This is a genomic window from Rhizobium sp. P1_C7 (assembly GCF_056406295.1).
This window is the reverse complement of record NZ_JBFUAL010000026.1, coordinates 1-56,079: the sequence shown is the minus strand read 5'-3', so window position 1 is coordinate 56,079 and position 56,079 is coordinate 1. Positions and strand designations below refer to the sequence as shown.

The 56,079-nt window shown below is 58.6% G+C and carries 52 protein-coding genes and 9 pseudogenes; 34 read left to right on the top strand and 27 right to left on the bottom strand.

Annotated elements, in window-relative coordinates:
- Window positions 1-686: 686 nt before the first annotated feature.
- The 3 genes and pseudogenes from AC1D2R_RS27905 to AC1D2R_RS27895 form a co-directional block, all read right to left on the bottom strand.
- Window positions 687-1,374 (bottom strand): annotated as a pseudogene (locus AC1D2R_RS27905) (YoaK family protein); the annotation flags it as partial.
- 218 nt (window positions 1,375-1,592) lie between these two features.
- Complete coding sequence (locus tag AC1D2R_RS27900; RefSeq protein WP_477972511.1) at window positions 1,593-2,168, bottom strand: cysteine hydrolase family protein; 576 nt, start codon at window positions 2,166-2,168, stop codon at window positions 1,593-1,595.
- A gap of 6 nt (window positions 2,169-2,174) precedes the next feature.
- On the bottom strand, window positions 2,175-2,489 hold the full coding sequence (locus AC1D2R_RS27895; RefSeq protein ID WP_477972510.1) for a hypothetical protein: 315 nt from the start codon (window positions 2,487-2,489) through the stop codon (window positions 2,175-2,177).
- Window positions 2,490-2,735: 246 nt separating this feature from the next.
- Between AC1D2R_RS27895 and AC1D2R_RS27890 the strand changes: the two are divergent.
- Window positions 2,736-3,447, top strand: a pseudogene (locus tag AC1D2R_RS27890) (catalase-related domain-containing protein); the annotation flags it as partial.
- A 74-nt stretch (window positions 3,448-3,521) separates the two neighbouring features.
- On the opposite strand, the gene AC1D2R_RS27885 reads toward AC1D2R_RS27890, so the two are convergent.
- Complete coding sequence (locus tag AC1D2R_RS27885; protein ID WP_477972508.1) at window positions 3,522-3,680, bottom strand: hypothetical protein; 159 nt, start codon at window positions 3,678-3,680, stop codon at window positions 3,522-3,524.
- A 174-nt stretch (window positions 3,681-3,854) separates the two neighbouring features.
- On the opposite strand from AC1D2R_RS27885, the gene ypfJ reads away from it, so the two are divergent.
- From ypfJ to AC1D2R_RS27870, 3 genes and pseudogenes are all read left to right on the top strand, one after another.
- Complete coding sequence (gene ypfJ, locus AC1D2R_RS27880; protein ID WP_477972506.1) at window positions 3,855-4,775, top strand: KPN_02809 family neutral zinc metallopeptidase; 921 nt, start codon at window positions 3,855-3,857, stop codon at window positions 4,773-4,775.
- Between the two features lie 95 nt (window positions 4,776-4,870).
- On the top strand, window positions 4,871-5,293 hold the full coding sequence (locus tag AC1D2R_RS27875; RefSeq protein ID WP_477972505.1) for a hypothetical protein: 423 nt from the start codon (window positions 4,871-4,873) through the stop codon (window positions 5,291-5,293).
- Window positions 5,294-5,301: 8 nt separating this feature from the next.
- A pseudogene (locus tag AC1D2R_RS27870) lies at window positions 5,302-5,653 on the top strand (DUF421 domain-containing protein).
- A 102-nt stretch (window positions 5,654-5,755) separates the two neighbouring features.
- Here the strand turns inward: AC1D2R_RS27870 and AC1D2R_RS27865 are convergent.
- The 3 genes and pseudogenes from AC1D2R_RS27865 to AC1D2R_RS27855 form a co-directional block, all read right to left on the bottom strand.
- A pseudogene (locus tag AC1D2R_RS27865) lies at window positions 5,756-5,986 on the bottom strand (SDR family oxidoreductase); the annotation flags it as partial.
- 365 nt (window positions 5,987-6,351) lie between these two features.
- Window positions 6,352-6,642: a DUF982 domain-containing protein gene (locus AC1D2R_RS27860; RefSeq protein ID WP_477972503.1), complete on the bottom strand. Its 291-nt coding sequence runs from the start codon at window positions 6,640-6,642 to the stop codon at window positions 6,352-6,354.
- A gap of 78 nt (window positions 6,643-6,720) precedes the next feature.
- Window positions 6,721-7,194 carry an Hsp20 family protein gene (locus tag AC1D2R_RS27855; RefSeq protein ID WP_477972501.1) on the bottom strand — a complete coding sequence of 158 codons (474 nt, stop codon included), beginning with the start codon at window positions 7,192-7,194 and terminating at the stop codon, window positions 6,721-6,723.
- A gap of 288 nt (window positions 7,195-7,482) precedes the next feature.
- Here AC1D2R_RS27855 and AC1D2R_RS27850 point away from each other — a divergent pair, with 288 nt between their 5' ends.
- Window positions 7,483-7,722, top strand: coding sequence for a helix-turn-helix domain-containing protein (locus AC1D2R_RS27850; RefSeq protein WP_477972499.1), 240 nt, complete (start codon window positions 7,483-7,485; stop codon window positions 7,720-7,722).
- A 144-nt stretch (window positions 7,723-7,866) separates the two neighbouring features.
- On the opposite strand, the pseudogene AC1D2R_RS27845 reads toward AC1D2R_RS27850, so the two are convergent.
- Window positions 7,867-8,043, bottom strand: a pseudogene (locus AC1D2R_RS27845) (LysR substrate-binding domain-containing protein); the annotation flags it as partial.
- A 436-nt stretch (window positions 8,044-8,479) separates the two neighbouring features.
- On the opposite strand from AC1D2R_RS27845, the gene AC1D2R_RS27840 reads away from it, so the two are divergent.
- Together AC1D2R_RS27840 and AC1D2R_RS27835 are read left to right on the top strand one after the other, a co-directional pair.
- Entirely contained in the window at window positions 8,480-8,734 is a 255-nt protein-coding gene (locus AC1D2R_RS27840) for a type II toxin-antitoxin system Phd/YefM family antitoxin (RefSeq protein ID WP_477972497.1), read from the top strand.
- Window positions 8,731-9,153 (top strand): PIN domain-containing protein, encoded by a 423-nt coding sequence (locus tag AC1D2R_RS27835; RefSeq protein ID WP_477972495.1) that lies wholly within the window; start codon window positions 8,731-8,733, stop codon window positions 9,151-9,153. Before AC1D2R_RS27840 ends, AC1D2R_RS27835 begins: the two co-directional genes overlap by 4 nt.
- A 792-nt stretch (window positions 9,154-9,945) precedes the next feature.
- On the opposite strand, the gene AC1D2R_RS27830 is transcribed toward AC1D2R_RS27835, so the two are convergent.
- Window positions 9,946-10,143 carry a hypothetical protein gene (locus AC1D2R_RS27830; RefSeq protein WP_477972493.1) on the bottom strand — a complete coding sequence of 66 codons (198 nt, stop codon included), beginning with the start codon at window positions 10,141-10,143 and terminating at the stop codon, window positions 9,946-9,948.
- Window positions 10,140-10,343 (bottom strand): hypothetical protein, encoded by a 204-nt coding sequence (locus AC1D2R_RS27825; RefSeq protein WP_477972491.1) that lies wholly within the window; start codon window positions 10,341-10,343, stop codon window positions 10,140-10,142. Before AC1D2R_RS27825 ends, AC1D2R_RS27830 begins: the two co-directional genes overlap by 4 nt.
- A 1,103-nt stretch (window positions 10,344-11,446) precedes the next feature.
- Here AC1D2R_RS27825 and AC1D2R_RS27820 point away from each other — a divergent pair.
- A complete protein-coding gene (locus AC1D2R_RS27820) occupies window positions 11,447-11,608 on the top strand; it encodes a hypothetical protein (protein WP_477972489.1) in 162 nt (53 codons plus the stop codon).
- Window positions 11,609-12,296: 688 nt separating this feature from the next.
- Here AC1D2R_RS27820 and AC1D2R_RS27815 read toward each other — a convergent pair.
- From AC1D2R_RS27815 to AC1D2R_RS27770, 10 genes and pseudogenes are all read right to left on the bottom strand, one after another.
- Window positions 12,297-12,650 carry a response regulator gene (locus AC1D2R_RS27815; RefSeq protein ID WP_477972531.1) on the bottom strand — a complete coding sequence of 118 codons (354 nt, stop codon included), beginning with the start codon at window positions 12,648-12,650 and terminating at the stop codon, window positions 12,297-12,299.
- 8 nt (window positions 12,651-12,658) lie between these two features.
- A pseudogene (locus tag AC1D2R_RS27810) lies at window positions 12,659-14,335 on the bottom strand (cache domain-containing protein).
- A 427-nt stretch (window positions 14,336-14,762) separates the two neighbouring features.
- A complete protein-coding gene (locus AC1D2R_RS27805; protein ID WP_477972529.1) occupies window positions 14,763-14,945 on the bottom strand; it encodes a DNA/RNA helicase domain-containing protein in 183 nt (60 codons plus the stop codon).
- Between the two features lie 116 nt (window positions 14,946-15,061).
- Complete coding sequence (locus tag AC1D2R_RS27800) at window positions 15,062-15,655, bottom strand: hypothetical protein (RefSeq protein WP_477972487.1); 594 nt, start codon at window positions 15,653-15,655, stop codon at window positions 15,062-15,064.
- 116 nt (window positions 15,656-15,771) lie between these two features.
- On the bottom strand, window positions 15,772-16,653 hold the full coding sequence (locus tag AC1D2R_RS27795) for a MurR/RpiR family transcriptional regulator (protein ID WP_477972485.1): 882 nt from the start codon (window positions 16,651-16,653) through the stop codon (window positions 15,772-15,774).
- A 14-nt stretch (window positions 16,654-16,667) separates the two neighbouring features.
- Window positions 16,668-17,765, bottom strand: coding sequence for a sugar phosphate isomerase/epimerase family protein (locus AC1D2R_RS27790; protein WP_477972483.1), 1,098 nt, complete (start codon window positions 17,763-17,765; stop codon window positions 16,668-16,670).
- 39 nt (window positions 17,766-17,804) lie between these two features.
- Window positions 17,805-18,704, bottom strand: a complete 900-nt coding sequence (locus AC1D2R_RS27785; RefSeq protein ID WP_477972481.1) for a carbohydrate ABC transporter permease — start codon at window positions 18,702-18,704, stop codon at window positions 17,805-17,807.
- Window positions 18,701-19,636, bottom strand: coding sequence for a carbohydrate ABC transporter permease (locus tag AC1D2R_RS27780; RefSeq protein ID WP_477972479.1), 936 nt, complete (start codon window positions 19,634-19,636; stop codon window positions 18,701-18,703). The genes AC1D2R_RS27785 and AC1D2R_RS27780 overlap by 4 nt, the downstream gene beginning before the upstream one ends.
- 58 nt (window positions 19,637-19,694) lie before the next feature.
- The gene (locus tag AC1D2R_RS27775; protein ID WP_477972477.1) at window positions 19,695-21,137 is read right to left on the bottom strand and encodes an extracellular solute-binding protein; all 1,443 of its coding nucleotides are present in this window, start codon (window positions 21,135-21,137) and stop codon (window positions 19,695-19,697) included.
- 81 nt (window positions 21,138-21,218) lie between these two features.
- Window positions 21,219-22,298, bottom strand: coding sequence for an ABC transporter ATP-binding protein (locus tag AC1D2R_RS27770; protein WP_477972475.1), 1,080 nt, complete (start codon window positions 22,296-22,298; stop codon window positions 21,219-21,221).
- Between the two features lie 367 nt (window positions 22,299-22,665).
- Between AC1D2R_RS27770 and AC1D2R_RS27765 the strand changes: the two genes are divergently transcribed.
- Window positions 22,666-23,685 (top strand): DUF6282 family protein, encoded by a 1,020-nt coding sequence (locus tag AC1D2R_RS27765; RefSeq protein WP_477972473.1) that lies wholly within the window; start codon window positions 22,666-22,668, stop codon window positions 23,683-23,685.
- A gap of 5 nt (window positions 23,686-23,690) precedes the next feature.
- Window positions 23,691-24,401: an aspartate/glutamate racemase family protein gene (locus AC1D2R_RS27760; protein ID WP_477972471.1), complete on the top strand. Its 711-nt coding sequence runs from the start codon at window positions 23,691-23,693 to the stop codon at window positions 24,399-24,401.
- A gap of 28 nt (window positions 24,402-24,429) precedes the next feature.
- Here the strand turns inward: AC1D2R_RS27760 and AC1D2R_RS27755 are convergent, their stop codons facing one another.
- Together AC1D2R_RS27755 and AC1D2R_RS27750 are read right to left on the bottom strand one after the other, a co-directional pair.
- Complete coding sequence (locus AC1D2R_RS27755) at window positions 24,430-25,200, bottom strand: SDR family NAD(P)-dependent oxidoreductase (RefSeq protein WP_477972469.1); 771 nt, start codon at window positions 25,198-25,200, stop codon at window positions 24,430-24,432.
- 30 nt (window positions 25,201-25,230) lie between these two features.
- Window positions 25,231-26,298: an LLM class flavin-dependent oxidoreductase gene (locus AC1D2R_RS27750; RefSeq protein WP_477972467.1), complete on the bottom strand. Its 1,068-nt coding sequence runs from the start codon at window positions 26,296-26,298 to the stop codon at window positions 25,231-25,233.
- Between the two features lie 320 nt (window positions 26,299-26,618).
- Here AC1D2R_RS27750 and AC1D2R_RS27745 point away from each other — a divergent pair, with 320 nt between their 5' ends.
- From AC1D2R_RS27745 to AC1D2R_RS27725, 5 genes are read left to right on the top strand one after another with little or no spacing between them, the layout of a single operon-like run.
- Window positions 26,619-27,743 (top strand): sugar ABC transporter substrate-binding protein, encoded by a 1,125-nt coding sequence (locus AC1D2R_RS27745; protein WP_477972465.1) that lies wholly within the window; start codon window positions 26,619-26,621, stop codon window positions 27,741-27,743.
- A 5-nt stretch (window positions 27,744-27,748) separates the two neighbouring features.
- Complete coding sequence (locus tag AC1D2R_RS27740; protein WP_477972463.1) at window positions 27,749-29,335, top strand: sugar ABC transporter ATP-binding protein; 1,587 nt, start codon at window positions 27,749-27,751, stop codon at window positions 29,333-29,335.
- The gene (locus tag AC1D2R_RS27735) at window positions 29,307-30,314 is read left to right on the top strand and encodes an ABC transporter permease (protein ID WP_477972461.1); all 1,008 of its coding nucleotides are present in this window, start codon (window positions 29,307-29,309) and stop codon (window positions 30,312-30,314) included. The genes AC1D2R_RS27740 and AC1D2R_RS27735 overlap by 29 nt, the downstream gene beginning before the upstream one ends.
- Before the next feature lie 10 nt (window positions 30,315-30,324).
- A complete protein-coding gene (locus AC1D2R_RS27730) occupies window positions 30,325-31,257 on the top strand; it encodes an NAD-dependent epimerase/dehydratase family protein (RefSeq protein ID WP_477972459.1) in 933 nt (310 codons plus the stop codon).
- 19 nt (window positions 31,258-31,276) lie between these two features.
- Complete coding sequence (locus AC1D2R_RS27725; RefSeq protein WP_477972457.1) at window positions 31,277-32,008, top strand: SDR family NAD(P)-dependent oxidoreductase; 732 nt, start codon at window positions 31,277-31,279, stop codon at window positions 32,006-32,008.
- An 80-nt stretch (window positions 32,009-32,088) separates the two neighbouring features.
- Here AC1D2R_RS27725 and hisD read toward each other — a convergent pair whose 3' ends face one another.
- Window positions 32,089-33,396: a histidinol dehydrogenase gene (gene hisD / locus AC1D2R_RS27720; RefSeq protein ID WP_477972455.1), complete on the bottom strand. Its 1,308-nt coding sequence runs from the start codon at window positions 33,394-33,396 to the stop codon at window positions 32,089-32,091.
- Between the two features lie 193 nt (window positions 33,397-33,589).
- Between hisD and AC1D2R_RS27715 the strand changes: the two genes are divergently transcribed.
- A complete protein-coding gene (locus AC1D2R_RS27715; RefSeq protein WP_477972453.1) occupies window positions 33,590-34,618 on the top strand; it encodes a LacI family DNA-binding transcriptional regulator in 1,029 nt (342 codons plus the stop codon).
- Between the two features lie 170 nt (window positions 34,619-34,788).
- Here the strand turns inward: AC1D2R_RS27715 and AC1D2R_RS27710 are convergent, their stop codons facing one another.
- The gene (locus tag AC1D2R_RS27710; protein ID WP_477972451.1) at window positions 34,789-36,567 is read right to left on the bottom strand and encodes a hydantoinase B/oxoprolinase family protein; all 1,779 of its coding nucleotides are present in this window, start codon (window positions 36,565-36,567) and stop codon (window positions 34,789-34,791) included.
- Window position 36,568: 1 nt separating this feature from the next.
- Entirely contained in the window at window positions 36,569-38,626 is a 2,058-nt protein-coding gene (locus AC1D2R_RS27705; protein WP_477972450.1) for a hydantoinase/oxoprolinase family protein, read from the bottom strand.
- Window positions 38,627-38,803: 177 nt separating this feature from the next.
- Between AC1D2R_RS27705 and leuC the strand changes: the two genes are divergently transcribed.
- The 15 genes and pseudogenes from leuC (at window position 38,804) to AC1D2R_RS27630 (ending at window position 53,214) form a co-directional block, all read left to right on the top strand.
- Window positions 38,804-40,219, top strand: coding sequence for a 3-isopropylmalate dehydratase large subunit (leuC, locus tag AC1D2R_RS27700; protein ID WP_477972527.1), 1,416 nt, complete (start codon window positions 38,804-38,806; stop codon window positions 40,217-40,219).
- A complete protein-coding gene (leuD, locus tag AC1D2R_RS27695) occupies window positions 40,216-40,872 on the top strand; it encodes a 3-isopropylmalate dehydratase small subunit (RefSeq protein ID WP_477972448.1) in 657 nt (218 codons plus the stop codon). The genes leuC and leuD overlap by 4 nt, the downstream gene beginning before the upstream one ends.
- Window positions 40,865-41,503 (top strand): isochorismatase family protein, encoded by a 639-nt coding sequence (locus AC1D2R_RS27690; protein WP_477972447.1) that lies wholly within the window; start codon window positions 40,865-40,867, stop codon window positions 41,501-41,503. The genes leuD and AC1D2R_RS27690 overlap by 8 nt, the downstream gene beginning before the upstream one ends.
- 1 nt (window position 41,504) lies before the next feature.
- Entirely contained in the window at window positions 41,505-42,386 is an 882-nt protein-coding gene (locus AC1D2R_RS27685) for an isocitrate lyase/PEP mutase family protein (protein WP_477972445.1), read from the top strand.
- 2 nt (window positions 42,387-42,388) lie between these two features.
- On the top strand, window positions 42,389-43,330 hold the full coding sequence (locus tag AC1D2R_RS27680; RefSeq protein ID WP_477972443.1) for a 3-hydroxyacyl-CoA dehydrogenase: 942 nt from the start codon (window positions 42,389-42,391) through the stop codon (window positions 43,328-43,330).
- Between the two features lie 29 nt (window positions 43,331-43,359).
- Entirely contained in the window at window positions 43,360-43,539 is a 180-nt protein-coding gene (locus AC1D2R_RS27675) for a hypothetical protein (RefSeq protein WP_477972441.1), read from the top strand.
- 3 nt (window positions 43,540-43,542) lie between these two features.
- Window positions 43,543-44,700 carry an iron-containing alcohol dehydrogenase gene (locus tag AC1D2R_RS27670; protein WP_477972439.1) on the top strand — a complete coding sequence of 386 codons (1,158 nt, stop codon included), beginning with the start codon at window positions 43,543-43,545 and terminating at the stop codon, window positions 44,698-44,700.
- Window positions 44,701-45,057: 357 nt separating this feature from the next.
- Entirely contained in the window at window positions 45,058-45,645 is a 588-nt protein-coding gene (locus AC1D2R_RS27665) for a thioredoxin family protein (RefSeq protein ID WP_477972437.1), read from the top strand.
- A 60-nt stretch (window positions 45,646-45,705) separates the two neighbouring features.
- Complete coding sequence (locus tag AC1D2R_RS27660) at window positions 45,706-47,346, top strand: FAD-dependent oxidoreductase (protein WP_477972435.1); 1,641 nt, start codon at window positions 45,706-45,708, stop codon at window positions 47,344-47,346.
- Complete coding sequence (locus tag AC1D2R_RS27655) at window positions 47,343-47,669, top strand: 4Fe-4S binding protein (RefSeq protein ID WP_477972433.1); 327 nt, start codon at window positions 47,343-47,345, stop codon at window positions 47,667-47,669. Before AC1D2R_RS27660 ends, AC1D2R_RS27655 begins: the two co-directional genes overlap by 4 nt.
- Window positions 47,670-47,689: 20 nt before the next feature.
- Window positions 47,690-48,526 carry an ABC transporter ATP-binding protein gene (locus tag AC1D2R_RS27650; protein WP_477972431.1) on the top strand — a complete coding sequence of 279 codons (837 nt, stop codon included), beginning with the start codon at window positions 47,690-47,692 and terminating at the stop codon, window positions 48,524-48,526.
- A gap of 35 nt (window positions 48,527-48,561) precedes the next feature.
- Window positions 48,562-49,434, top strand: a complete 873-nt coding sequence (locus tag AC1D2R_RS27645; RefSeq protein WP_477972429.1) for an ABC transporter permease — start codon at window positions 48,562-48,564, stop codon at window positions 49,432-49,434.
- A gap of 41 nt (window positions 49,435-49,475) precedes the next feature.
- Entirely contained in the window at window positions 49,476-50,501 is a 1,026-nt protein-coding gene (locus tag AC1D2R_RS27640) for an aliphatic sulfonate ABC transporter substrate-binding protein (protein ID WP_477972427.1), read from the top strand.
- An 85-nt stretch (window positions 50,502-50,586) separates the two neighbouring features.
- Complete coding sequence (locus AC1D2R_RS27635) at window positions 50,587-51,822, top strand: MFS transporter (protein WP_477972425.1); 1,236 nt, start codon at window positions 50,587-50,589, stop codon at window positions 51,820-51,822.
- A 25-nt stretch (window positions 51,823-51,847) separates the two neighbouring features.
- Window positions 51,848-53,214, top strand: a pseudogene (locus AC1D2R_RS27630) (MFS transporter).
- Between the two features lie 75 nt (window positions 53,215-53,289).
- Here AC1D2R_RS27630 and AC1D2R_RS27625 read toward each other — a convergent pair.
- Together AC1D2R_RS27625 and AC1D2R_RS27620 are read right to left on the bottom strand one after the other, a co-directional pair.
- Window positions 53,290-53,424, bottom strand: a pseudogene (locus tag AC1D2R_RS27625) (IS481 family transposase); the annotation flags it as partial.
- Window positions 53,425-53,491: 67 nt separating this feature from the next.
- On the bottom strand, window positions 53,492-54,382 hold the full coding sequence (locus tag AC1D2R_RS27620; RefSeq protein WP_477972423.1) for a LysR family transcriptional regulator: 891 nt from the start codon (window positions 54,380-54,382) through the stop codon (window positions 53,492-53,494).
- Between the two features lie 122 nt (window positions 54,383-54,504).
- Between AC1D2R_RS27620 and AC1D2R_RS27615 the strand changes: the two genes are divergently transcribed.
- The 3 genes and pseudogenes from AC1D2R_RS27615 to AC1D2R_RS27605 all read left to right on the top strand — a co-directional run.
- A complete protein-coding gene (locus AC1D2R_RS27615; RefSeq protein WP_477972421.1) occupies window positions 54,505-54,753 on the top strand; it encodes a helix-turn-helix domain-containing protein in 249 nt (82 codons plus the stop codon).
- A 570-nt stretch (window positions 54,754-55,323) separates the two neighbouring features.
- Entirely contained in the window at window positions 55,324-55,773 is a 450-nt protein-coding gene (locus AC1D2R_RS27610; RefSeq protein ID WP_477972419.1) for an antitoxin Xre/MbcA/ParS toxin-binding domain-containing protein, read from the top strand.
- Window positions 55,774-55,850: 77 nt separating this feature from the next.
- Window positions 55,851-56,079, top strand: a pseudogene (locus AC1D2R_RS27605) (RES family NAD+ phosphorylase); the annotation flags it as partial.

Sequence of the window (56,079 nt, the reverse complement as noted above, 5' to 3'; positions counted from 1 at the left end):
AAGAGGAGCCAAATCGCCGTTACTGCAATCCATCCACGAAAGAAACCCCGAGACCAACTCACATTTCACCCCAAAATATATACCGCCGATCTCTGAGCCCAATTTAGGGACGTTCGAGCGCTTGGTGCTCGCATTGAACCTTCTCTATATGATCGGCGCCATGGAGAACGGCTTGATCGGGAGGACGGTGCCATGACCCGGTCCGTTCGCGCCAGCAAAAGGGTTTCCACACTTCCAAACCGGTGCCAATCTCATTCTAGTTGATCGATCAAAATCGGCCGGCAACAAGGATACGACAAATGCGCTCGGAAAGTCGACCCTGATCGAGATCATCGACTTTTGTTTTGGGAACAATACTCCGCCCAACAAAGGGCTTCGCGGCTTGAGTGTTCGAGATGGGAGTGATGGGTAGAACTCAGCCTCTTCGCCAACTTGGCATGTATCCGTTGTCGAGGGAGCACGGGCGGTTAACGCGTGACCAGATCACACCCGAGATGTCGGCGAAGCCCTCGTCCAGAAACGCCGTGCGCGAGATGGGATTGCGTGCGCGGTCGATCAGGGGGCTGCGTGGAATCCCTCCTCGACTGCACTCCCGGTCGCGCGATCGATCGCGATATCCTGCCCGCCGGATAGCTGAACCGGGTATGCCTTTGCCCTGTCGCTTCCGCTGCCGATTATTGCCGAGCCCGCCTCACGCGAACAGACACATCGTCCAGACCCGGCACGGCAGCGAGCATTAACAAAATGACTGCCAAAGGCAGCGTTGCTGCGAAGCCGATGTATTTGAAACTCATCGCCCCGACGACACCTCCGACGAAAAACAGCATGACCAGCGACGCCAGCAGTTTCAACTTCTTGCGGTCTGCCTGAACGAATGGTCGCTCTTGGCTATGCTGCGATGCGTTCCAGTAGAATAACTTGCCGAGTTCGATGCCCATGTCGGTAACCAGGCCAGTGATGTGCGTCGTCCGGATCCTGGCTTGGGACAGTTTGGTGATAATGGCGTTTTGCAAACCCATAATAAAACACAAGAGCACCACGGTCATTGGCACAAATAATCCTTCCTGACGAGCAAGGGCGCCACCGAGCAGGCCGAAGCAGATCAACAGGCCGGCTTCCAGGACGAGTGGAAACGCATACTCGCTTTGCAGACGTTGACGCCGCCCCCAGTTAACAAGCACCGCCGAACAGGCCGCTCCTGCGACAAATGACAACAGGCCAACCTAGCCCGGACAGCACCAGCCCGACATCACCGAGCGCCAGATTGTCGGCCATTGATGAAACTATGCGTGACATATGAGACGTGTATTGCTGGACCGCCAGAAAGCCACCGGCATTGGCTGCACCTGCGACAAATGTCAGAAACCGGACAAGGTGCCTTGACATGGGCGGCGCAAAGGCCGGCCCGCGATTCTGATCGGGGGGCCTCCCGATCCGGTTTGCGCCTTGGTGGGATTTGGTAGAAACGGTACCAGTGCTGTACGGCTCGGACACGCTCGGAAATCAGGCTCTTTCTTCATCGGCTCCTCCATTTGAAAAAAAGCTAGAGAGACTGCGTTCGTCGTCAACACCTGGGCGGCCGTGTGAAGCCCCTAGAAACCTCCCAAGAATTCCTCGGTCGTCTTCACCTCCACCTGCACCGAAAACCGATCCCCAAGGATCTGCAAGGTTGCGTCGTGCGTTTCGTCCGTGCCGCTGCAGACGGCATCGCTCAGCAGCTTCACCGCGTAACCGAGGTCGATCGCTCCAAGCACCGCCGCAAGGACGCAGACGTCCGTTTCGCCGCCCGTGATGGCCAGCGTGCCGATCCCCTCGGCTTGAAAGATTCGATGCAGCCGTCCGTCGACCCACGGCGAATACGTCATCTTGTCGAAGGTCCGGGCGGGCGGGACGAAACGTGCAAGGTCCGGCACGACTTCCACGAGCCGGCGATCCATAGTCCCGAGCGTCATGGACTCCCATTTTCGGTAATAGTCCTTCCACATGCCTGTTGCCTCGGCGGGAGCGGTCGGGGGCACGAAACGCGTGAAGACGGTCTTTTCCGGGTGGCGGCCCGTCACTTCCAGGACAGCAGTGGATACGCTTGCCATCCACGGCACATGCCAGGGTGTGTCCTCCGCGAACATCGACTGCATGTCGATGCATAAATGGATCCAGCTTCCAGGCATCTGAACTCAGACGGTTGAACCGGCCGAACAGGGCGAGTTGCTGAAAGACGAGACGCGAGGTAGATCCGGCTTCGTCTCCACGGTGCCGCCGCCCTGCTCTTCGCTACTATCGCTGGAACGGCTCCAATCGTCCTGAGAGGGATCGCGATCCTCCGCGAAGGTTGTGAGCTGGACCATGATGGCCTTGGCGTGACTGATCGCGGCGACTCCCTCAACGTCTCCCGCCGCCATTCTGACGGAAACAAGATCGCCGCCCTCGCCCTGGAAATCGACCGTTATCAAGCCGTCCTTGTTGCCGACGTGTGTATCTGTGAGCTGCATCGAAGCCTCCTCTTGCATGCGCAGTAAAGCTCGACATCCAATTAAGTTCCCGTGAGAAAACCGACTGGAACAAAAGCCCTTCGTCCGCATTGCTTCCGCGATCTCCCCAACCGGGACGACGCCACCGACCAGAAGTTGACGAAGCTCGCCCAATCCCAGGCGAACGCCAAGGGCGCGCAGGCAGCATAAGCGGCAGGCGTCGACAAAAGGCCGTCCCCGTGGCGGCCTTTTCGTGTCTGCATCAATCAACATATTGCATCGGCCTTGACCTTCGAACTCAGCAAGGTCGAAACACCGGCGATACGCGAACGAATGGTCTCGCACCTGATGAACATCGACGAGACCTTGGCCACGACGGTGGCCCAGAACCTTGGCTTCCAGTCCATGCCAAGGGCTGCCGATGCGGCTATGCCGACGCATCAGGATCTTGAACCGCCGCCAGCACTGAGTATCGTTGAACGCGGACCGGGGCGTTTCGAGGGACGTAAACTCGGGATACTCGTCACTGGCGGCGTCGACGCCAAACTGCTCAAGGGCCTGACCGCCGCGATCACCAAAGAGAAGGCGGTCTTCGAACTCAGTGCTCCGAGGTCGGCGGCGTGACGGCGTGCGACGGAAGCTGGCTGGAGGCACACCATATGATCGACGGTGGCCCGTCGGTGCTCTTTGACGCGGTCGCCCTGTGCCGTCCCACCAGGCAATCGAAGAAATCGTCAAGGAGGAGACGGCCCGCGACTTCGTCGCCGACGCCTTCCAGCACTGCAACTACATCGGTTCCGATCAGTCGGCGCTGACGCTCCTCGACAAGGCTGGTATCTCGACCGCGCTCGACGAGGGCTCGATCGCCCTGTCGAGTGCAAAAGATTTGGGCGGATTTGTCGAAGAGCTAGGCAAGCTCCGCGTCTGGGGACGCGAACCGTCCGTAAAGCTTGGCAAGGCGTCGCCGCCGATCGTATGACGAAGTTCGGGCGCGGAGCAATCCGCGCCCGTTAAGTTGCAGGATCTGCGAGAGCTCCTTCGACCCCCTGCTTCCTACTTGGAGTTCTTGTGGCTCTGCTCGCCAGCCTTGACGTGTTGCTCGTGCGAGCCGCCTTGCTTACCAGATGAGCTTGCGCTCTTTCCCGACGAGGCGCTTTTTCTGCCGCTCGACTTCGAGCCGCCCTTGGACTGGGATGTACCAGTGGATGCCATGTGATGTACTCCTCCATTTGAGAGACCTCAGTGGTCTCGCCCAGCAAACTTCGGGGACGCCAAACAGTTCCGGCGAATTCAATGATCGTCCGCGTGGCTCACCCCAGCCGGCCGGAACAACCTCTTCCGCGGCGTGTTAACGCCCTACCTTCAAGCAACGAACGGGAGCGGGCTATGGAATGGCAAGGCAGACGGCAGTCGGAAAACGTCGAGGATCGCCAGGGTGAAAGCGGAGGGTTAGGAGGCAATCCGTTCGGTCGCGGTGGTGGGCTCACCCTTCCCATCGGACGTCGCGGAGGCGGACTCAGTATCGGCACTATCATTTTCCTAGTCGTGATCTACTTGATTTTCAAGGCGATGGGCATCGACCTCATGCAAGTCATGGAGGGCGGGAACATGGACGGTTCCGGTTACGGGCAGAGCGAGCGGCAGGACACCGGAAGTCAGACTGCCTCGGGCGACCAGATGACTGTATTCGTGAAGACCGTCCTTGCCGAGACGGAGGATACCTGGCAGGGCATATTCCAGTCTCAGGGCAGATCCTACGAGGAACCGACGCTCGTTCTATTCCGCGGTCAGACGAGATCCGCGTGCGGCTCGGCTTCGGCGGCATCCGGTCCGTTTTATTGCCCAGAGGATCACAAGGTCTATCTCGACACCACGTTTTTCGACGAGCTTAGCAATCGTTTCGGAGCAAGCGGCGACTTCGCCGAGGCGTACGTTGTCGCCCACGAGGTCGGACACCACGTCCAGAATCAACTCGGCATTCTTCCGAAATTCAATGAAGAAAGACAGCGGATGAGCGAGGCTGACGCCAACAAGATGTCGATCCGCGTCGAGCTGCAGGCGGACTGCTTCGCCGGGATCTGGGGGAAGTATACCCAGCAGAAAGGTATTCTCGACGCCGGCGATCTGGAAGAAGCGTTGAACGCCGCGCAGCAGATTGGCGACGATACGCTTCAAAAGCGGACGCAAGGCTACGTTGTTCCCGACAGCTTCAATCATGGGACTTCCGCTCAGCGCGTAAAATGGTTCAAGCGAGGATTCGAGAGCGGGCAGCTCTCGTCATGCGACGCGTTTTCGGGACCCGTCTAATGGCAAGCGGTGCGAAGAGCAGGAAACTATCCTCGCGGCCCGCACTCCCTGAAGGCGTCGAGGATCACGGCGCGTTCCAACGGAAATTCTGGGCTGTGCAACGGGTAGCATGGGCCGTCTTCGCGTTGATCCTCCTCGCCTGTCTGCTAGGTCTGCTCGGCCGCAGCGGAATGTTCGCGATGAAGACCTTCAAATCCTCGGGCGGAACCATCGAGATGCCGGCAATTTCATGCTGGAACGCCCCTGATGAGATTTGGGTGAGCCTTCCTGCCAGCGACAGGGATCAGACAGTGTTTGTGGATCCGCGTTTTCTGGAAGCCTTCTCGATCGACGGAGTGGACCCACCTCAAAAGGGAACGATCCATAAGGATGGTCGGATCGGCTACGTATTCGGCTCGGACCCGACCGCTTCGGCGAGGATCGTGTTTCGCCTACAGACGGAGCAGCCTGGCCTTCGCACGTTCCTACTCGGCATCGAGGATGACGTAGCCGAGCACTCTACATTGATCCTGCCCTAGGAGATTCCATGGACGCCGTTGTTCGCGGGCTCGCAATCTACTTCGTACTTCTGATCATCATTCGGCTTTCGGGTCGACGGACCCTCGCACAAATGACGCATCCTCACGCTATTCACGATCGACATCGGACTGTCCTATTTGAAGCGATGGTGGCCGCGGGCTGGCCACGTGATCGACGGCGTGCCGACGATCCTGGTCGTCGACGGCGTCTACGACAGCAATGCCATGCGGGGCTGCCGGTTGGATCGGGAGGACGTCATGGAGGCCGCCCGCACTCAGGAAGGCATAGAGTCGGTCAAAGAAATCAAGTTCGCGATCCTCGAGGTCAGCGGTGCGATCAGCATCATCAAGAAGAACTGACCTACCAATTTCTCGATATCATACCTCCACCCGCCGCCCCCTCCTCATCTGTTTAAGAAGCTCGCGATTGCTGTCGCAAGACCGACTGGAGGGCCCATCGGCATCCATCGTCGCTCCGCCGGCTACCTGCAGAGGCGTCAAGATCGGAGATCCGGATGCCTCCGGCCCGAGCTGCTTGGCGATGGACTTCGTGAAACTCATTCGGCAGCCTTCGTCATCGCGTAGTCGACCAGGTCTTCAGACGGATCATAGGCCTGCTCCGACGTCGCGATGATGATCGCCGACCGCGACCTTCGTCAGCCAGAACATTGCGTAGATGTTTGTCCTGATCGTTCATCACTCATCAATCCTACAGCCGGAAACGCAGGCCGATAGCCACCATGAGCTCATGGATCGGCTTCGATCCGTCTGATTCAATGATTTCGCGTCCAAGTGTTCGTGCCTCTACCCGCAGTCGATCCGCAATAATTTGATCCCGCCGACTGAGCTAGTTGGCGAAGCGTCGGTTTAGACTCGACCGCGTAGAAATCGGATGCCCATGCGGCAAGTATCGTCCGTTTGTCATCGATCGACAGGGATGGCGCCTTCACCACATCGTTCGGCCGCCGAACCTGCATGCCTCGCACTAGAACAGTCGGCCCCAAGGCCACCGCACTATCGACCACCCGCTGTAACATGATGTCTTTCATGAAACGACCTCATTGCACGTGGGGATCATTCTCGCTTGGCATGCGAGATGCGGGCCTTTCAGGCGCAAGAATTTCATGCTTTTCCGCGAATGCTGCGAACAGGCCGCGCGCCGTCTCCGCTTCGATCTCGCCGCGGAGCGCCGCCTGACATGCTTTCAGGGCAATAGAGTGTGCCGTGTCTCCAGACGAGGCCGGCCACTCGACAAGGTGTCGGTAGGCGTCCATGACGCTGCGAACTTCCGCAGGGAAGCCCAAGCCGACAAGAATGGTGACAGGTCTTCTGAACATATCGGGTTTCATCGCTCTCTCCTTCCCAACCCGGAATGTTGACGGGCGCCGCCGCGACGGCGCCCCGGTTCAATAGAACGAACTTAGTGGTCAACCGGCCCTTTGCGCTTCGATCTGGGCCGGAGCGGCCGACGTCAGCGCCGGCGTGCTCTGGATCGAAATCTTCCGGGGCTTCAATGTCTCGGGGATCTCACGAACGAGCTCGATCGACAGGAGACCGTTGCTGAGATCCGCTCCGTTCACCCTGACATGGTCTGCAAGTTCGAACCGGTGTTCGAACGGCCGCCCGGCAATGCCGCGATGCAGGTAACCATCGGCAGAAGCTTCCTGTTTCTTGCCGGTGACGGTCAGAAGGTTGGATTGAAAGGTGATGTCGAGATCGTCCTGACCAAAGCCCGCCACTGCAATTGAGATCCGGTAAGTGTCGTCATCGGTCTTGACGATATCATAGGGCGGCCAATCGCTGATCGAGCGGGCGCGCTGGGCGTTTTCCAAAAGATTGAAGACCCGGTCAAAGCCAACGCTCGAGCGGAACAGAGGTGCGTAGTCGTAAGATGTTGCCATAGCCATATCCTCCTTGAAGCAACATGGGTAGATAGCGCCAAAAGCGGCGCATCTCGGTGATGCCAGCCCTTCACCAGCGACTGGCGGCAATCGATTTGGTTTTGCCGAATTTATGATTCAAGATCTGTGGCAGAAAAAAATTTGCACCGCCTTCGAAGCTGTGCCAACGCGTCAAAGCTCGCCTTGGATGCCGCCGAAGCGTGAGAATTGGATCCGCTTAGCACCGCGCTTCAATGGACTGACCGACTGAGAACACGATGAGGATAGACAGCCTTAAATTGCGATATCATGGCACAAGCCTGCTGCAGGACACGCTCCGCGGCCGGGGATCTTCTTGGCGATGGCCGGATGTCCATCAGCGAGATCGCCTTGGCTTGCGGCTTCGCCGATCAGAGCCATTTCACCCGAGCCTTTACGAAGGCGACTAACTTCAGTACGGCGGCTTGGCGCCGCCAGATGCTATCTGTAGTCATCTTCAGTATGATGATGTCAAAGCAGAATCGGGCTGCGACGGTTGCTGGCCGTTAGAACGCGACACTTGCACCCTGCTTGCTCTGCCGGTCACCCCCGATCCGACGGGCTGGGCCGGGTTGAAAGGGCGGAGCGTGGGCGGGTGGGATGCACCCCTTCGGCTTTAGCTTTCTCAGCAGCAATTGTCCCGTCGCCGGTTTGGGCCATCGAGAAGAACCGCAGCGAGCCGATGTTTTCGACCGGTCGGATGAAGCCGAGATTGATCTGGCCGCTTTCCAGGCTGCGCATGATATCGCTGGTATTGCCGCTGGAAATATGGATGCGCACATCCGGATACTTGCGGGCGATCTTCGTCCGGAACGCCGGCAGCACGCGTGTGCGCAGATGGACGACCTGCGACGCCTCGAGCCACGTGGTGCGCCCTGCGGTTGACGAGGTCACATCCGCTCCGGGATCCGCAGCTGGTCGGTGAAGTGTTGGGCACCCTGCGGATGCTGTCGCAGGAAGGGATGACCATGTTCGTCGTGACGCATGAAATGCGGTTCGCCCGCGAGGGTTGTCGATCGGATGGCTTTCCGCAAGGCCTAATCCATGAGCTCGGAACGCCTGAGGAGCTATCCGCAGCGCGTCGAGACGGCAGGATTTCCTGCAGTGGGTGCTTTGAATTCCAAGTCATGAAAATGATTGATCTTCGCTGCCGAACCCCGCTGGCGCTGTGCGATCGGCAGGTGAGATCTCCTCAAGCGGCTATCTTGGATTTTGATCCGCAGTCAATAATATTTTATGTAGGTATGTTCCTACATGGAGGCGTTCTATGATCATCACAAGTTTGTCTAGCAGGGAGTTGAACCACGACGTCAGTAGGGCAAAGAAGGCTGCCAAAAGAGGACCTGTAGTTATTACAGATCGCGGGAAGCCATCCCATGTGTTGATTACGTACAGCGAATTCGAGCGCCTGACCGGCAAGCGCCGGAATCTCCTTGATGCTCTTACAATGCCTGGTTTGTCGACGATCGAATTGGACCCACCGAGAGCCGAAATTGCACCCCGCGAGGTTGATCTGTTTTGAAATACCTGCTGGATACAAACGTCGTTTCCGAGTTGCGCAAAGTTGGAGACGGTAAAGCAGACGCCAATGTGACAAAGTGGGTCGGTGCGCAAGATTCCAATGACTTGTTCATTTCCGCGATTACGATACTGGAAATTGAGTGCGGGATATTGACCATCCGGCGTCGCGACGCCTCCCAGGGCGCTCGCTTGCGGGGATGGATGGATAGCCGTGTTTGCCCTGAATTCGCCGAGCGAGTTCTGCCAGTTGATGACGCGATAGCGACGCGTTGTGCCCATTTACATATTCCAGACCGCCGCAACGAGGCTGATACTTTGATTGCCGCAACCGCGCTTGTTCACGGTTTAACTGTAGTCACCCGTAATGTTCAGGATTTCGATGATACCGGCGTGATCGTAATCGACCCGTGGCAGGACTGAAATCGGGCGCGGGCACCCCCTTTGCAGAACCCTCGACGCACCACTGTGAAGCGGATTGCCATCGAGGCTGCTCAAAAGCTCGATGGCGGTTGTGACCGGTTTAGTGGGAGCTTGTGCTGCCACGTAGTTGATCCCAACTTTGTTCCCGTTCATTGTCCATTCCGGCTACGGCGCGGGCGTTGCCGACGAACAGCCTATCTTCGACAAAGGCGTGTGGGTTTCGAACCCAAGCCAGCCGGAGGCACTCCTCGACTGTGACAGGAGGAGGGCATTGAGATCAAGCCCGGACTCACGCTCCGTCTGGGAAGTGTTCCCGCAACACTTCGAGGAGAGTCTCCACGGTGAACGGCTTCGGGACGAAGCTTGCGTTCCAAGGAGTTCACCCTCGGCGGGCACCCTCGCCCCCGACGCGACGATAACCTCGATGTGGGCCCCGCGGTCGGCAACCTTTTGAGAAAGCTCCAGACCGTCGAGGGAGCCTCCGGTTTGAATGTCAGGACCAGAAGTTCTAGAGAGTTGTGCTTCTGGAGGAACGCGAACGCCTCGTCGGCCGAAGTCGCCTCCACGACGCAATAGCCGGCGTCTCGGATGATCTCGCAGGTGTCCATAAAGATCAGAAGCTCGTCGTCGACGACGAGGCGATGGGTTCGGAGCGGTTCGCGAGCGGGTCAATTTCCATGACCATCTGGTTCGCCGGGGTTGAAGGCTCCGGATCACGAGAATCCGATATTTACTCGATATCAGTCTTGTACGATGTCGCGACCTCGACCGCGGCGTTTACGAGCGGTTGCTTCATTCGCGGGTGCTCGTTGGGTCGAAATTGACGTCCCAATCCTTCACGGGCTTTTGTCCGGGGGGCGTGCGATAAGCCCTCGCGTCCTCCGAACCCGTTATCACGGTCGGCTTGGCACTAGGTACTCCGCTCGCCGTGCGATCTCCCTGAGACTTCGCGAACTGCCCTTTCGCATCATTCCTTGGATTTCGGGTCATCTCTCGCCCCTTTGTTTGAATGCGTCGGAGATTTTCTTCTTCTCCGGGTTTCCCTCGCTTTCGCCGTTTGCATCGCGAGCCGTGTCCGGATCGTCTTTTGCTGGTAGGTAGCCGCGAGGCCGGTTTTCCTGAGCGCCTTCCCAGCGAGGCGATTGATCTGTGGTGCCGGGCGCACCGGGTTTGGGTGATTTCAGTGTCATCTGCGTAAGTCCTCCTGCCCAGCTAACGTGGCTCGGTCGTCTCTGTTCCGGCGGCGTGGCAATTTGCGAGGACAAGGACACTCTTTTGGATCTCCTCAAGGATGAGCCTGATTTCCCGGTCCGGCTTCCCGCTTTTCGGGAGATCGCATTAGAGATAACGACTCGCTACCTCCCCTCGAGCTGATCTCGCCAGACGAAACGTCTGCTTTCGATTCAGAGGAAGGAGTCGGGAAATCGGAAGTGCCGATCTGGCCGGATATCGCCTGGACGCAAACCGCGGGAGCGTGACCGCTCGGCCGGGCAACCACGCCGTGACAGCCATCGCTGATTTTTCCGACAATCATGAAGTGGCGTTCTATTCAGGCGGTTACACCTCGACAGGCGAAATCGGGAACGAAATCCGCAGATTTAGCCGTCCGCTCACACGAGCACACTTCTTGAGGAACAAATGTAACAAATCGAGGTTCGAGGGCTGCAACCAACCACGAGGAGCCTGCCATGTTCATGCGCGTAGATTAACTACAGGCGGAACTGCCCCCGCCCAAAGCGGCCGATCCGAACGCCGCCGCCGCTCTTCAGGAGTTACTCGGCGGCAACCATCCTCATCGAAGTCGCTGGCATCTTTCCGCTTGCGATAACAGTCGCAGACGATCTGCCCGCGTCGGGTAGTATTTCCAGCCACAGCGTTTCGACAGCGCGGCAGGCCGGGCATCGCGGCCGACTATCGATTTTCGCGACCGCACACAGCCGTGACCAACTTGGAGCGGCCCGCTGACTATCACGCTGCCTGCAAGGTCGCGCCCATTCTTGATGACGCGAAAGCTCTCGATGACAGCCTTTTGTCAAGACTGCAGCCAGAAGCTATCGGAGCGGAAGCCGCGGGCTCGTCACAGTCGTCCGAAAGTTTGTCGCTGAGCCGAAGGCGCATCGAGCTAAGGCCATCGCGACCTTTATCTCCCCCGAGCTTGGGCGCTGGAATGACTTCTCCGACGCTATCGAAATCTCTAACTCCGGAACAGTGCCGTTCCCGTCACCCCTTCGGACGGACCTTCTTTGGAACAGCGTACTCGATGGGACGTTACAAGAGCAACCAGGAGACCAGTATGGCCAGATACCTCGATACCCGCTCCCCAGGCGGAAAACCGCCCTCACCGGACATTCCCACGCAGATTCGAACCAACCCCCGCATCAAGGCCGTCCTGTGGTCAATCGTTGCCGCGATGTTAAGCCTGGTCGTTGCTCTTGTCGTCACCGGTGTCCTCTAAAGACAGCTCCGGCATCGCACGAAAGCCACGGACGCGCTAGGAGTCCGCGCGGATGCAGGCGAAACTTGGCAGGCCGTCGACCTGCTTATGAATCTGCCATCGGCCTCGACAGCGGATCTCGTGCAGCTCTGCAAAGAGGGCGCCCAACCGATGTGAGTTGGACGGGTCGCGCAGCCCCCTCCTCTGGCCTGCCCTTAGGTGGCGGGGCGTACGAGCAGTCGCGATGGAGCGGGCGAGTTCCTTTGCGATCGCCTCGTCAGCGCGCCTGGCGGCGGAGCCTGCCAAGATCACGTGCCCCTTCATCGACAAGTCAGATTCGTGCAGTTGACCCTAGTATCGGCGGCGATGACCGCTTCTATGGATGCCCACATGCTTGCGGTCGAGCAGCGCGCCCAGTCGGATGGTCTGCCAAGGGACCGGCGGACGGCCCCGTAACGCTCGCCGCCCGGTCCGTTGGGACGGGTCTCGAATTGTCGGTGGAAAATGCGGGTAGGCCGATTCCGCCGCGAGCCATCGCACGCCGGTTCGAACTTTTCGCGGGGGCGGCTGCAGACGGACGCCTGGCCTAAATTGGGCCTCGGACTTTCCATCGCGAGCGAGATTGCCAAGGCGCACGGAGGCGCGTTGGAGGCAAGCCCGGAGACAACAATCTTTCGACTGACTTTCGGCAGGTACCAGCCGAGGCAGCCTAAGCCGCCATCCGGACCAGCATTTCCGTCACTTTGCGACTATCGTAGGGTTTCGCCAGAAACACACACCGGTCGGGGATTTCGGCAGCGGAGGGCTTCTTCATTCCTGAAACAATGAGAATCTCGATGGGGGGCCAGCGGTCCCTGACGGCGGCTGCAAGGCGAAGGCCGTCCATGGAACCCGGCATGTCGATGTCGGTCCACAGGATCGAGATGTCGGCCATGCTTCCCAGGAGCCTGATCGCCTCATCCGCGTCGCGGGCTTCGATGGCTTCGAAGCCGGCCTCTTCCACCACGTCGACCGCCATCATGAGAAGAAGCGGTTCGTCCTCCACGACAAGTATTTTGGTCATTCTTGCGGTCACGTGATCTCCTTGACCGCTGTAAAACCTGCACCTTGGGCACCTTGTTCCACAGAAAATCCGATCTCGAACACAAGCCCCTCTGGCCGGTAGTCGGACTTGAACCGGCCAAGCGCCTTCGACGGGAAAGCCCGCTCGATCAGCACGCTCCCAAACCCTTTGCGCGTGGGAGGAGACACCAAGGGCCCACCTGTCTCCTTCCACGTGACGATCACGCGATCTCCGTCCTTGGTCCAGTCGATCGAGACGAGCCCTAGCTCGCTCCCAAGGCTTCCGTATTTCGTGGCGTTTGTGGCCAGCTCATGGACGACCAGCGAAAGCGGCAGCGCCAGATCCGCGGGAAGGACAACCTCCGGGCCTTCGATATGGATGCGTTCCCCGTCCGCGCCGGAGTGGGCATGCAGGGCGGTAGCGACGACTTCTCTCACAGTCGACGCGGTGGCGTCCTTGGACAGCAGCAGGTCGTAGGTCGATGCGAGGGACGAAAGCCGCTCGGCAAACGAATGGTAGGCCCCGGGATCTGCTTTCGCAAAGCTCTGCCGGGCGATCGCCTGCACGAGGGCGAAGCCGTTCTTGACGCGGTGAGCCAGCTCCCGAACCAGAAGCGTGCGCTCCTCGTCGGCACGCACGTTCTGGGCCCGGCGGCAGTCCAGCTCGTCGAGAAGGGCGTCGAGCGAAGCGCCGACGGCATGCACCTCGTCGGAGGGTTTCATTTTCGTGCGGGCCGACAGCTCGCCGGCGCGCCAGCGATCCATGACGTTTGCGATAGACGCGATCGGCGAGAGGAGAAAGCGGTTACCGATGAAGAGCGCCGCGAGGAAGGCGACAAGAGCGCCCCCGGCGATCGCCGCGACGTTCATGATCGTCGCCCGGTTGATCGGCGCAAACGCTTCCGCCTTGGAGAAGCCGGCGCTCACATAGAGAGGGCTGCCCCCTGGAGCAATCGGCCGATAACCGAGAACCCGGTCGGTTCCGTCCTGACTTGTGACCTCCAGCACGCCCGGCTGGTCGGCGTGGATGAGTCTCTGAAAATCGTCCGGGATGACGGTTCCAACGAAGCGTTCCGGAAGGGGCACGCGGGCCAGAATGGTGCCGCCGCTGTCGGCGATCGTCACGGCGTTGCCGGGAGCGACACCGCGCTAGGCGATGCGGTTTTGGAGCCAGTCGAGCTTGACACCGCTGACGACGACCGCCTTCGCCTTACCGTCGACGATGACCGGCATTGCGACCGGCAGCACGGGACTGTCCGACATCCGGCTCTTTGTGTAGGTGCCGACCACGAAGTCCTCGCCTCCGATTGCGGCCTGGAAGTAGTCGCGGTCCCCAAAGGTGACACCCACCGGCGTTTCGACGCTGCCGCAGACGGGCCTGCCCTCAAGGTCGACGACGAAGATCATGCGTATGTTCGGCACGCTGGACGCCACGGATCGAAGGGATTCGCTGCAGACCGCCGCGTCGAGCTCCCGTACGGCCGGCATGGACCGGACGGAGATCAACAGCGAATGAAGTCCCTCGACAATCCGCTCGACCTCCGAGGAGGCCTGGCGCGCCGCCTGCGCTGCCTGTGCGCGCACCTCTTCGTTGCGCTGGCTCCGCATCGCGAACTCGTTATAGCCGAGCATCGCGACGACGGGAGCGAGCGCGGCAACAGCCACGGCGACAAGTTTGAGCCTCATCCGATCCCCCCTCGTTGGCATTTTCGTAGCATGGCGGAAGATGATTTGTCATCCGGATGCCACTTGGCACAGCGGTGGCAGACTTTCAGTCGCAACCTCAACCGTGGGAGAATGAAATTGGCTCACACTGACATAAACGTCGGGTTTCGTGCAGTCGTCGCTGAAGGGCATGCCGAGCCGCGAAGGGACCTCCAGCCAGCGGCGTTGAGGCAAACCGGACAAATTATCTCGGCAGAAGGCCCGCGCCAAACCCCGCCCGATGTCACCCCAAGGTTCATGTGAACACCGCTTCGTCCTGGGCAGATTGAACCTGCGATCACCATATCGCACCCGCCGGAAACGACTGAGCTGAGGCGGGTAGAATGACAGCTTATGAATGGTGATCTCGACGCGCAGCCGTTATGCAAACGACCCCGGATGACCGCATCTACGAAAGACCGCACTGCTTTAGAAATTCAAAGGTCTCATCGTAAAAAGATGGCGGCCTCGTTAGATCGCGCTCATCTCCCTTCGGCACGAAGATCACCATGCCCTGGCGGGCTCTGGTCATGATCACCCGGTAGGCGTTACGCAGAAAGTCCCGGCGCCGGGGACGCCGGTGACAAAGCAGATCGACTTGTGATAACCAAGCTTGGCATCCTCAATGACTTTTTCAAGCGCGGCGGTAGTTGCCGTGAGGTTGCGAGCGCCGGCGGCAGAACGGGTGATGTTTTCGACGCCGTGCTGCTAAAACAATGCCTGCGCGGCTTCAACGATCGTGGGGGTGGGCTTGTATCCAGCTTCGAACCAAGCCTCAAAATCCACCGCGGCGTTCGTTTGGGTGTCCGCGATTAGCGCCAGCGTGCCTGCGAGGTCGTTTGCGCCGATCAGAACAGGCTGCGCGACGTCATCGGCGCTCCACTGGAGATCAGCAGCGCGTGAGCGCTCTGCGCCCGTCGCGCAAAGAATGGGTATGATGGGGAGGTCGTGACTGCCCTTGTGGAAGTTCTTGAGGTCCAAGGCGTAGTCGTGGGCTTGGTCGATATCGGGCCGCAGGAATTCGCGCGCACCGACTTTGAATTCAATTACAACCACAACAGTCGGGAGGATCAGGATCACATCGGCGCGTTTGCCCATCCGGGGGATGACAAATTCGAACAGGATATGCCCTGAAGTGAACTTCGCGAGGACGGTTTGAAGGAGCGCGATTTGGTCGATCCAGGCTTGGCGCTGTAAGTGTTCCAGTACAAAACCGTGCGCCAAGGTTAGCTCATCAATGATGAATGACGGTTCCGCCCGGCAAAACGCGGGGATTCCTGCTCGATAATATGCTTTTTTCATGCGGCTTCATCTGCCGCATGGCCTCTTATGTTTCAAGGGAAGCCACGCACAACCAACAGGTTATGTGCCTGTTGGTAGTACCGCAGGTCCTACACCGCACATATTGGTTATATTGTCTAAACCTCATTCAGCGCATCGTGGATTGTCTCAATCTCACGCAGGCGAAGCCGCCCTCTCGAAGCCGCCCGCGAAATAACCTGATCGACCAATAGATGGCTGAGGGCCATGACCGGCACATGGTTGAAGAGAGGGCCAGGCGAGGATGTCGAGCAGCGCAAATGCCAGGTCGCGTCCGAACGCAGCGGCGCTCCCTCATCCGTAATGTAGACGATTTTAGTACCTTTGCGGGCAATCTCGTCCAAGATCGCATCGGTCTCTGCAACCCGACGCCGCAAACCATACACGATGGCCACGTCGGCATCGGCGAAGCTGACGATATGTTCTCCCATCGTCTGTCCACCACCCGGTATCGCATCGACGAATTCAAGGACCTGCAGCAGTTGCCAGCGCATGTATGTGGCGAACGAGTGGCTGGCTCGAAAGCCTATCGTCCAGACCCGGCGGGCCGCCAAAATCGTTTCCACAATGGAATCGATCGTCTCGTCGTCGATCCCGGACGCGGTAGTCTCCAGACTACGTGCATAATGCTCGAAGTGGACATCAAGGAACCGGCGGTCGGGTTCTGAACTTTCCGGCGTGACGAGATAGAGGCGAGATCCGATCTCTCGCTCCTCGCGGGCTTTTACCCTCGCTTCCTCATAGGAGGCGTAGCCGAGCTTACGGACAAAGCGGGAGACTGTCGCGGTGGAGACGCCGGACAGAGCCGCAAGCTCCGCTGCGGAATAGCTGGCCAGTTCCCCCGGGAAATCGCAAAGCATCTCGCCCAATCTACGTTCGGCACGGTGCATGCCTGGCAACGCCTCCCGGATCCGAGCGAGGAAGGATTTATCACGCTGCACGGCAAGATCCCTTGCGATTTCCAGGTTGTCGTGTGCCAAATCTAAGTCCCACCTCAACCGCGCGCAACGTGTTCGTCGAGCGGCGTTATCACAGGCGATAAACCAGCGTCCACGAGGATATGTCGCACAAGCGAAAGCCCGCTGCGAATATTGGCGCAGACAGTTTCAAAGTTGAAAGGTCCATGTGCGAACTCTTCGATACTGGGCCGTTGGCCCTTGGAGATCAGCGCTTCGAAGGACCGCACCAGTTCGATGAACGCCTGCCGCTCTTCCTCGCTCAGGTCGGGATGACCTGCCAAGAAGTCAGCGTCGTCGATTTCGATCACGGGATGGACGATGAGAGGGCCGTCCCGCATGTCCTGGTTTTCGAGCGAGAAGTTGAGCAGAGGATTTTCCGCCGCAAGTATGGGGATGATCTCGGCAAAATCGATCATGCCGGTCCCGAAGTCGCGAACCTGCGAGACAAGCCCTCCCTGCCCGTAAGCTGCGACACCGTCCTTTAAATGTGTCTGCCGGACATACGGCGCCAGGCGTCTCGCGGCCCAGGCCGGATGTTCAATGCGCTGCAGAACATTCTGCGTGTCAAACACGACACCCGTGACGTCAGGGCCGACCGCTTCAACCAGGCGCACGAGTTCGAAGGACGTGATCTCCTCATGCGTTTCAAGGTTAATATGGATACCAAGATCGCGCGCAATCGGCGCAAGTTTCTTCAGAAATTTTTCAGTTGCCGCGAGTTGATCGGCCCAGTCGACATCGGTACGAAACCGGTCATAAGCCATACGCCCGAAAAAATGCGGCTTGAGATTGGCCGTCGCCGACCACAGTTCGAAGATGCTAATCCCGGCGGCGCTCTCCATCATGCGGCGAAATCCAAGCAGGACGTCGCCGTCGCCAATGGCGCGAAGTTCAGGCGCCTCCGGCATGGCAAAGGGATTGGTCTTGCCGACGCCTGCTTCGAGATACATGCCGAGCTCATCTGCGCGCTGGCGCACGGCGCGCAGAGCGCCGCGATCGAGGCTTGGCGACAGATCCAGTATCGAGCGGAAAAACAGTCCGTCCGCGCCAAGGTCGTGCGCCAGTTCGAGGGCGCCAATCGGACCGCGTTGTGCGGCTTCTGGAAGTTTCAGGCCATCAGTACCGACACGCACCTTCGGTCTCCTTTGTTTTCATCGATGGTTGCAACTGTATCAACGGATACCAGCGGTCATCAGGCCGCGCACATAGTAGCGCTGGAGTGTAATGGCGAGGAGGACCAGCGGAAGCGTTACGACGCTCACCGCAGCGAAAAGCGGTCCGTCAAGCGGATAGTTCTGGCTGTCATTCAGGCCGGTGAGCGCGACCTGGGCAATCTGCATCTCCGGCTTCTGCATTATGACGAGTGGCCAGAGATAATTGTTCCATGACCAGATGAATTGGATCAGCACCAGTGTCGCGAGCGCAGGCTTCACATTCGGAAGCGCAATGCGCCAGAATATCTTCCAGGTGCTGGCACCGTCGACGCGCGCGGCATCGTCGAGCGCCGTCGGGATCGAGCGGAAACTCTGCCGCATCAGATAGATCCCGAAAGGGCTGCACGAAAATGGCAGGAACAATCCCGGATAGGTGGATGCCAGCCTGAGGCCGGACACTACGTTGTAGAGCGGCACCAGAATGACTTCCAACGGGATGAAGGAGGTCAGCAGCAGCACACCGAACAGCGTATCGCGCCCGGGGAAGCGCAGACGGGCAAACGCGTAGCCGGCAAGCGTTGACGTGATGACGGCAAGCACGACCTGGCCGCAGCTGGCAACTGCCGTATTGTAAAGGCTGCGCTGGAAATTGAAGGACGTGAAAAGCATCACGTAATTCTCGAGCGTCCAGCGCTCGGGGACGAAAGTCTTCCAGGTCAACGGATAGCGTAGCGCCAGCACGTCGGCCGTGGACTTAAAGGAAGACAGCGCGGCCCAGACGATCGGAAATGCATAGATCACGGCGACGACAAGGGTCACGATGATCGCCAGCCTTGAGGAGCGCTCGATGCCTTTCCGGGACACTTTCACAATGGACCTGCCCGCGTCTTCGCCGTCGAGGCGCTCGACAGTTGTCACGATGCCATCCTCCTTTTGCTCCCGAGGGGGATGAGCTGAACGCCTCCGATCACCGCCAGGGCCAGGAGCATGATGATGACGCTCGCGGATGCATGACCGGGCGAACTGAAGTGAAAATTCTGCACATAGGCAAAGTAGGCGACATTCGTCGTCGCGCCGTTCGGGCCTCCCTCGGTCAGTAGATAGATCGGCGTGAACAACCTGACCGCACCGACGGTGATCATGAAAGCTGCAAGGATGACGCTCGGTCGCAGCATCGGGAGGGTTATGCGTCGAACGACCGGCCAGGCCGAGGCGCCATCGATGTCGGCGGCCTCGTAGAGATGCGGTGGTATGGCCTGCAATCCGCCCAGGAAGATAAGCATCGGCAACCCAATATCTTTCCAGGCGGAAATCGCGATGATCGAGGGAATGCTTTGCCAGGCGCTGGTGAGAAAGGGCTGCCCGGACAATCCAATCGCATTGAGGATCGCTGAAAACAGCCCATTGTTCGGCAGGTACATCTGGTTCCAGATCAGAGCACTGACGGATTCCGAGGCTGCGAGCGCTCCGAGCACCGCCGCGCGTGCCAGAAATGTTCCTGGAACGCGGCGGTCAAGCAGCAACGCAAGACCTAGCGACAGCGGCAGCATGATCAGCAGGCTGAGGATGACATAGACCAGCGTCACAAACAGTGCAGACTGGAAGCTGGGATCGGAGAGCACGGCGGCAAAATTGTCGATGCCCGCCCACCCGGTCGCGCGTTTGGTAAAGGGGTTAAACCGGCGGACGCTGCTGACTGCCGCCGACAACAGCGGCAGAAACTGAAAAACAGCAAGACCGCACACCGCCGGGACGATCATGGCGATCCCAAACAGCGGTTCTCCCCGGCGGGTGGGATCGCCGGCCCCCGTCAACTGCCACAGCATTATTTTCAGTTTCACCTGGCGCATGTCGTCACCTCGGTTCAAAAATGGATCGCCGCACGCCTGCGCGCACGGCGACTGGGGATTACTTGTATTTGGACAGCAAATCGTCGATCTGGGCTGCGGCCTCGTGAATGCGTTTTTCCGGATCGGCCCCGAGGGCAATATCCTTCACTGCGGGGTTGATGGCATTGAAATAGTCGAACCAGCCGACCGTCTTCGGCGGGCCGAAACTCGCTGCTGCCGTCGAGACAGCAAGCTTGTTCGGCTGTGCGCTCTGATAGAGAGGCGATGCGGAAATCAACGAGGCTCGTACGGGCATGGAGCCCCACAGCTTGTGGAATTCCGTCCGGTTTTCGTCGTTGCACATGAAAGCCAAGAAGGCGGCGGTCTCGTTCTGGTGGCTGGAACCCGACCAGACGAAGGGAGCGTCAGAGACCGACGAGGTGTAATAGATGGTTCCGTGCGGCACCGGCGACGCGCCCCAGTTGAAAGCTTCGGGATGCGCGCGAAGATAGGAGGTGACGATCATCGAACCGAAATCGATGGCCGCGGCACCGCCGAGGAACTGGTTGGCGACATTGCCTGTCGGCGCAAAGCCGTTCTGGAAGAACGACTGGTAGCGTTTCATGCCCGCAACGGCCTCGGGCGTATCGATATAACCGGTGACCGACAGCCCGTCGTTGGAGACACCGGCGAAGGTCCTGTAGCTACTGGTCGACGGATCGGCCTTGCTGTCGCCCATCATCCGGATCCACATGCTTTCCATCTGCGTGTAGTTGGAGCCCGGCCCGCCATTGCCGTAAGTCGAGGATGCAAGGGCATAGGTCTGGTTGTCACCAGCCGCCCTGATCTTCTGCGTCAGCTCCGCAAGAGCCGCCTCGAACTGCTCGATTGTCCAGCCGTCCTTGACATCGATAACTTCAGGCGGCGTCTGGACACCGTACTTTTTGAAAATATCCCGGTTGAAGTACATGAGCACCGGGTTGGTCTCCCAGGGCATGCACACGAGATTGCCTTCGATCGTCGCCGAGTCACGCAATGGCGCGGACATGTCGGCCAGGAAATCCTGTGAAAAGAATGTCTGCAGCGGCGCAGCGATTTCGCCCGCACCATACGCTGCCGCGAAATCGCTGCGGCCCATCATCAGGTCGGGTGCGTCGCCGGAAGAGATATAAACCTGCGCCTTGGTCGGCAGGTCGCCATACGGCACCCGCTCCTCCGCGATGGTGATATTAGGATAGGCTGCATTGAACTTCTTGTAGAGCGTCCCCAGAAAGTCGTTGACGGCCGGCGGATAGTCCTGGTGCATAAAACGCAGCTGCACCGTCTCCTCGGTTAGTTCCGGGCCGATATAACCGCCGAGATCGAGCTTGTATTTCCCGGGATTGCTGCCGGGGCCGGCGGTTGCCGATACGGCTCCCATGAACGGAACCATCGCCATGCCCGCGGATATCTGGGCGGCGCCCTGCAGCAGGCGACGACGGGTAAGCACTGTCTTGAAGTTTGGCGTCTCGGAGGATGTCATGGTGTTTTCCTGATGGCTTGGAGTGGCAATTTCGAATTTCGCAGACTACGACAGGGACCGGCCCTGTCGTGGAAAGACCGCTCAATGCATTGGTTGACGATCGATGCGGGCCTGTGTGCTTGCATCGAAGAGGTGGCACCTGGACACTGGCATCGACAATCTCACCTGCTCGCCTCTGCGGATTGCGAGGCGATCCTGGACGATCAGTGCCAGACGCTGGCCGGCGAGTTCGACAGTGACATGGGTTTCCGAACCGGTTGGCTCGACCACAACCGCAATTGCCTTCACCCCGTTACCGTCGATCGCAATATGCTCGGGGCGAATGCCCAGCCGTACCGCACCCGCTTTCAGCGCGGCCCCGTAGTCCGATATGTCAAGAACCTGGCCGTCGGCCAGTTTGAAGCGCGTGATGTCGCCGCACACGATCTCTCCATCCAGGAGATTCATGGACGGTGAACCGATGAACGTCGCGACGAAAGTATTGTTCGGCCGATCGTAGAGCTCTAGCGGTGGCCCGATCTGCTCGACCAGCCCCTGACGCATCAGCACGATGCGATCCGCCATCGTCATTGCCTCGATCTGGTCATGCGTCACGTAAATCGTCGTGACCCCGAGGCGAGCGTGAAGATCCTTGATCTCGGTGCGCATCTGTACGCGAAGCTGCGCATCGAGGTTGCTGAGTGGCTCGTCAAAGAGGAAAACCTTAGGCTGCCGCACGATTGCCCGACCCATGGCAACGCGCTGTTGCTGCCCGCCGGAAAGCTGGCGGGGAAGCCGTTCGAGAAGATGCTCGAGCCCTAGGATGCGTGACGCCTCGCGAACACGATCGCCGATCGTCGCCTTGTCCTCGCCGCGCATTTCCAGGGCAAATGCCATGTTTTCGCGAACCGTCATATGCGGATAAAGCGCGTAGTTCTGGAACACCATCGCAATATCCCGATCCTTGGCAGCGAGCCCATTGACGACCGTTCCACCGATTTCGATTTCACCGTCGGTGATCGTGTCGAGGCCCGCGATCATCCTGAGAAGCGTGGATTTTCCACAACCCGAAGGGCCAACGAGGCTTAGAAATTCGCCATCACGAATCTTGAAGTTGATGCCCTTCAATATCCTTTGCTGTGCGAAGTCCTTTACGACACCGTGAAGCTCAAGGCTGGCCATATGCGTTTCCCTAGCGAACGAGCTGACCGATGATCCGCTTCCCGCCTAGGCGAAAGAGAAATGATCGTTTCATCGGACACCACAGGGAAATCACGATTTCATAAGAACATCAATCGGAGATGAGCTTTTTTTCATCATTTATTTTTTATGATTATTTTTTATGCGTAAAGCGTCACGGCGCAGGCATTGTAGGCGTCGTTATGCATATTTATTGATCATTTATGCTTGGCCATGAGAAATGTACATTTCTTAGCCATGCATGGTTGCGCGTCATATGAAACCATGATTACATTTGCCAACGAATGAAATGAATTTTTCTTACAGCCCTAACCTCGCAGTCGGCGAGCTCGGCAAAAGTGGATACGACATGACGATATCAGGAGAGACATTCTACAACCGCTCCATGGAGCTTCCCGACGAGTTGCTGGTTGGCTCCATCGACACACATATCCATAGTGGCCCCTGGCTGAAGTCGTGTCCTGGCCGCGTCGATCCATTCCAGATTGCCGAGCAGGCCAAGGCCGCCGGCATGCGTGCCGTCGTTTTCTACGACCATACGCTCGGCAACAGCGCCGGGACAGCATGGCTCGCCAGCCGCGTGGTCAAGGGTATTGATATCTACGGCGGCATCATCCTGACCTCCGTGCAAGGAGGAATGAACCCCCGTGCGGTAAAGACGGCACTGAATTACGGAGCAGGCGCGAAATTCGTGCATTTCGGCGCTCACTGCACCTATCATATGGCCAGCAACGAGGGCGCGCTCATCGACGGCAAGCCGGTGAAGTTCAAGGAACTTTATCCGAAATTTGCGCAGGAAGAGCTGACACGCGCCATCCGCATTCCCCTCGAGGATCCAATTCCTGGAGAGCTTGAAGAGATCCTCGGCCTGCTTGCCGAGCGTCCCGATGTCTTCGTCAATACCGGGCACGTCTCTCCGGCTGAAGTGATGCGCTTGGCCGATCTCGCTGAGAAGCATGGCATTGCCAAGCTGATCGTCGCACATCCGGCACGCGCTTTGCTCACGATGGAACAACAGAAGAATCTCGTGTCGCGCGGCTTTTATCTGGAAGGAGCGGCGTCGGACTGGCTGTTCCACCGCGGGCTGCCGCGGACCAATTACTATGTCGAACGGGAATATGCCGACGAGATCGCCGGCATTGCCAATGCGCCACAGTTCAATGGCGTCGGCCCGTGGGCTCGACAACTCAAGGAGATTGGCCTCGACAATATCGTGCTTGGAACGGACTACGGGATCCGCTCGTCACCGACGCCGATCGAAGGAATGCGGCTGATCGTCAGCGCATTGCTGGATCTCGAATTTTCCGTCGACGAGATCGAGACGCTGATCAAGCACAACCCCGCCCGGCTCCTCGGCCTTGAGGCCTGATTGATATGACCCGCGCCATTGTTGCCGACGATGCCGCCTCCTTTGGCAGCATCGAGAGGCTTCGCTTGCTCCTCCTCAACCCCAACACAAGTTCCGCCACCACCGACATGATGGTGCGGATCGCCCGACAATCAGCCGACGCCCGCGTCGACATAACGGGACTGACCGCAGCCGTCGGCCCCTCCCTGATCACCAACGAGACGGAACTCGCCATTGCCGCGGATGGCGTTCGCGCTTCGGTCGAGGCGATCGGCGAGCCGAAACCGGACGGGATCATCATCGCGGCTTTCGGCGATCCCGGCCTGGAGGCGGCGCGTGAGATCGCAGGCTGCGCCGTGGTCGGCATTGCCGAGGCGGCGATGAGGGAAGCGGCGTTGAATTCCCGACCTTTTTCGGTGGTGACCACCACCCCGCACCTGGCATCCGCCATTCGCAAACGGGCCGAACACTATGGTCATGGCGATAGCTTGCTGTCAGTGCGCATCACCGATGGCGATGTGTTCCGCACGATGGCCGATGCGCGCGGCCTGCTCGACGCGCTCGAGGCGACGGCGCGGCGCGCCATCAATGAGGACGGAGCACAAGCGATCGTGGTCGGCGGTGGACCGCTTTCGGACGCCGCACGCGACTTGTCGGACAGGATCGGCATTCCCGTTATCGAGCCGATACCGGCCGCTCTGCGCCTTATCGTCCATCGACGGAGGGCAGCCTCATGAGCATGCCGACCTCTGGGATCCGACGTCCCTAGTCTGCGGTCCATCCACCGTCGATAACCAGCGAAGAACCGGTCATAAGCGAAGAGGCCTCGCTTGCAAGGAAAACGATCGCCCCCATCAGGTCCTCGGGCTGACCAAGTCTGCCAAGCTTGATCTTTGCTAGAACTCGTTCCTTGAAGCCTTCATCTGCAAAAAAAGGCCTCGTCATTGGGGTCTCGATGAAAGTAGGGCAAAGTGTATTGCTGCGAATACCAAGAGGTGCCAATTCGATGGCCATCGCCTTCGAAAGGCCCTCCAAAGCCCATTTTGATGCACAATAGATGCTGCGATTGGCAGCTCCAACATGGCCCATCTGCGATGACATGTGGATGATCGATCCCGCTTTCCCCGTCGCGATCAAACGGTTGGCTACCGCCTGCGCTACAAAGAATGCCCCCCGAACATTGATCGCCATGACGGCGTCGTAGTCGACTGCACTCACGACGGTAAACGGACCGGGACGATTGGTACCCGCATTATTGACCAGTATTTCAAATGGGTCGGCCGCCGTGATCGCGGCCTCCACCATGGCAATGTCGGTGACATCCAAGACTAGTGAATCAGCCTTGCCGCCTGCCGCTCTGATCTGGCTGACCACATCCTCGATCTCGTCCGGGGTCCGGGCAGCCAGGGTCACATGCGCTCCCGCACCGGAAAGGGCGCTTGCCGCAGCTGCGCCGATCCCACGTCCGGCGCCCGTAACGAGCGCTCTCCGTCCCGTCAGATCGAACGATGGGGTGATCGGCAATTTGGGCGTCATACGAATGTATCCTGCATCAAATATTCGCGCTTACGCGCCGCGCTGGCGTGATTTCATCAAGGGCATGACATTCGCGATAAAGTCGGGAACATCAGTCGAAAAATCGGGGAAGGTCAGGCAAACCCCACCCACACCATAAGATGCTAGCGCGTCCAGATGTTCAGCTATCTTCTGGTAGGAGCCAACGATGTAAGGCACCGACATGAATGTCTTCGCTTCGGACGAAAGCTCCTTGTAGTCAGCCCGGTTGCGGTCCATGCCTGAAGCGCGCATCCATTCCTCGATAGCCACATCGTCGCGATTGTCCAGATAGCGCTGTTTCTCGGCCTGCGCTTCTTCTTCGGTTTCAGCAGCAATCACGTTCAAAAGGGAATAGGATGTGACGGAACGGCCCTTGGCGTCAGCAAGGGCGGCAATCTTCTTTGCCACTACTCCCAGCTGCTCCGCGGTGTCATTCATGCGACCAATGAACGAGTAATCCGCCTGCTCGGCCACAAAGGCCAGAGCGCCATCGGATTGCCCCGCGCACACAATAGGCAGCGGTTTTGACGGCTTGGGCCACGATCTGCAGTCTTCGATATTGAAATGCTTGCCCTTGAATGTGACGCTTTCCTCTATCCACAACCTCCTGAGAATGGTCAGGTACTCGTCGGCATATTCATACCGGTTGAGATAGTAGTCATCATCGCTCCAAAGCCCCATCTGGGCATATTCAAACTTGTTCCAGCCCGCTACGATATTGATCGTGAATCGATTCCCGCTGATGTCGTTCACCGTGGCGGCCATTTTCGCGGCTACTGCCGGATTAATCGTGCGAACGGCCACGGATGCGATCAGCTGGATCTTGGAAGTCACGGCAGCAAGCCCGGACATTAGAGTGAACGATTCTAGGGCCCCGTCCCAGTGGCCGGACTCGCCTCCGTAGCCACGCCATTTGACCTGGGAGAGGACGAACTCCATTCCGGCCTTTTCTACAGCAAGCGTAACTTCCTTGTTGAGTTCCCAAGTTGCATCTCGTTCCGACGGCATACCCTTGGCAATGACGAGCCCTCCCGTAGTGCTCGGCAGAAAAATTCCCAGTTCAAGGTAGTTCGCCATCTGACGCTCCGGATTGGATTTGCGAATACGCATGCAGCATTGTCATTGCCCAAAGTCATGTCAAGGGTCGGCAGGTGAGAATTTGCGCGGGCTAGTTTGCATGCCTTCCTACGATCTTTTGCCAATAAATTCCATTAAAACACTGGCATTTTCGACTAGGATCACAACCTTCAAGCACGATCTGCACCCGAAAATCAGGCAGGAACTTTTCCGCACAAAAATCCGGTTGACATTCAAATACAACAACGGGAGTATTCGATGAATACGCATGCGAAAAATCCCGGCCATCGTGGTGAGGGATAAAAATAGGGGAACTAACAATGCTATTGAAAAGTGATTATCGCGCGCTGCTGGCCTGTGTCGCCATTGCAATGGGCTCGGTGACTTCCGCTGCTTATGCTGATGAGGCAAGCGACGGCGTTGCCCGTGCGACCGAAATTATCGAGACTCATCGCAAGCCTCCGGTTTACAAGCCTGCAGGAGAGGCCTTCGACATCCAGGCTGCCGCCAAGGGTAAGAAGATGATCTCCATCCCCAACACTAGCGCCAACCAGTTCCTGAAAGGGATCATCGAACGCGAGATCGCTATCGGGAAGGAAATCGGTCTTGATGTTCGCGAATGGGAAAACCAGGGCCAGCCGAGCCAGTGGGTGCAGGGCATCGAATATGCGATGCAGAACAAGATCGATGTTGTTGACTTGATCTCAGGTGTCAATCCGGCCGTCGTCGAGCCTCAGCTTCAAGCCGCCAAGGATGCGGGCGTCAAGGTCTTCACATCACATTTCTACGACCCGTCACAGCCGGCCAGCCCACTTCTGGAAGGCGACCTGCCAGTCAGCTTCTATGGCCAGGGCTGGTTGCTCGGCAACTGGATGATCTACAAGACGAAGGGTGATGCCCGCGCTATCGTGGTGAAATCCGACGAAGTGCCGCCGACCGGACCGCTCGTTCAGGGCATCCGCGACGCATTCTCGAAGAATTGCCCGAAATGCACCATCCTTCAGGAGATCAACGTGGGCATAACCGAGTGGAGCACCAAGATTCAGCCATCGGTTCAGGCCGCATTGATTTCCAACCCCACCGCGAATTATGTCATTCCGATTTATGACAGCATGAGCCAGTTTGTCGTACCGGCGATGGAATTGACCGGCAAGGGCGAGACCGTCAAGATCGCGACATCGAACGGCACTCCGTTCGTGCTCGACTTCATTCGTGAAGGCAAGGTAGAGATGGATATCGGCGAAAGCCAAGATTGGATCGCCCGCTCGACGATCGACGGCTACATGCGCAAGCTTGCAGGTCTGCCTATGCCGAAGGATATCGGTGTTCCCTACTATATCTTCGAGGCATCGAATGTTGAGAGTGCCGGCGTGCCGGCAGTACCAAACAAGGGTTATGGCGACGAATATGTAAAGGGCTTCAACGAGACCTGGAAGATCAAGTAGTCGCCATGAACGAGGATCACGTCCATGCAAATGCCCCCGGCACGGATTCTGCCGCGCCGGCGGCACTGCTTGTGTCAAATATAGCCAAAACCTTTGGGGGCGCTCGCGCCCTCAAAGGAATTGACTTCTTCGTCAAGCCCGGAGAAGTACACGGACTTCTCGGACAGAACGGGTCGGGAAAGTCTACATTCGTAAAAATTCTTTCGGGGTTCCATGCCCCGGACGCAGGGGGCTCCATATCGGTATTCGGTGAGCCGCTCGATTTACCCATGCGCGCGGGCGCATTCCGCGACTACCAAATGGCCTTTGTTCACCAGCATCTTGGTCTGGTACCCTCGCTTTCAGTGCTCGAAAACATGCGGGTGGCGTCCGTCACGTCGATGAAGCCTTTCATCGATTGGAAAGCAGAGCGTGTCGCGGCACAGGCCGCGCTCGATCGCTTTGGCATCAGCATTGATCTTGACGCCCGTACCGGAGCGATTTCACAGATCGAGCGGGCTCTTCTTGCCATTGTGCGCGCGTCGGAAGACCTGCGCGTGGCTCAGCGCAAGAGCGGCAGAGGCGGCATCCTCATTCTCGACGAGCCCACACCATTTTTACCGCGCGAAGGCGTTGATCGTCTGTTCGATCTGGTAAGGCAGGTTGCATCTCAGGGCGACAGCGTGATTTTCATCTCGCACGACATTGACGAAGTCCGCGAGATCACCGATCGCGCGACGATTTTGCGGGACGGCTCGGTCAGCGGCACCTTGATCACAAAGCAGGCTTCGCATGACGATTTTGTCGAGGGCATTATTGGTCGGCGCATTACCCGCAAGACCACGAATATTGCTGGCAAGACAACACGACGTATCAAGGTCGTCATAAGCGACATCAAGGAACCCGATCTTGTCGTTCCGCAGATTGAAATCGCTGAAGGTGAAATTCTGGGGCTGACTGGCCTTATTGGCTCCGGCTACGAGCGGGTGCCCTACCTCGTTTTCGGGGCTACTAAAGCATCGGCCGGAACATTGGTGCTCGAAGGCAATTCGCTGCCGCTCTCTACCATATCGCCAAAGCGGGCCGTACAGCGGGGCATGGCCCTTTTGCCATCGGACCGACCCAAGGCCAGCGGCGTATCCAGCCTCAGCGTAGCCGACAACATGCTCGTGCTGGATCTCGAGCGTTTCGTTGGCAAGCTTGGCCTGAGGCGGGGCGCCATTGCAAAAAGGGCGGCCGAGCTCGCCACGGAATACGAAGTACGCCCCAATGACCCCGGAATGCGACTTGGATCGCTCAGCGGCGGCAATGCACAGAAGGTGCTGCTGGCAAAATGGCTGATCCGCAAACCGGAACTGCTGATGCTGGACGAACCCACCCAGGGCGTCGACGTCGGAACGCGCCAGCAAGTGTTCGAAGTTATTCGCTCGGCAGCCAATGGCGGCGCAGCTGTGCTGTGCGCAAGTTCCGATTTCGACCAGCTTGCCGACCTTTGCACCCGCGTGCTTGTTTTTGCGCGAGGCCGGATCGTCGATGAACTGGTTGGAACCCAAATCAGTAAAGATAATATAGCGGAGGCCTGTTATGGTCACTCAAGTCTCGACGTCGCTTAATACGGAAAAGAAGCGCTCACGCGTCAAGATAGGTTCTCAAATCGAGCGCTTTGCTCTCGTCGCTGTATGGCTGCTGATCATTGTGGTGTTTTCCATAATGTTGCCGGGCATCTTCCTGAGTTGGACGAATTTCTCGATTCTCTTTGCGACCCAGGCTCCCGGCGCAATCCTGGCGCTTGCCCTGATCATACCGCTCACCGCCGGGGACTACGATCTCTCGGTGGGAGCAACGCTGACGATGTCGGCCGTGACGGTTGGCGTGCTCAACGCTGTCTATCAGATGCCTATCGCTCTTGTGATTCCGATCGCACTGGGGATCGGCGTGATCATCGGTCTGGTGAACTCCTTTTTCATCGTCTACATGCGTATTCCGTCACTTGTGGTCACAATGGGAACGACTTCCGTGCTCACAGGTGTTGTTCAGTGGATGACAAATTCCTCGACCATCGGCGGCATCTCTCCAATTCTCATCAATCTTGTGGCTCGCTGGCGGCTTTTTGGTATCTCCTACGCCTTCTACTATGTGATCGTCATAGCGATCGCGATCTGGCTCGTCTTTGAATATACACCTCTGGGCCGTCGCATCCTTTTTGTCGGTCGTAGCCGCGAAGTTGCGCGCCTCTCCGGCATCGATGTCGATCGCGTGCGTGTGGGGTGTCTGGTCGCTTCGGCTGTGCTCGCATCGGTCGGCGGCGTCGTCTATGCTGGGCTGCTGGGTGCCGCTGATCCCTTCTCCGGGCTAAACTATCTGCTGCCGGCTTTCGCCGCAGCCTATCTCGGGGCAACCTCGATCATTCCGGGCCGGTTCAATCCCTGGGGCGCAGTCATTGCGGTGTACTTCCTCGCCACCGGCATCACGGGCCTGACTATGCTCGGCATCCCGCTTTGGGTGACAAGCGTCTTCAATGGCGCCGCGCTAATCCTCGCCGTAACAGTCTCGCAGTTCGCCCGTGGGCGTGAAGAGACCGATATAGCCTAAGACAGAAAGCATGCCTGTGATCAACGATGAGAAGGCCGTTCTGGTTACCGGCTGCAGCGGGTTTATTGGTAGCCAGGTGGTCACCCGCCTGGCTGCCGAGGGACGCAAGGTTTACGCTACCGATGTAGCGCCCCCGAGACAGCAACGCGTACCAGGCGTCGAATACTACTTTGCCGACGTCAGGGATATTGCACGCCACGCACCCGTTGTGGCGCGCCATTGCAGCGAGATCATTCACTGCGGCGGTATTTCGGGGCCGATGCTTCTCGGCGATAACCCGGCTGAGGTCCTCGATATCAACATCCGCGGAACCAGCCAGTTGCTGTCCCTGGCGAGCGAACTGGAGATAAGGCGCTTCGTCTCGCTGTCGTCAGTATCGGCCTACGGCAGCACACCTTCTGGTTTGGAAACCGTTGATGAAACAGTACCCCTGACCGCCTCGACATTCTATGGCACCAGCAAGGCTGCTTCGGATCTCGCGCTGCAGGCCTTTGTACAGAATCTCGGTCTGAGTGCGGTCGCGCTCCGTATCGGCTGGGTCTATGGCCCGGGGCGTGTGACGGATGCTATTATCCAGCCGCTGGTACGGTCCGCATCCGGATCGGCGTACAGAATGGACGCTGGCGCGGATCATCGCATCCAGTTCGTGCACGTCGATGACGTCGTCTCCGCCATATTCTGTGCCTTGGAAGCGCCTTCGTTGCCGCGGGCCGCTTACAATATCAATGGCGAAGCCCTCAGCGTCGGCCGCCTGTTTGAGCTTGTTGCAGCCCAGCTTCCCTCGTTGAGTGCAAGCGTCGGACCGGGAATGATGCCCGGCACCGAAATTCAGGGGCGCATGTCCATCGAGGCTGCACGTCAGGACCTGGGGTGGACGCCCAAGATCGACTTTGAAACAGGGCTGCGCGCTTATGTCGATTGGCTTCGCCACAATCCATACTGAAAGCCCAGGTAAGACATCCATGGCCCGTTTTGACAATCGCACCATCCTGATCACCGGTGCCGGCAGTGGACTGGGATTGGCAACTGCCAATCTTTTGGCCAGCGAAGGCGCAAGTGTCATCGCCCTCGATCTGGCCTTTTCGCCGGAACTGCAGGGAATGGCGCTAAAGTACGAGGCAGATATACGCGATGTTGCGGCGCTGACGTCGTTGGTCGCCGAGGTTGAGAGCACTCTCGGCTTCATCGACGGTGTCGCTGCCTTTGCCGGGATTGAAATGACCGGTCGTATTGACGAGGTATCCGACGACGACTGGACTCGCGTTTTTGCAATTAACGTCATCGGCTCAGCCAACACCGTTCGCGCTGCCCTGCCCCACCTCGAACGCGCGAACAATGCAGCCGTCGTCTTGTGCTCGTCGCAACTCTCCCTTTCGGGCGGCAAGGATTGCGTTGCCTATGCGGCGTCGAAAGGCGCGATCAATTCGCTCTGCCGAAGCCTTGCTGTGGATCATGCGTCGCAGGGAATTCGGATCAATGCCGTCGCGCCCGGGGCGACGGAAACCCCGATGATGAGCCGCGCATTCAGGAATGCTTCCGACGCCGCCAAGCAGGCGTCAATGGCTCGGCATGCGCTCGGCCGCTTCGGGCAAGCACATGAAACAGCGTCCGCTGCCGCCTTTCTGTTGAGTGCCGAAGCCTCCTTCATCACAGGCGTCGTATTGCCCGTGGACGGCGGCTGGACCGCCGCCTGAAAGACACCGTCTCAATCTCACTGCCCAAGTCAAAGCCGTTGCAGGTCTGCGACTTTCGGAGACCTGCAACGATAACTATTTTACTCTGCGGCTGTGCCGTACGGCACATTCTTGTTGCCGTAGCGGCGCACGCGAACGTTGGCCTGTTCGGCATGGCCGACAAATCCCTCCAACATGGAAAGACGTGAGCAGCGCTCGCCGACCAAAACACTTGCCTCGTCGGTTAGTACTTTTTGGTAGGTGCAGGTCTTCATGAACTTGCCGACCCACAATCCGCCGGTAAATCGTCCGGCCTTTTTCGTAGGCAAGGTATGGTTGGTGCCGATAACCTTGTCGCCAAAGGCGACATTGGTCCGTGGCCCCAGGAACAGCGCACCGTAGTTGGTCATGTTCTCTAGAAAATAATCCGGATTGCGGGTCATCACCTGCACATGTTCGGATGCAATAAAATCAGCCTGCTTGAGCATTTCCTCATCGCTTCCGCACACAATGACCTGCCCGAAATCCTGCCACGACGCCCGCGCAACATCAGCAGTCGGCAATATTGTCAGCAGACGCTCGATCTCCGCCAGTGTTTCGACGGCAAGTTTGCGAGACGTCGTCAACAGGATGCAGGGCGAAGTAGGGCCATGCTCGCCCTGACCGAGCAGATCGGTAGCGCAGATTTCCGCGTCAACACTATCATCGGCGATAACGAGCGTTTCGGTTGGACCGGCAAAGAGGTCGATACCGACCCGGCCATAAAGCTGGCGTTTCGCTTCGGCGACAAAGGCATTGCCGGGGCCGACAAGCATATCCACTGCGCCAACCGAGTCGGTGCCAAGTGCCATCGCGCCAATCGCCTGGACACCGCCGAGCACCAGGATTTCATCCGCTCCGGCAAGATGCATGGCGGCAACGATGGCCGGATGTGCGCCACCGCGGAACGGGGGCGCCGAGGCGACAACCCGCTTCACACCAGCAACCTTGGCCGTCAGCACGCTCATATGCGCAGACGCCACCATCGGATACTTGCCGCCCGGCACATAGCAGCCGACGGAATTGACCGGAATGTTTTTGTGCCCGAGGATGACGCCTGGCAGCGTCTCGACCTCGAGATCACGCAATGCCGCTTTCTGGTGTTGGGCAAAGTTGCGCACTTGCGCCTGGGCAAATCGGATGTCCTCAAGGTCGCGAGATGACACCTGGGACAGGGCATGCGCGATTTGCTCATCGTTCAGCCGGAAGCTCTCTGGTGACCAGTTGTCGAATTTCTCCGACAGTTCCCGGACGGCAGCGTCTCCACGTTTGGCGATGTCGTCGAGTATGGCCTCGACAGTTCGCCTGACATTCGCGTCTGCTTCCTCTATCTGATCAGCGTGCCGCCCAGCCTTGATTACTTCAGCCATGAAAACCTCCTCTTGCATACGCATGCAATAACTTTGTCTCTGCCGCATGTCAATGATCAAGGTTTCAGCGAAGGATTTTCGTCCATGAAAAAACAGGCTATAAAGGGTTCTGCGCCGTTGCTTCAGAAGCCCCGGACGATTAAACATAGATGAAGTCGTCAATTGCTTTGAATGCGGATGCGAAGGAGAATTCATGCGGGGTGGCGCGGTCAGGACAACATCATTCGATGTTGCCGCACTTGCAGGTGTATCTCAATCCGCCGTGTCCCGCGCGTTCACACCGGGGTCCAGCATCAAGGAGTCGACCAGATTAAAAATACTGGATGCGGCCAAGAAGCTCAATTATGTCCCGAACTCCATCGCCAGCAGCCTGACCACCAATCGGTCGAACATGGTGGCGGTCATTCTGGGCAGCATGGCCAACCCGTTTTATGTGCATGTCCTTCATGCGTTTAGCCGCGACTTGCAAAAGAAGGGACGGCAGACGCTGACCTTCACGCTCGACGAGGGCATGGGCACGGACGAGGCAATCCTCAAGATACTGCAATATCAGGTCGAGGCAGTGATCCTCACTTCTGTCCAGCTATCAACCCGCATGATCAACCTTTGCCACGATCGAGGCATCCCCGTCGTGCTCTTCAATCGCTATATCCCGCATAGTGACGCATATGGCGTCCGCTGCGACAATGTCGGCGGCGGAAGGTTGATTGCCGAAGCGTTTCTCCAGGCAAACGCAAAAACATTCATGATGATCACGGGTGATCCTAATGGCACCACCAGTGCTGACCGCGTGCGTGGCTTTGTCGATCGCCTGCTCGAAGCGGGCATCAAACGTGACGCGATAGTGGACTATGCCGGCGGGTCCTCCTACGAAGGCGGCGCCGCCGCAATCGATCGCCACGTGGCCAGTGGCAAGCCGTTTCCCGAGGCGGTGTTCGGCATCGCCGACATCATGGCGATGGGCGCTATGGATACGCTCAGGATCAGCTATGGCAAGCGTATCCCCGACGATATCATGGTTGCCGGTTTCGATGGCATTCCCGAAGGCGCGCGGCCACCCTACCAACTGACAACGGTCGCCCAGCCCATGAACCAGATGGTGACCGAGACGATCGAACTGCTGCACCTCGACGACCCGCAAAAGCCGCTGGTGATCACCGACGACCATCCCTTTCCTGGTGAAATGATCTGGCGTGCCACGGTGCCAAGACCGGCTAAGTAGCCCGCGATGGGCTGAACTTGCCCCGGCCGTGTGCACATTATGCGTACGTATTCAACCGCGGAATACATACTCGCTCCCGCATGACTTTTCAGCCGGGCTGTCACCACCCTGTTCCGGAATTCAACGAAAGCGGCCCCGGGGGCTTTCCTCCAGGGCCGCATCTCAAACGCCTATTCCGCCGCCTCGGCGACAGGCGGAAAGTAGCCAAAGTTGAACGGCTCGGGCTCGCCGCGCTCGTCCTTCATGGCTTTGCGCAACGCTGAGGTGGCAACATCGTCCACAGCATTACCCGCATTGAGCACGACGCCATAAGCGTCCCGCGCCCTTTCCGCAGATACCAGGTCGTAGCGTACATCGCGCGCCACGCTCTCCACCGGCCTGTCGAGCGGATCGCCCCAGCCGCCGGAACCGGCCGTGTTGAAGACGATGACGTCACCGGCGTTCACAGCAAGATTGTCGATCTTCGAGGGAATACGCTCGCGCTCATCCGACCCTTTTCTGATCAGCCACTTGCTGGAAGTACCACCGAACTGACCACCATTGATGCCCCATGGCGGCACGACTTCGCGGTCGTCATGGATGGAAACCTTGCCGGGTTCCAGCACGCGGTAGACCTTTTCGATGCCGGCACCGCCGCGATGCAATCCCGCCCCCCCGGAGTCCCGGATAGGCCGATAGCTCTCGACGAGAACCGGATAGTAGTTCTCGATATATTCGATGGGCGTCGCGGAAAACAACGGCCACCATGCGTGGCCATCCAGACCGTCGCCGCGGGGCCTGCCCGGAACGCCCCCAAACAGCAGTTCCATGAGCTGGAAATACTTGTTGTCCTTGTCATGGCCGGTGAAGATGAAGTGAGGGCTTGTACCATATCCCGCCGCCATCGACAGATGGGGTGCCCGCTGGCCCAACGCGCCGGCCTGGCAATCAAAGAACCGGGTATGCGTGTTAAGACGATTGGACAAGGCTGCCGGGAAGCGTGGATTGAGCAAGCTGCCCTCTGGCAGAACGACTTCGAAAAGGTCGTAGAATCCCTCGTTGAACAGGATCGATGGGTCGAATGCCATGATCATGTAAACGCCGAAGAACAGTTTGCAGAGGCCTTCATGGATATGGAAGTTGATCGGGCCTTCGGCCTGGTCATCCGTGCCTGTCCAGTCGAAGACTGCCTTGTCGCCGCGCTTGTAGATCGACAGCGTCATCTTGAACGGGCCGTTGCCGACACCGTCATCATCCACATAGTCGGTGAAGCTGACTGGTTCTGCCGAAATGTACTTGTCGATCAGAACTTTCATTGCTTCGCGCGTGCGGTCCAGCAACATGTCGCAGGCGCCCATATAGGTCTCGCGACCAAAGCGGTCGCAGAGCTCACGGACCCGCGTTGCTGCTGTGCGGCAACCGGCAATCAACGCCATCAGGTCGGCCCGGTTCATGTCGGGCGTGCGGGTGTTGTTAAGCATGATGTCAAGAACGCCCTTGTTGAGGACGCCCTTTTCGTAGATGCGCACGGGTGGGATGCGCAGGCCTTCTTCCCAGATCGTACGGGCATCCGACGGCATTGAACCCGGAACCTTGCCGCCGACATCAACCATGTGGCCGAATATCGACGAGAAGCCCACCAGCACCGTCTGGTGGAAGATCGGCATCATCACGCACCAGTCATTATTGTGCGAGATGGAACCCTTGCAGGCGTAGGGGTCGTTCCAGACGAAGATGTCACCTTCGTTGAGGTCCCCTTCGAACTGCTCGACAATGGCAGGAATGTAGGAGCCGAATTGGCCAACGATCATTTGGCCACGTTCGTTGCAGATCATTGGAAATTCATCATGCTGTTCGCGAATGACGGGCGACAGCGCAATGCGCACTACGACACCATCCATCTCGAAACGGGCATTCTTCAGTGCGTTCTCGATGATATCGAGAGTAATAGGGTCAACGGCCTTGCTCATGTCAATTACCCTTCGCGTTCGGCCAGATCTGGAGATTTCCATGCGGATCAACCTCGGCATAATGATCTGGCAGCAGGACGGTGGTCGTGTCGTATTGGCGGATGATGGCTGGGCCGGCAATCTTCTCGCCAAGGACCAGTTTTGCGCGGTCGTAGTTCGGAGTATCTATCCAGCGGCCCTTGAAGTAGCAGGGCCGGGTTTCGATCAGCGCCCCTGAATCGTCCCCCCCGGCTGCGGCAGAAGCTGCCTCCTCGACCGGGAGGGTCGCACCGCTGGCAATGACGCGCAGCGCCACGAGTTCAACAGGCACGTGGAACCTGACGCCATAGAGCCGCTCATGGGTTTCATGGAATTTCTCGAACACAGCTGCCAGGTTGGCGCGCTTGCCCAGAGTAGCGCTATCAATATCGACGCTGACTTCGAAACCCTGCTGTTCATAGCGCAGGTCGAGAGAATATTTCAGCGTCCGTTCCGCGACCGGAACTTCTTCCTCATCAAGCCAGGCCTTCGCCTTGACTTCGAGCTGGGCGAACCGGCTCCACACATCCTCTTCATCGAGGCCCGAGGTTGACCGGATGAATGTCTGGACGAATTCGTTCTTGAATTCCGACTCCAGAAACCCGAGCGCCGATAGCACACCGGGATTGGCGGGAACGACAACCGGATAGCAGCCAAGCAGTTCAGCCATTGCATTGGCGTGCAGCGGGCCTGCGCCGCCAAAGGCAACAATGCCGAAATCGCGTGGATCAAGGCCTCGCTGCACCGTAATGACACGCAATGCACCGAGCATCACCTCATTGGCAATGTCGATGATGCCCTGAGCAGCATCCTCGGGAGAAAGTCCGAGCGACTTGCCGATACCGGCAACCGCCTTGCGGGCACCCTCGACATCAAGCTTCATGTCTCCGCCCAGCAGGACAGGTGGCAGATAACCAAGGACAACATTCGCGTCACTGACAGCAGGCTCTGTTCCACCACGACCGTAAGATACCGGTCCCGGGCGTGCGCCCGCGCTGCGTGGTCCTACACGAAGCGATTTCGTCAGTTCGGAAACTTCAGCGATCGATCCGCCGCCGGCGCCAACCGAACGCACGTCGAGCGTGGGTACCTTGGCCGGAAACGAACCCACTTCCGTGGAGCGTGAAATTGTCGGCTCACCGTCTATGATGACCGAGACATCCGTCGATGTCCCTCCCATGTCGAATGCCAGCAGCTTGCCGATGCCGGCGCGCCTGGAAACCATTACCGTGGACGTCACGCCGCCGGCTGGGCCGGAAAGCACAGTGTGAACCGGCCGTTCGGAAGCGGCTTGAGCACTCATCAACCCACCATCGGAGCGAACGATGTGCAGTCGGGCGGTTACACCCTCCGCCCGGAGACGGTTCTCGATCTGCGATAGATAGCGCTTCATGATAGGCCGGACGTAATCGTTCATGACCGTTGTGATCGCACGGTCGTACTCACGAAATTCCGGAAGGATGTCAGAGGATACCGAAACCGGAATCTCCGGGTAGCGCTCACGTACAATCTCGGCGAGAGCCTTCTCATGAGCCGGATTTGCATAGGAATGCATAAGCGAAATAGTTAACGCTTCGATGCCAGATGAGCAGACGTCGTCGATCAGCGCAATGGCCTTTTCGCGATCAAGTTCGCGCACAACCTCACCGCGCGCGTTTATGCGCTCTGGTATGCCGCGTGTGTCTGCCAGGGACGCAAGGGGATCGGGCTTATCCATCACGATCCAGCCGAACAACGGTCCCGGCGTCCAGGATTTCGCCAGATGCAGCGTGTATTCAAAGCCCTCGGTAACGAGCAACCCTACGCGAGAACCCTTGTTTTCCAGCACTGCATTCGTTGCAACAGTGGTTCCATGGAGGATCAACGAAATTTCGGACGGAGAAATTCCGGCCTTTTGGCAAATCAGCTTCACACCCGCGGCCACGCCTATCGATTGATCTTCAGGAGTAGACGGCGTCTTCGCCTGATAGGTCTTCTTCGTGGCATCGTCGTGAAGAAGCAGGTCCGTAAACGTACCCCCGACATCGACTCCCAGTCTCATTGTTTTGTCCCTTCCTCTAAGCGGCATGCGGAAAGTTGTTGCATGCGTATGCAAAATCACTATAGTTCCGCCTAAGCCGACGACGCAAGCGCAAATTCCGCAGCGGTCATCAATTTTCACAAGTGCCGCGCGGCCAGTATATTGGCACACGGAGGAGCTTTAAAAATGGGTCAATCCGTGGCCTCGCCGCAGACGCTTTACGAAAAAGTGTGGGACGCCCATGTCGTCAAGTCCTATCCCGACGGCGCTTCACTTCTCTATATAGACCGGCATCTGGTTCAAGAGGTATCCAGCCCCCAGGCTTTTGCAGGTCTGATTGACAACGGACGCGAGATCCGCCGTCCTGATGCCCACATCGCCGTGGCCGACCATGCCGTGCCCACGACGAACAGGAACCTCAGACTTACCGACGGACTTGCCTCTCGCCAAGTGGCGCGACTGGTGGCGAACGCGGAGCGCTTCGGAATTAACTACATACCGATGCGCGACCGTCGTCATGGCATCGTACATGTCATCGGCCCCGAACTTGGCTTCACTCTTCCGGGCATCACGCTTGTCTGTGGCGACAGCCATACATGCACGCATGGGGCTTTCGGGGCCATTGCCTTCGGTATTGGCGCGAGCGAGTGTGAAAGCATTTTCGCGACACAGACCTTGAGGCAGCGCAAGCAGAAGACCATGCGCATTGTTCTCGACGGTGAACGACCGGATGGCGTCGAGGTCAAGGATTTCATTCTCGCCATCATTGCCAGAATCGGGGTCGGTGGCGGTACTGGCTATGCCATCGAATATGCCGGCTCTGCCGTGCGGGCGCTGTCCATGGAACAGCGCATGACGCTCTGCAATATGTCAATCGAGGCGGGCAGCCGGGTCGGCATGGTGGCCCCGGATGACAAGACGATCGAATATCTGCGTGGCAGACCGCTGGTGCCGCAGGGCCAGGACTGGGAGCGGGCCGTCGAGGCATGGCTGCGACTTCCCAGCGACAGTGGCGCCATCTTTGACGCCGAAATTGCCATAAATGTCGAGGAACTGGCACCATTCGTGTCGTGGGGCACGACGCCAGAGGAATGCGCACCGATCAACGGCACGGTTCCTGATCCTGGACTGGAAATGGATCTGGCGCGCCGTGCGAGGATGCAGCGCAGTCTTGACTATATGGGCCTGACACCAGGCATGGCGCTGTCGGGCATTCGCATCGATCGCGTTTTTATCGGCTCATGCACGAATGGCAGGATTGAAGACCTGCGAAAGGCCGCAGCCGTCGTTTCTGGCAGAAAAGTCGCAAGCAACGTGGCGGCAATCGTGGTTCCCGGGTCAGCGGCAGTTCGCCAGCAAGCAGAACAGGAAGGGCTAGACCAGGTATTCCAGGCCGCGGGCTTCGAATGGAGGTCAGCCGGCTGTTCGATGTGTGTTGCGATGAATGATGACCGGCTTGCAGAGGGTGAGCGCTGCGCATCCACATCCAACCGCAATTTCGAGGGACGGCAGGGTCTGAATGGACGTACGCATCTGATGAGTCCGCCGATGGCAGCAGCGGCGGCACTGGTCGGGCATTTGACGGACGTACGTCTCATAGGTGAGGGATCATGAAGCCTTTTATCCGCGTTCAAAGTGTTGCCGCTTATATCGATGAAGATTCGGTCGATACCGACATCATTTTTCCCGCTCGTTTCCTGCTTCTCCTCGATAAGACGGGGCTTGGAAAGCATGCGTTCCACGAACGCCGTCATGCCAAGGCAGGCACCGCACCGTTCATTCTGGATATTCCTCCCTATGACAAGGCCGAGATCCTCGTGGCCGCCAAGAATTTCGGCACCGGATCAAGCCGGGAACAGGCGGTCTGGGCGCTCGTAGATTTCGGTATTCGCTGCCTGATTGCCGAAAGCTTCGGGGAAATTCTTTACGCCAACTGCTTCAAGAATGGCGTGCTCCCCATCATAAAGTCTGGCGCAGAGCTCGAAGCCATTCGAAGGGCGGCCGGTGCTGGCGAACAAGTTGTCGTCGATCTCGAAGCGCAAACCATCGCACTTTCTGGCGGCGCCTCAATTTCCTTTGCCATAGAGCCGTTCCGCAAGGAGTCGCTGTTGATGGGGCTGGATGAAATCGGGTCCATTCTCACTGAGGATAGCGCGGATATTGCGACCTTCGAGAACCGACAGCGGAGCGAGAGCCCCTGGCTCTACCTCACCTGTGAACAGCTCACCTATTTTGACGATCTTGAAAAGGAGAAAGCTCTTGAGTGAACAGGAGACGCTCGGCGACAACTATAAGCGAGCTTTTGGAAAGCGCATAGGGTTTGGCCGTAAGCCGGCGCTCATCCTGATCGATTTCGTCGAAGCATATTTCGACAAGACCTGCCCGCTTTATGCCGGGGTCGAGACTGCTCTCGCATCTGCCTTGCGCCTGCAAAAGGCGGCGCGCGAAGCCGGGATTCCGCTCATCTACACAAATGTCGTCTACAAGCCCGGCGGCATCGATGGCGGTCGATTTTACCAGAAATCCATGGTGCTGCACAATTTCGATGAAGGTAGCGCGTTGGGCGCCTGGCCTGACGGTCTTGAGGTCAACACTGGCGAACTTGTCATATCCAAGCAATATCCAAGCGCCTTTTTCGGTACTTCGCTTGCCTCGACGCTGACGTCGCTCGGCGTGGACACCTTGATTCACACTGGCCTCTCCACCAGCGGCTGCGTACGCGCCACCTGCGTCGACAGTTGTTCGCACGGCTTCATTCCGATCATCGTTCGCGACGCAGTCGGCGATCGCCACGCTGCACCCCACGAGGCAAATCTCTTCGACATGGACGCAAAATACGGCGACGTCGTCAGCGAAGCAGAAGTCATTTCATATTTGCAATCCCTGGAAAGCCATTAACATGTCAAAACCTGATCTCAAGTCTGCATTTTCAGCCGGTGAATTCGTTGTCGCCCCGGGCATTCATGACATGATCGCCGCAGCGGTGTTCAACAAGATGGGCTTCGATTTTGCCTACGCGTCAGGCTATTGGATGACGGCCTCGACCTATGCGCTGCCGGATGCCGGTATTGCGACCTACACCCAGATGGTCGATCGGGTCCGGACGCTGTGCCGTACTGTGCGCGCCGGCGTCATCGCCGACGCGGATACCGGCTATGGCGGCCTCCTCAACGTTCATCACACCGTTAAAGGGTATGAAGAAGCCGGTGTGTGTGCAATTCAGATAGAAGATCAGGAATTCCCGAAGAAATGCGGTCATACGCCCTTCAAGAGAATCGTTCCGATCGAAGATATGGTCGAGAAGATCAAGGTCGCATGTGACGCCCGTAGCAATCCCGACATGCTGATCATAGCGCGCACCGATTCCCGGCAGAAGGAAGGCATGGAGGGTGCGCTGAAGCGCGCCGCTGCATATGGCGAGGCTGGAGCTGATATCCTGTTCGTCGAAGCGCTTGAAAGCGAAGACGAGATGCGCGAAACCTGCCGCCGCCTGAACAAGCCGACCATGGCCAACATGGCAGATGGTGGCTTGACGCCGATCCGCAGTGCGCGTGAACTCGCGGCTCTCGGTTACAAAATGGCTATCTATCCCGCCACGTCTGGACTTGCGGCTGCCCAGGCAGCAGAAAGCGCGTTCCGCCTGCTCAAGGACCAGGGCACCTCTGTATCTCCGGACCTTCCATTGTTCTCATTCAAGGAATTCAACTCGCTGATCGGCTTTGAAGAAGTCTGGGAATTCGAGCGCAAATGGGCACGACCTGAAAACCAGGCGGCGAAATGACAATGGCAAAGGTAACCTGCATTGGAGCCGGCCTGGTAGGCAGTGCCTGGGCAGTGGTGTTTGCCCGCGGCGGCCATCAGGTCTCTGTTTTCGACAGTGCGGGCGCGGAAGCGCACGACCGCGCCCGGAGCGCGATCGCCCGTACGCTCTCGCTTCTCGAAGCCTCCGGACTGCTCAGTGAGTCGCCATCGTCGATCCAGGCCCGCGTTAGCTTCGCAAACACGATCGCCGAGGCGGTGTCCGATGCGATCCACGTGCAGGAATCGGTAAAGGAAGAAGTCGGCATCAAACATGCAGTCTTCACTGAAATTGACCGCCATGCAGCTCCGGAAGCCATACTTGCGTCCTCGACTTCAGCGCTTGCCGGCTCGCTGTTTCTCGACATAGCCGGCAAGGGGCGCGCGCTGGTGGCGCATCCGGTGAACCCTCCTTCTCTGATCCCGCTGGTGGAACTGTGCGGCACGCCGTGGACAAGTCCGGAAACCATCGAGAAGACACATGCTTTCATGTCCAGCCTCGGTATGAAACCCGTTACCCTCAATAAGGAGATTGAGGGCTTTCTGCTGAACCGCCTTCAGTACACGCTCGTGGCCGAAGCCATGCATCTGGTCGGCGAAGGCTATTGCACTGCCGCCGATATTGATCGCGTCATCACAGATGGCCTTGCTCTTCGCTGGGCGACGATAGGCCCGTTCGAAGTCGCGCATCTGAATTCCCCGCACGGCTTTCAGGGATTCGTGGACCATCTCGGGCCGATGATGCGCAAGATGGGTCAAAGCGCCCGGACAGACTATGACTGGCCGGCAGAATTGGGCCAAAAAATTCACGCGGAACTTGTCGAAAAGACACCCATTGAAAAGCTGGGTGATCGGCAGAAATGGCGCGATGCCAACATTCTGGCGACGCGGTCCATGCAAGCCGATGCAGAGCGTCGATCGAAGTAGGTCGGGATCAAATCTCAGAGAGAACCGAAATGCTTGAAGTCACAGCTGAAATTGCTGACCTGTTCAAATTGGGAATGCGTGGGCTGGCATCCGGCGTCTCACTTGTCACCAGTGGGGTCGATGTCAAACTCGCTGAGGAAACCGACATGTCGCTCATCTACTATGATTTCYGGCAAGGGGTCTCCTCGTATAAAGCGCCGAGTGCCTGAAACATGGGACCTTTCTCTTTCAACACGACAAAATCTCTGGTTTTCCGGCCTGGCGCCGCCAAAGAGCTGGCCCCGATCGCCGGCGCCGTGCTTGGAGCCCGCGTTCTCGTCGTCACCGATCCGGGCATCAGTAAACTTGGCCTGATTGAAGCAGCACTTGCCTCGCTCGCGGCCGCGGGTCACCAAAGCCGGGTGTTCGACAGGGTTGAAGCCGATCCTTCCATTGCGACGCTAAATAACGCTGTCGAAGTCGGGCGCACCCTTGGCGCCACCGGTGTGCTGGGATTTGGCGGCGGCTCTTCAATGGATATTGCCAAGCTCGTTTCGCTTTTGCTTGGATCTAACGAAGACCTAAACGAAGCCTGGGGTGTAGGCAATGCCAAAGGCCCTCGCCTGCCGCTTGTCCTGGTTCCTACGACCGCGGGAACCGGCTCAGAAGTTACGCCTGTATCGATCATCACCGTGGGCGAGGAAGAAAAGCGTGGCGTCTCCAGCCCCATCATTCTCCCAGATATCGCCATCCTCGATCCTGACCTCACCCTCGGCCTGCCCCCTACTATCACGGCGGCCACCGGGGTCGATGCCATGGTGCACGCCATAGAGGCTTATGCCTCGGTCAACTCCAACAACAATCCGCTGTCGAAAACGCTGGCGCGCGAAGCCCTGCGGCTGCTGGGCGCCAACATCGAAACGGCGGTTTTCAACGGCCTCGACCGGGAAGCGCGCGGCAATATGCTGCTTGGCTCGATGCTGGCCGGCCAGGCCTTCGCCAACTCGCCGGTCGCCGCCGTACACGCCTTGGCATATCCAATCGGCGGGACATTCCATGTGCCGCATGGTCTTTCCAACGCGCTGGTGCTGCCGCACGTCCTCAAATTCAATGCGATGGTCGCGTCATCGACATATGCTGAAATCGCTGTCGACGCTTTTCCTCGTCTCGCCGATATGGACGCAACAAACCGTTGCGATCATTTTATCGCTGCGATCGAAACTCTTTCGCGGACGCTCCAGCTGCCCTCGCGACTCCGGGACGTCGGCATACCTTCTAGTTCCTTGGAAAAGCTGGCAATAGACAGCATGAAGCAACAACGCCTGCTGGTAAACAATCCCCGCCCCATCGAACAGGCAGACGCATTGGCGATTTACCAAGCCGCTTGGTAAAGCAGCGCTGGGGCAAGGTCCTGATCTGATTTTGGGCTATCTGGTGAGTCAGGCCGGCGGCAGAACTTGGCCGGCGCCAGTTGAGTGAAGCGCGACACTCAGAGCCCGCGATCATCGCCTTCATCGCACCAGCTAAGGGTAAAACATTTTGACTGTTTTTCCATTGCAACTCCTGAGCTAGCCTCGCTACGCGAAGAAGGTGTCTCGTTCCTCTCGCTTCCACTGGCGCGATTTGTCGCCAGGCGAGCTCGCTGCAGAAAAATCATCCGCTTTTGCACGCTTACCGAGAACAATCTGCCACTATAAAATCTATAAACTTCATAGACTGAGCAACTGCTTCTGCAGCTGGAGGATACCATGCCGAATACTCAGTCCAATCTCATTGCAATCGGCGTCGAAGCGGCAGACTTCGCTCTGCCGGACGCGCACGGTCGGGTCCATCAACTGGCCGAATACGCTGACAAGCCGGCATTGCTCGTTGCCTTCATTTCCAACCGTTGTCCGTTCGTGGTTCTCCTGCGCGAGGCGTTTGCACAATTCGGTCGCGAATACGAAGCCAAGGGACTGCAGATCATCGCGATCAACAGCAACGATGCCGCCGCCCACCCGGAGGAAACCCTGGAGCGAATGGGCGAGGAAGTCGAGACCTACGGCTACACGTTCCCTTATCTGAAGGACGCATCGCAGGATGTGGCCAAGGCTTATGGCGCTGCGTGCACGCCCGACTTCTTCCTGTTCGATGCTGATCGGAAACTCGTCTATCACGGCCAGTTCGACGATGCTCGCCCAGGCAACGGCAAGGATGTCACTGGTGCAGACCTGCGTGCGGCAGCGGACGCGGTGATTTTCGGCGCCGGTCCTGTTGCCCATCAGATTCCTTCGATCGGCTGCAACATCAAGTGGGAACCGGGCAATGAACCGTCCTGGTCGTCGCAGGCCGCTTGAGAGCATGCCGCGGCGGCAAGGATGCCACCGCCTTTCCCGGAACAGGTTTCGAGATACGGAATGTCGTTGCAACCAAAAGATCCAAGCGGGTCCGATCCTCTTCATCTGCAAGCCGATGTCCTGGTCATCGGCGGCGGACCATCGGGCGCATGGGCAGCGCTGGCTGCGGCCGAGAACGGAGCAAAGGTCGTCCTCGCCGACAAGGGCTATCTCGGCACCAGCGGGGCGACCGCGCCGTCCAACACCGGGACATGGTGCGTCGCGCCCGGCGAAGATCGCGCCCATATCGTCGAGCGGCGCTGGCAGCGCACTGCCGGCCTCGCCGATCCGCGCTGGATGCTGCGCTGTGTCGACCGGGCCTATGAAAATCTCCTGAAGCTCGTCGAATGGGGCTACCCCTTTCCGAGCGAGGACGACGGCAAGCTCTATATCGCTAATCTGCGCGGGCCGGACTACATGGCCTTCATGCGCCGGCGTGTTCTTCTGGCGGGCGTCACCGTGCTCGACCAGCATCCAGCCCTCGAACTCCTGTCCAACGGCGAAACCGTGACCGGGGCTGCCGGCGTCGATCGCCAGCGCAACCGCGACTGGCGCGTCGATGCCGGCGCCGTGGTGCTTGCGACCGGTGGCTGCGCCTTCCACGAGCGCATCCTCGGTGCAACGGGCCTGACCGGCGACGGCTACCTGATGGCGGCAGAAGCGGGTGCGCTCCTGTCCGGCATGGAATTCACCGGCAAGTACACGCTTGCGCCGCACGGTTCGTCGCTCAACAAGGGCCTGCCCTTCCGCTGGGCGACCTTCTATCGCGAGGATGGCACGGAGATCATCAGCAGCGACGGCGAGCCGCTGCGCAACGGCATTGGCGAGCGCGAAAAGGAAATCGTCCGGGCAATGATCGAGGCACCGGTCTATGCACGGCTCGACCAAGCTGAACCCGCCTTGCAGGACTGGCTGCGACAGGGCCAGCCCAACTGTTTCGTGCCCTATGACCGCATGAGGATCGATCCGTTCAAGGATCTCTTCCGCGTGACCTTCAGGGCGGAAGGCACGGTGCGCGGCACCGGCGGCATCCGCATTGCCACATCCGATTGCGGCACCGACGTGCCGGGCCTTTACGTGGCAGGCGACGCGGCGAGCCGTGAGGCTCTGACCGGCGCGGCATCCGGCGGCGGCGGCCCGAATTCCTCCTGGGCGATCGCCAGCGGCTGGTGGTCCGGCCAAGGCGCATCGCAATATGCCAAGCGCCACGAGCAGCGATCGGCTTTCCGCTCGGTTTCCAAACCTCTTGGTGAAGCGGGCCTGCGTCCGGCCGGGGCGACGAAGCCCGGCCTCACGTCAAAGGACGTCATCGCTGCCGTGCAGGCGGAAGTCCTGCCGCTCGAGAAGAACTATTTTCGCGACGGCAACTGCCTGGAGGCAAGCCGGCAGACGCTCGACATGCTGTGGAGCGATGTCCGTCATCATCTCGCCGGCGTTGGCATCGATCGCTATCGGGCCCGTGAAGCTGCCGCGATCGCGGCAGCGGGCCGGTGGTCCCTGAACGCAGCGCTCGCACGGCAGGAGAGCCGCGGCATGCATCGCCGGGCTGATTTCAAGACCAGCGATCCGGCATTCGCACGCCCAATTCTCGTCAGCGGCATAGACGAAATCCGCGTTCAGGCGGCAGAGCCCCTTCACCATGGAAAGGAGCTTGCGTCATGATCGAGGTCATTTCCGAAAGCCGCTGCATCGAATGCGACATCTGCGTCAAGGTCTGCCCAGCCAATGTCTTCGACAAGACCGGCGGGGCGCCGATCATTGCTCGGCAGGATGACTGCCAGACGTGCTTCCTGTGCGAAATCTACTGCCCGACGGACGCGCTCTACGTGGCTGAGTATGCCGACGGGCCTGTCGCCATCACTGAGGCGGAAGTCGAGGAGCGTGAGCTGTTCGGCAGCTATTCGCGCGCGCTCGGCTGGAAACGCGGCAAGCCCGGCGGCACCCGGTTCGACACGACCCATCGCATCCGCGTCGCTCAAGTCTGAGACCGAAGGAGACCAAAGATATGGACCGCATCACCGTTACCGACGTCCACAAGATGTTCCAGCTGAAGCCGGGCCAGTTCGTCACCATCGACGGCCAGCCCTCCGACCGCGTCACGGTCCTCGACGGGGTGGATCTGACGATCCGAAAGGGTGAGTTCATCACCTTGGTCGGCCCGAGCGGAAGCGGCAAGTCGGTTCTGCTCGACATCATCGGCGGCCTGACGCAAGCCACCAGCGGCAAGGTGGAGATCGACGGCAAGATCATCACCAAGCCCGATCCGAAGACCGGCTACGTGTTCCAGCAATATGCGCTGTTTCCGTGGCGCACGGCCCTCGCCAATATCGAGTATGCGCTGGAAGTACGCTGCGTCGGCAAGCGCGAGCGCACCGACAAGGCGCGTTATTTCCTCTCTCTCTTCGGCCTTTCGGGCTTCGAGGACCGGTTTCCCAATCAGCTTTCCGGCGGCATGCAGCAGCGCGTCGCCATTGCCCGGGCGCTGGCGGCCGATCCAGAAGTGCTGCTGATGGACGAGCCCTTTGCAGCCCTCGATGCCCAGACCCGCGAAATCCTGCAGAGCGAGTTGCTCCGCATCTGGGAAAAGATCAACACCACCGTGGTGTTCGTCACCCACTCGATCGACGAGGCGATCTACCTCGCTGACCGGATCGTCATAATGACCGCTCGTCCGGGCCGGGTCAAAGAGATCATCGACATCGACCTGCCGCGCCCGCGCGACGGCGACATCCGTTCCAGCCCGGACTTCAACGCCCATCGCGGCCGCGTCTGGGAAGCCCTGCGAGACGAAGTGAACAAGGCGCAGAAGGACTGGGCGCTTTCGCCCGCCTACGCTGCCTGAAGACCGGACCCTGCATAGAGACAATGGAGGCCAAGATGGCTTTTGTAACCGATAAATCCGGCTTCGTGCCTGCAGTGACGCCGCGGTCCCGCGACACCGCCCGACCAGCACCCGCGCGCCGCCCGAAAAGCCGGAGACTTCACCTTGGGTCGTTCGGTTACGGGCTGCCATTGCTGGCGACGTTCTTCGTCTTCTGGGAAATAGCACCGCGGCTTGGCTGGCTGAGCCCGATCTTTTTTCCGCCGCTGAGCGAAGTCCTGGCCGCCTGGTACGCGATGCTGCTGGATGGCACGCTGTCTACCAATATCGGTATCAGCCTGCAGCGAGCCTTCATCGGCTTTGCACTGGCGCTCGTGGTCGCGATCCCGCTCGGTTTCCTGATGGGGCGGTATTCGACCTTCGAGAAGGTATCGGACCTTCTCGTCCAGACCCTGCGCAACACTTCGCAATTCGCCCTTTTGCCGGTCTTCATTCTGTTGCTCGGCATTGGCGAAGCATCCAAGATCGCCATTACCTTCTATTCGTCGGTCTTCTTCCTGCTGATCAACACCATCAGCGGCGTCAAATCGGTCGATCCCCTGTTGCTCAAGGCCGCCCGGTCCATGGGCACCTCCGATCTCGATCTTTTCCGCAAGGTCATCCTGCCGGCCAGCATTCCCCACATCGTGGCGGGCGCCCGGCTTGCGGTGAAATCCTCGATCTTTGCGGTGATCGGTGCCGAAATGCTCGCGGCCAAATCCGGTCTTGGCTACCTCATCCAGAACTCCCAGCTGATGATGGAAACTGCCGACATGTATGCCGGCATCCTGACGATGACGTTCATCGGCCTGATCGTGAATTACCTGCTGGTGTGGTTCGAGCGCTGGGTAACCAGCTGGAAGAGCCCCTCGGAAGCATCGCCCCACTAATCCCACCATCCGATTAATAGAACCAACCGTCAGAGGACGACATGACCAACACTTTTACCCAACTGCGCCGGACCCTTTTGAAAGGCCTGAGCCTCTCCATCCTGAGCGTCTCGATACTCTCGAGCGCAGCTCTTGCCGAAGACAAGCCTGAAATCATCCGTATCGGCACCACGGCGCCAGGCCACCTGAAGTTCATTCTGGGCCGCCACAACGGCGCGTTCGAGAAGGAATTCGCCAAGGACGGCATCAAGGTCGAGCTCGTGGCCTTCACCAACGGCGGTTCGGAGGCGCTCACGGCGCTTGCAACCGGCGCAATCGAAGTAACCTATACCGGCAATAATCCGGCGCTGCGCGCCGCGGCCCTTGGCACCGACGTCAAGGCCATCGGCCTGTCGAGCTATACCAAGAACTCGTCGACCACGATCATCGTCAAGCCGGATTCCCCGATCAAGACGATCGCCGACCTCAAGGGAAAAAAGGTCGCCTTTCTGGCCGGAACCGTGCGCCACTCGGTTTTCTCGAAGGCACTGAAAACGGCCGGGCTCACCACTGACGATGTCGAGCCGCTCAACCTCGATTTCGCGGCCTCGGGCCCGGCGCTGCTGCGCGGTGACGTCGATGCCGTGGTCGAATCCGACAATTCGACATCCAAGCTGGTTGAAAAGGGCGAAGCGCGCGTGATCCTCGACAGCAACAAATATCCCGAGTGGTCTGCACCCTTCATCATCTCGGTAAACGGAGAATTCGCGAAGAAATATCCCGATCTCGTCAAGCGCCTGTTGAAGGTCGATATCCAGCTGGCGCGCTGGGCCGATGCACATCCTGAAGACACCATCAAGATCTTCGTCGATGAGACCAAGACCTCGGAAAAGTCGGTGCGCAGCACCTATGCCGACGGCAAGTTCTATCAGGATCCGCGCATTACGCCCGAAGCCCTCAAGGCGCTGAAGGATGAAGAAGCCTTCATGCTGGAAGCCAAGTTGCTCAAGGGCTCGGTGAACTACGATACCTGGGTCGATACCAGCTATCTCGATGCGGCCTACAAGGAAGTCGATTCCAACCAGTAATGCATCTGTAGTGCTCCTCGACCGCCAGGCCTGCGTCTTGCGCTGCCCGGCGGTCGTTTGATTTTTCCAACTTCTCAAGACTTTGATGACAGCGATTACACCAGAACAGCGGCTGATACCTGACCCCAAGAGCCGCAATTTCATCCTGTTTTCCATCGCCCAATGTGTCAGCTTCGCCGGCGATTGGATGCAGAAGGCAGCGGTCGGCTGGCTTGTCTGGGAGCTGACGCTTTCACCCGCCTGGGTGGGCACCGTCGCCCTGTCCGACCTGATTGCCGCATTCTGGATCGCACCGCTTGCCGGCACGGTGACCGATCGCAGTAATCCCTACAGGTTGATCTGGACGACGCAGGTTCTCGCCATCGCGAACTCCTGTCTCATCTGGTTGCTGGTCGTGTTGGGAATCGTCTCGCCCTGGCTTTTGCTGGCATGGGCAGTAATCGATTCGACACTACAGGGCTTCAACCAGCCGGCGCGTATGATGGTGACGGGGTCGCTTGCTCCTCACGGCCGCGTATCTCAGGCGATTGCAGCCAATTCGATCGCCGCCAACATTGCCCGCAGCATCGGCCCGATGATCGGCGGTTTCGTCATGGTGCATTCCGGCGTCAGCGACGTGTTTCTTCTCAACGCCCTCTCCTTCATCGCCATCATGGCCGTTCTCGTCCATGTCCGCCCGTGGATCGACCGTCCGGGTCTTGCGGTGCGCGCCGCTCGCTTCACCGACGATATCGTCTCGGGATTTCGCTATGTTCTTTGGGCGCCGCAAGTGGCGATGCTGTTTGTGCTCGCATTGTCTTTCGCATTGCTAGCGCGGCCGTTTACAGAACTCTTTCCCGCCTTGGCGGGGGGCACGTTCAAAGGCGGTCCCGATACGCTCGGCCTGCTGATGGCCGCGCAGGGCATCGGCGCGCTCTTCGGGGCCGGGTGGATGCTCAGGAAGCGGCCTGAAGGTACAATCGTGCGGATCACATTTGCCGCCGCCCTCGGCATCGCTGTATCGCTCATCCTGTTTTCAACGACGGGCATATTCGGCTTCGCGCTGCCGCTGATCGGTTTTGCCGGGTTGTTTCACGTCGTTTGCAATATCGGCATGCAAACCATGGCGCAGACACTGAGCGAGCCTTCGATGCGCGGCCGCGTGCTGGCGCTCTACACGCTGGTTTTCCGCGCCGGGCCAGCACTGGGCGCATTCCTGATCGGCTTTGCGGCACACTGGTTCGACCTGCAGGTCCTGATCGGCCTCGCCGCGAGCGCGCTTCTTCTTGGTCTCATCCTTTCCATTCCTGCGGTTCGGCGCATCTACTTTGCCGCACGCTGAGCCAAGTACAAATCAAGGACAAGCAATGACAATTGCCGACGCGATGGAAAACACCGAGACACAGGCATCTTCCAGCCGTTCACGACTAGTGGCCTTCGTCGTCGCTGTCTCCTTCTTCATGCAGATGCTGGATTCGACGATCGTCGTTACCTCGCTGCCGCAGATGGCGCGGTCGTTCGGCGTCGCGCCCGTGGCCATGAGTATCGGGCTGACGGTCTACATGCTGACCATGGCGGCCTTTTTGTGGTCGCATCGCTGTTCTGCGGCCTGGCCACGACTCTTCCGGAATTCATTGCAGCCCGCGCGGCGCAGGGTTTTGGCAGTGCGCTGATGAACCCGATCGGACGCATGATAGTTTTGCGCAACGCGGCAAAACGCGATCTGATCAATGCCGTAGCGCTGATCACCTGGCCGGCCTTGATCGCTCCCGTCATCGGCCCCGTGCTCGGCAGCTTCATCACCACCTACGTCAGCTGGCACTGGAACTTCTTCATCAACATCCCGATCGGCATGATCGGCCTAATGCTCGTCTGGCATTTCGTTCCGCAGCAGAAGGAAGAGGACACGGGCAGGCTGGATCTCATCGGGTTCGTGCTGTCGGCGCTGGGGCTCACATTGCTTCTGGCAGGGCTTGAAAGCTTCGTTCATGGGACAGTAACGGCGGGCCAGGTCATTGCCCTGCTTGTCATCGGTCTCGCCTTCTCCGCATGGGCCATTCGCCATTTTCGCAAAACGGCCAATCCGCTCCTGGATCTCTCGCCTTTCGCCATTCCAACCTTTGCGTTTTCCACCCTCTCAGCCGGCACCGCATCGCGGCTAGCGATCAATGCCATGCCGTTCCTCATCCCGTTGTTTTTCCAGGTCGGCTTCGGTCTCGATGCGATTTCCACGGGGACCTATATCCTGGTCTATTTCGCGGGGAATCTTGCAATGAAATCGGTGACCACGCCGCTTTTGCGCCGGTTTGGTTTTCGGACGATCCTGGTGGTCAACGGGGTAATTGCCTCCGCCTCCATTGCAGCTTGCGCCATCCTGTCTCCCGCAACGGCACAGTGGGCAAACTATGCCCTGCTGTTCATCGCGGGGCTCTCCCGGTCGATGCAGTTCACGGCGCTGAACACGGTCGGCTTTGCCGACATAGCCCCGGCGCAGCGCAGTTCCGCGTCGACGCTGTCGAGCATGCTGCAGCAGCTTTCTATGGTGCTCGGCGTCGCCGTCGCCGCCGCGGTTCTGAGCGCATCACAAACGTTGCGCGGAGGAACAGTCTTGTCGATGGTTGATTTCCAATGGTCATTCGGCGTCATTGGTACAATCGGGGTGCTGGCGTCGCTCAGATTTCTGAGCTTGGAGAAGGACGCGGGGGCAGAAGTTTCAGGCCATGCCCGGAGTTGATTGAAGGGTAAGAAGCGAAATATTTTCCCTTCAATAGCGTCAGCTCATCTGGCTAAGGAAGCTTGAAAGACACACCTAATAGAGAAGTCCCGGCATTTGATGGGTCGGATCGAGCGTGAATCTTTCGGGCTCTTTTGTCCAACATTTGCGGGTGAAATCATATGGCGTGAGACCTTCGAGGGTCCTGAGGCGGCGACCGAAATTGTGGGCACCGCTCCAGTATGCAAAACAGAGGGACCGGATCATCAGAGCGATTGAACCCGGCCCACCTGTGCCCTCACCTGCTCGGCCTTGCCAGCGAACGGGCAATATCGACAATGTCATCGCGCGAGGCAGTGGGATCCTCTTTGTTCCAGGCAACCCCGAGCCCGATCCTGAAATCGATCCCCCTCACCTTCTTGAGCTCGAAGGCACGGTTGGGCAGATCGCGAACCCACTCAGGGGCAAAGCCGATGCCGAGCCCTGCCGAGACAAGCGACACCAGTGAGTAGGTGTCGTCACAGGTATAGGCAATGTTGCGGGTCAGATCATAGGCCTCGAACTTCTCGTTGAAGTACCGCTCGGTGAAGGACAGGTTCTGCCTGTTGAAGGCGATGATCTTCTTATCGCGCAGATCCTCGATGCCGATCTCCTCTTGCGCTGCCAAGGGGCTCGCCTTTGCGACCGCCAGCAGATAGCGCTCATGGGCAATCGAGAAGAACCGCAGCGAGCCGATGTTCTCGACCGGTCGGATGAAGCCGAGATTGATCTGGCCGCTTTCCAGGCTGCGAATGATATCGCCGGTGTTGCCGCTGGAAATATGGATGCGCACGTCAGGATACTTGCGGGCAATCTTTGCCAGGAATGCCGGCAGTACCCCTGTGGTGGCCGGATAGACGGTACCGATCCTGATCTGCTTCATCGTCTTGCCGGCAACCGCCCTGGTGATCTCGGTGGTCAGATCGATCTCGCTGAGAATCCTGATGCAGCGATCATAGAAGGTTTCGCCCGCCTGCGTCAGTTCCACCCGTCTCGTCGTTCGCACGAGAAGCTGCAGGCCAAGCTCCTTTTCCAGCGCCTGCACCTGCGTGCTTAACGCCGGCTGGGCAATGCGGATCTTGGCCGCCGCCCTGCCGAAGTGCAGTTCCTCGGCCACCGCCTTGAAGTACGAGAGTTGGCGCAGTTCCATGTCACGATCCTTCAACCAGTTCGATTGTCTCGCACGACTGTTGAAAGATGATACCCTATTTTGGGGTATTCGAAAATCGGTTTTATCGGAAGTGCCGGTGAAATTTCAACTGGCACTCGGCATTGTCATCGCTTGATCGCATTCTATACAAACGGCTGATTGAACTTCTTGTCGAGGCGAGGAGAAAGGCAAGCGTTACCCAACAGGAGTTGGGCAGGCGAGTAGGGCAGAGGCAGACTGTCATCTCGAAGATCGAGACTGAAGAACGGCGTCTTGATGTCGCTGAATTTATTCTGGTTAGTAGAGCAATTGGTGCGGATCCTTTCGAGTTAATGCGCCAGGCGGAAATTGATTGCGGCCCACACCATTGACGGCGAACCTGTCTAAGTACGAGGAGCCGGTCACGGGTAACCGAGCAATTTGAGACCGTTCTGCCGAGAGTGTCACATGCACAGGAGCACTTGCCCGATTTGAACCCGCCCGTGTGTCCGGGTCGGACATTTATCGCGCGTTCACGTTGAACGGCTTCGAACCGTCGATCCGGCCGATCCGGGCACGTTGAAAGATCGGAAGGGGATCGACCCCACATCCGAGAAAAGCGCAGGTCGATTGAGCTGAGGCCAAGCGAGCGAGCTCTTGAAATGCTGGTCAGTTGAAGCTGTAGCTCCGGTGCGAGGCAGTGCGCCGATCTCGAGAAGTTGCCGAAGGTCACGCGTTGCCATCGCTCAAGATGTGGCAGTGATCGCGATGTGATTTCCGCACTCAGCCTGCCTTTGAAACCCGCGACCTCTCGAAAAATGCGGGCGACTACTTTCTCCGACCAGCTCGGCCACCGCGACGTGTTGGGAACAGAAATATGATGCACATCTTTTCGTGGAGTTTCGATCGCGACCGCTTTATAAACTTGAAACCCTGCCATTTGGCAGTATATTGACTGTCAGATGGAGATTGCCATGGTCGTAGCGCAAGCAATTCGTGATAGTGGGGTGCCGCAATCACCGGTAAATCTAGGCGATGAGGCGGCCCGCAAACGGCTTACCCCCGCAGCCGTGTCAGGTGTTGTTCGACTGGCCGAGATATGGCGCTTAACCAGCGTCGAGGTCTGCGCCCTAATGGGTGACGTGTCGGAGCGCACGTGGTTCAGAATGAAGAAGGGCGAATGGAGCGGGAGCCTCTCTCAAGACACATTGACCAGGGTCAGCGCGTTGATCGGCATCTTCAAGGCCCTCCGACTGCTTTTCTCTGAACCACTCGCCGACGAATGGGTCAAACTTCCAAACAAGGGACCGCTTTTCGAGGCGCGCCGGCCAATCGACGTGATGATCGACGGCGGCATCCCAAAGCTGCTTCTTGTGCGACGCCACGTTGATGCGTTGCGGGGCGGGCTGTGATCGAGCCGGCTCGCACGGATATTGTCCAGCGAGATACAGTCCGCCTCATATCGACCGCTAGGCTGAAGGAACCAGCATTGCTGGCTCTCGCCCCAAATCATGGCGCCATGGAGGATCTGGCCGAGTTGGAGGGCGCTACCAGCGGCCGCCTGCAAGCCCAGGAAGGTGGCCTGTTAGACCTCGATCCGAAAGAGCTCGTCTTTGGCCGTCCCGGCCATACATTCATCAACGCCGCGTTTACATACACGCGCCCCGGCGGCAACCGGTTCAACGATGACGAGCGCGGTGCGTGGTATCGCGCATTTT

What these genes read in the sequence shown, in the direction of transcription:
- AC1D2R_RS27900 (WP_477972511.1), bottom strand. Translation starts at nt 2,168, where the DNA reads ATGCCTGGAAGCTGGATCCATTTATGCATCGACATGCAGTCGATGTTC.
- AC1D2R_RS27745 (WP_477972465.1), top strand. Translation starts at nt 26,619, where the DNA reads ATGCTATTGAAAAGTGATTATCGCGCGCTGCTGGCCTGTGTCGCCATT.
- AC1D2R_RS27750 (WP_477972467.1), bottom strand. Translation starts at nt 26,298, where the DNA reads ATGGCGAACTACCTTGAACTGGGAATTTTTCTGCCGAGCACTACGGGA.
- AC1D2R_RS27740 (WP_477972463.1), top strand. Translation starts at nt 27,749, where the DNA reads ATGAACGAGGATCACGTCCATGCAAATGCCCCCGGCACGGATTCTGCC.
- AC1D2R_RS27775 (WP_477972477.1), bottom strand. Translation starts at nt 21,137, where the DNA reads ATGACATCCTCCGAGACGCCAAACTTCAAGACAGTGCTTACCCGTCGT.
- AC1D2R_RS27895 (WP_477972510.1), bottom strand. Translation starts at nt 2,489, where the DNA reads ATGCAGCTCACAGATACACACGTCGGCAACAAGGACGGCTTGATAACG.
- AC1D2R_RS27855 (WP_477972501.1), bottom strand. Translation starts at nt 7,194, where the DNA reads ATGGCAACATCTTACGACTACGCACCTCTGTTCCGCTCGAGCGTTGGC.
- AC1D2R_RS27830 (WP_477972493.1), bottom strand. Translation starts at nt 10,143, where the DNA reads ATGACCCGAAATCCAAGGAATGATGCGAAAGGGCAGTTCGCGAAGTCT.
- AC1D2R_RS27730 (WP_477972459.1), top strand. Translation starts at nt 30,325, where the DNA reads ATGCCTGTGATCAACGATGAGAAGGCCGTTCTGGTTACCGGCTGCAGC.
- AC1D2R_RS27860 (WP_477972503.1), bottom strand. Translation starts at nt 6,642, where the DNA reads ATGAAACCCGATATGTTCAGAAGACCTGTCACCATTCTTGTCGGCTTG.
- AC1D2R_RS27735 (WP_477972461.1), top strand. Translation starts at nt 29,307, where the DNA reads ATGGTCACTCAAGTCTCGACGTCGCTTAATACGGAAAAGAAGCGCTCA.
- AC1D2R_RS27820 (WP_477972489.1), top strand. Translation starts at nt 11,447, where the DNA reads ATGGCCAGATACCTCGATACCCGCTCCCCAGGCGGAAAACCGCCCTCA.
- AC1D2R_RS27645 (WP_477972429.1), top strand. Translation starts at nt 48,562, where the DNA reads ATGGCTTTTGTAACCGATAAATCCGGCTTCGTGCCTGCAGTGACGCCG.
- AC1D2R_RS27685 (WP_477972445.1), top strand. Translation starts at nt 41,505, where the DNA reads ATGTCAAAACCTGATCTCAAGTCTGCATTTTCAGCCGGTGAATTCGTT.
- AC1D2R_RS27850 (WP_477972499.1), top strand. Translation starts at nt 7,483, where the DNA reads ATGGCACAAGCCTGCTGCAGGACACGCTCCGCGGCCGGGGATCTTCTT.
- AC1D2R_RS27825 (WP_477972491.1), bottom strand. Translation starts at nt 10,343, where the DNA reads ATGACACTGAAATCACCCAAACCCGGTGCGCCCGGCACCACAGATCAA.
- AC1D2R_RS27640 (WP_477972427.1), top strand. Translation starts at nt 49,476, where the DNA reads ATGACCAACACTTTTACCCAACTGCGCCGGACCCTTTTGAAAGGCCTG.
- AC1D2R_RS27610 (WP_477972419.1), top strand. Translation starts at nt 55,324, where the DNA reads ATGGAGATTGCCATGGTCGTAGCGCAAGCAATTCGTGATAGTGGGGTG.
- AC1D2R_RS27780 (WP_477972479.1), bottom strand. Translation starts at nt 19,636, where the DNA reads ATGCGCCAGGTGAAACTGAAAATAATGCTGTGGCAGTTGACGGGGGCC.
- AC1D2R_RS27705 (WP_477972450.1), bottom strand. Translation starts at nt 38,626, where the DNA reads ATGAGACTGGGAGTCGATGTCGGGGGTACGTTTACGGACCTGCTTCTT.
- AC1D2R_RS27725 (WP_477972457.1), top strand. Translation starts at nt 31,277, where the DNA reads ATGGCCCGTTTTGACAATCGCACCATCCTGATCACCGGTGCCGGCAGT.
- AC1D2R_RS27770 (WP_477972475.1), bottom strand. Translation starts at nt 22,298, where the DNA reads ATGGCCAGCCTTGAGCTTCACGGTGTCGTAAAGGACTTCGCACAGCAA.
- AC1D2R_RS27655 (WP_477972433.1), top strand. Translation starts at nt 47,343, where the DNA reads ATGATCGAGGTCATTTCCGAAAGCCGCTGCATCGAATGCGACATCTGC.
- hisD (WP_477972455.1), bottom strand. Translation starts at nt 33,396, where the DNA reads ATGGCTGAAGTAATCAAGGCTGGGCGGCACGCTGATCAGATAGAGGAA.
- AC1D2R_RS27760 (WP_477972471.1), top strand. Translation starts at nt 23,691, where the DNA reads ATGACCCGCGCCATTGTTGCCGACGATGCCGCCTCCTTTGGCAGCATC.
- AC1D2R_RS27800 (WP_477972487.1), bottom strand. Translation starts at nt 15,655, where the DNA reads ATGAAAAAAGCATATTATCGAGCAGGAATCCCCGCGTTTTGCCGGGCG.
- AC1D2R_RS27635 (WP_477972425.1), top strand. Translation starts at nt 50,587, where the DNA reads ATGACAGCGATTACACCAGAACAGCGGCTGATACCTGACCCCAAGAGC.
- AC1D2R_RS27680 (WP_477972443.1), top strand. Translation starts at nt 42,389, where the DNA reads ATGGCAAAGGTAACCTGCATTGGAGCCGGCCTGGTAGGCAGTGCCTGG.
- AC1D2R_RS27650 (WP_477972431.1), top strand. Translation starts at nt 47,690, where the DNA reads ATGGACCGCATCACCGTTACCGACGTCCACAAGATGTTCCAGCTGAAG.
- AC1D2R_RS27710 (WP_477972451.1), bottom strand. Translation starts at nt 36,567, where the DNA reads ATGAGCAAGGCCGTTGACCCTATTACTCTCGATATCATCGAGAACGCA.
- AC1D2R_RS27840 (WP_477972497.1), top strand. Translation starts at nt 8,480, where the DNA reads ATGATCATCACAAGTTTGTCTAGCAGGGAGTTGAACCACGACGTCAGT.
- AC1D2R_RS27715 (WP_477972453.1), top strand. Translation starts at nt 33,590, where the DNA reads ATGCGGGGTGGCGCGGTCAGGACAACATCATTCGATGTTGCCGCACTT.
- AC1D2R_RS27755 (WP_477972469.1), bottom strand. Translation starts at nt 25,200, where the DNA reads ATGACGCCCAAATTGCCGATCACCCCATCGTTCGATCTGACGGGACGG.
- AC1D2R_RS27620 (WP_477972423.1), bottom strand. Translation starts at nt 54,382, where the DNA reads ATGGAACTGCGCCAACTCTCGTACTTCAAGGCGGTGGCCGAGGAACTG.
- AC1D2R_RS27660 (WP_477972435.1), top strand. Translation starts at nt 45,706, where the DNA reads ATGTCGTTGCAACCAAAAGATCCAAGCGGGTCCGATCCTCTTCATCTG.
- AC1D2R_RS27765 (WP_477972473.1), top strand. Translation starts at nt 22,666, where the DNA reads ATGACGATATCAGGAGAGACATTCTACAACCGCTCCATGGAGCTTCCC.
- AC1D2R_RS27670 (WP_477972439.1), top strand. Translation starts at nt 43,543, where the DNA reads ATGGGACCTTTCTCTTTCAACACGACAAAATCTCTGGTTTTCCGGCCT.
- AC1D2R_RS27885 (WP_477972508.1), bottom strand. Translation starts at nt 3,680, where the DNA reads ATGGCATCCACTGGTACATCCCAGTCCAAGGGCGGCTCGAAGTCGAGC.
- ypfJ (WP_477972506.1), top strand. Translation starts at nt 3,855, where the DNA reads ATGGAATGGCAAGGCAGACGGCAGTCGGAAAACGTCGAGGATCGCCAG.
- AC1D2R_RS27665 (WP_477972437.1), top strand. Translation starts at nt 45,058, where the DNA reads ATGCCGAATACTCAGTCCAATCTCATTGCAATCGGCGTCGAAGCGGCA.
- leuD (WP_477972448.1), top strand. Translation starts at nt 40,216, where the DNA reads ATGAAGCCTTTTATCCGCGTTCAAAGTGTTGCCGCTTATATCGATGAA.
- AC1D2R_RS27815 (WP_477972531.1), bottom strand. Translation starts at nt 12,650, where the DNA reads ATGACCAAAATACTTGTCGTGGAGGACGAACCGCTTCTTCTCATGATG.